Raw genomic sequence first — 45,500 nt, 5'->3', positions numbered from 1 at the left:
GGCTTGAACAGCCCAAGACACCGCTGCCCCCACCACCCCAGCGCTACGCGCTGCGGTCCCCCTCCCCCGAGGGGGGAGGATTTGTGAGGTCGCGGAGGGCGGCGAGGACGCCGTCCAGATTGGTCAGCATATCGCGGGCCGGCACTCGCCAGACCCGGATGCCCTGCGCCGTCAGCCACTCGGTGCGGCGGGCGTCGTGGCGGATCTGATCCGGATGGTCGTGGGTCTGGCCATCGACCTCGACTGCCAGCCGGGCGTCTTCGCACCAGATATCGAGGACGAAGGGGCCTATCGGGTGCTGCCGCCGAAATCGCGCGCCCTGCTGTTGTCCACGTATCGCCTGCCAGAGAATGACCTCCGGCAAGGTCATTCGGCGTCGGAGCGAGCGGGCCCACGCCACTGTGGTCCTGGGCGGATACATGCGCGGAGTATTCGAGTCGGCCCGGCGCACGTCAATCGAGCGGAACACCGCCGTTACCCCTGCGTTCGACCGAGGGACCACAGGGAGAGATCACATGCAATCGGTGAAGATGCTGGCGACGGTGGCGGGGTGCGGGCTGATGCTGAGCGGCTGTGCGACCGCGGGCTACGGCGACTATGCCTCGGCGTGCGAGCGGGACTATGCGAAGAACCGCGAGCGGGCCATCAGCGCCGGGGCCCTGCTGGGCGCGGCCGTCGGTGCGGCGGTGGCCGGAGAAGGCAACCGCGAGCAAGGCGCGGCGATCGGCGCCGTGGCCGGGGCGCTCCTGGGCAGCGAGCTGTCGGAAGAGGATGATCCCTGCGGCTACGGCTTTGGCGGCTACAACGACGACTATCGCTACGGCCGCGAGCGGGTCTACTGGCGGGACAACACCCGGCGCTGGTAGGGCCAGCCGTCAGGTGAAGTGATAGGCGTCGAGCCGGGCTTCCCGAATGCGGCCATCGCGATCGAACTGCAAGTTGATCCAGCCTTCGCCCAGGGTGGCGCCGCACGTCTGGCCGTGGTCTGGCTCGGGACGGCACTCGATCTCGACTTCAGGCAGGAAGCGTTCGACCCGCGACAGAACCGCGTCCATGTGGCGGGCGGTGCCGATACCGAGGACCGGTGAGGGACGGGTGTCGCCCTCTGTGAAGGCGTAGGCCTTCACCACCAGCTCGCCTTCCCGAAAATAGTGCTCGACGCCGTTGGCGTCGGCATAGCTGCACTCGCCCCATTCCTGGCACTGTCCCTCAATGACCATGGTCAGGCCCGGTACGCCTTCTCGGGTGCCGAAGGGGATGTCGGAAAAGCTGCGTTCCGCCACCGTCAGCAGCTCGGGGCCGGAGCGGGGCGCGTGGGCGCAGGCTGCCATGCCCAGTGACACCACCCCGGTTATGAGAGGGGCCATCAGAACTGCGAGTATCGTGAGGCGGCGATTCACGGGATATCGATCCTCCTGCGTGCGAGCGGTTCTACTTGAGGCAAGTAAGCTGATACTGGCGGAGTTCGCTCCGCCCTGACCTAAGGCGGGGCGGGAGCCGCGCGGTGGATCAGGATACGTGGCTGTGCGCCGTCGACGAGGACAAGGCTCCAGAAAAGAGAGCCATAGTGACTGTCGAAGATCACCAACTCGAGGTGCCCCTGCTCGTCAGGCGATATCAAGCCAATGCGGTCCAGTGGCAGTTCTGCAAAGAGGCGGGGCAGGTCGGCAGGACAGGGGTCGTGCCTGAGGCTGCTGGTGCATACGAGGCTGACGTCGGCCGCAGGGTCGGAGCGGACCATGCTCTGCAAGTCATCCACGCGCTCCAGCAGGACCGCGACGTCTTCGAGCCCAGCGTTGAATCGGGCGAAAGTGCGTGAGGCGGCACCCGCACAATCCGCATCACGCCGCACGACCGGATAGGTCGTTGTCATGTAGGACTCGACCGGCACAAAGCCCCGACCGTCGACGGATCGGCCTGCCAGCACGTGGTATACCTCACGGTGACAAAGACCTCCGGGCAGGGGCTCCGGTTCCGTATAAAGTTCGACATTCGCCAGAGGATCGGGCGAGCCCGGAGGAAAGGGCGGGCCGAAATAGTGGAGGCGAACAGCCGAATGGTCGGTGATGCGCGAGGCCATCGAAGGCCACAGCATCCGTGCGACCTCAGCCGTATCCATTGTCTGCAACTCGGCGGCCGCCACGGCCTTGGGGTCCGGATCCTGGGCCAGCAGCGCGAGGAGGATCAGGCCCAGCATCGGTCCTTATCCCGCCCGGCGCCGTTGCTCCGCGCTGCGGAGGGTGGAGCGGAGGAAGTCGGCGGGGGGGTCGGTTTCGGCGAGGACCTGTTCCTTGATGGCGCGGGGTTCACCGAACAGGTGGCCCTGTCCCATCGAGACGTCGAGCTCGAGGATGTCGACGATCTGGCGCTCGCTTTCGCACTTCTCGGCGATCACCTCGATGCCGTAGCGGCGGGTGAGGGCGGCGAAGTCGGCGGCCTGGATGTCCCGCAGGCTGGGCAGGGGCGAGCCGCCGTCGAGGTCGAGCAGCTGTTCGATCAGCAGGTCAGCGGCGACCTTGACGAAGCGGACGTCGGAGCGTTGCAGGTCGGCGAAGTCGAGATCCAGCGTCTGGACCTTGTCGATCGAGAAGCGGAAACCGAGGTCGGCCAGCTTGGCCATGTTGCGGGCCTCGACCGCGCCGCGGGCGTCGAAGGTGGCCTGTCCCAGCTCGAAGATCAGCGACTGGTTGAGGTCGCGGTTCTCGCTGAGGAAATGCAGGAACTGGGGGAAGAAGGTCTCATCGCCCAGCGAGGACAGGGCAACGTTGCAGAAGACGCCGACCTTGCGGTCCTGACGTGCCAGACGGCGGACGATCTGGGCGCAGCGGAACAGCAGCAGATTGTCGATGGCGGGGACCAGGCCTTCGCCCTCGGCGACCGACAGATATTCGGCCGGCATCATCACCCGGTCGGTCGAGTCGCGCAGGCGGGTGAAGCTTTCGTAGAAGACGGTGCGCCGCTGGGGCAGGGTCACGACCGGCTGGAGGTACAGGTCGACCCGGCCTTCGGTCAGGGCGTCGTGGACGGTGCGCAGCAGGGCGTGGGACTGGGCCTGGCGACGGCCCTCGAAGGTGTCGGCCGCGACCGGCGCCGGGGTGGACAGGCGCTCGTCGATGCTGGCGCTCATCTGCTGGATGAGGCCCTCGAGCATGCGAACCTCGCCGGTCAGCTCCTCGGTGCGGTTGAGGGCGCCGGACTCGATGGCCTGGGCCAGTTCGGTCAGGGCGCCCTGGGTGGTCTCCAGCGCGTCGGCCAGCAGGCGGTGGGCGTCGCGGATCTGGCCGATCTCGGCCTTGAGGGCGCGCTCGCGCAGGTGGCCGGTCAGATAGAGGTGGATGACGCCCAGCACGCCCAGGGCGCCGAAGGTGGCGGCGATGCCCGCGCCCGCACCCAGTCCGCCACGCCAGATCAGCGCGCCGACCGTCATGGCCAGAAACAGATAGCTGAAGATCAGGGCGGTACGAGTAAGGGTACGCATGTGGGGCGTCTGTCCGGCCTCCCGATGGAATCGATCCAGTATCGGGCTATCGGCCCGGAGCCGCTAGGGCTATTCAGAAAGAATCGGTGGACAGCGATAACCTGAGGAGTGGCGCGCACATGGAACTGTTTGACCTGACCGGCAAGGTGGCGGTGATCACCGGATCCTCACGCGGGATCGGCAAGGCCATCGCCGAGCGGATGGCCGAGCATGGCGCCCATGTCGTCATCTCGTCGCGCAAGGCCGGACCGTGCGACGAGGTCGCCGCCGAGATCAACGAACGCTTCGGCGAAGGTCGTGCCATCGCCGTGCCCTGCAACATCGCCTCGAAGGAGGATTTGCAGCGGCTGGTCGACACGACCAAGGAGACCTGGGGCAAGGTCGACATCCTGGTCTGCAATGCCGCGTCCAACCCCTATGCCGGGCCGATGGGCGGCATCACCGATGAACAGTTCGACAAGATCCTGCAGAACAATGTGGTCTCGAACCACTGGCTGATCCAGATGGTCGCCCCCGAGATGGTGGAGCGCAAGGACGGCTCGATCATCATCGTGTCGTCGATCGGCGGCCTGCGCGGCAATGCCCTGATCGGGGCCTACAACATCTCCAAGGCGGCCGACATGCAGCTGGCGCGCAACCTGGCGGTCGAGTTCGGACCGTCGAACGTGCGCGTGAACTGTATCGCGCCGGGCCTGATCAAGACCGACTTTGCCCGCTATCTGTGGGAGAACCCCGAGATCCTGAAGGCGACGACCGAGCCGGCGCCGCTGAAGCGGATCGGCCAGCCCGACGAGATCGCGGGCACCGCCGTTTATCTGGCCGCGCCGGCCTCGGCCTATATGACCGGCCAGACCATTGTGGTGGACGGTGGCATCACCATTGCCTGGTGAGACGGACAAGCCTGTCAGCCTTCGCCAGGACCTGATCTGGCGGCTGGAGGCAGCGGGGTTCGCCGTCCTGATCGGCCTGTTGCGGCTGATGGGGGTGGAGCGGGCCTCGGCCTTCGGCGGGGGTCTGTTGCGCTGGCTGGGGCCGAAGACGGGCACCCACCGCACAGTGATCCGCAACCTGCGCATCGCCTTCCCCGAGATGACGCCGGAGGCACGCGAGCAGCTGGCCCGCGACAGCTGGGAGCAGACGGGGCGGACCTTTGCCGAGACGGCAGTGATGGACCAGCTGACGCCCGACTCGGGCCGGGTCGAGATCGTGGGTCTGGAACGGCTGCACGCCATTCGCGACAGCGGCCGGCCGGTGGTGTTCGTTTCGGGGCACCTGGCCTGTTTCGAGGTGATGCCGGCGGCCATCCTGGGCGCGGGTGTGCCGTGCCAGATCACCTATCGCGCGGCCAACAATCCCTATGTCGATGCGCAGATCCGCAAGGCGCGGGCGCGCTATGGGGTCAAACTGTTCGCGCCCAAGGGCGGCGACGGGGCGCGCGAGCTGCTGGCCGGAATGGCGCGCGGCGAGTCGGTCGCCCTGATGAACGATCAGAAGTTTTCAGAGGGGCCCGAGGCGATCTTCTTTGGCCAGCCGGTCAACGCGGCGCCGGGGCCGACGCGGCTGGCACTGAAGTTCGGGACGGTGCTGCAGCCCCTGTCGGTGACGCGGCTGCCGGGCGTGCGGTTCCGCCTGACGGTGCATGAGCCGATTGACCCGAAGCAGACGGGCAATCGCACCGAGGACATTGCCCGCGGCGTGCAGGCCATCACCACCTTCGTCGAGGAACGGGTGCGCGAACACCCCGTCGACTGGTTCTGGGTGCACAAGCGCTGGCCCGACCGGGTCTATGCCTCGCTGGACTCGGGCGGGACGTCGGTCGAGCGGCGGTAGGGGCCCTTGAAGCCCTTGGCTGCGCTGCGGCGGCGGTCCGGTCCGAAATAGCCGTCGGTCTTCACGAAGGGGCGCGGCTTGTAGATGACCGCATTCATCCGCTCGAGGATGGCCTTGGCCGTGATCGGCTTGACCACGAATTCGGTGACGCCCGCGTCGCGCGCCTCGACCACGCGGCTCTTCTCGGAATGGCCGGTCATCATGATGATCGGCAGATAGGGATTGGTGCTGTCCGGGCTGTTGCGGACCAGGCGCGTAAACTCGACCCCGTCCAGCGGGAACATGTTGAAGTCGACGATGGCGAGGTCAAACACGTCATTGCGCAGGGCCTCGAGCGCGGCCGAGCCGTCGGGCATTTCGCGAATCTTGCGGATACCGGCGGACTGCAGGATCGCCGAGGTAATCGCGCGCATGTGCTGGTTGTCGTCCACGAGGAGAATGTGAATCGACTGTAGGGAAGACATGAAATTTTCAGGCTGAGGCTGGGGCCCGGAACGGGGCGACGAAGCGGCATCCTAGTCACGAAAGACGTCCGGGTCGAGGACAAGAAATTCGTACGGGGGGCTCAGGTGCGCAGCAGCAGGGACGGGTCGAGATTGCGGTCGCGCCACTTCATCCGCCAGCACAGGTGGGGGCCTGTGGCCCGGCCCCGGGCGCCGACCCGGCCGATCAGCTGGCCACGATAGACGTCCTGACCGGTGGCCACCTCCAGCCGGGACTGGTGCAGATAGGCGGTGATCAGGCCCTGACCGTGGTCGATGAAGACGAGGCCGCCCTCGTAGTGAAAGTCCGGCTCGGCAAGAGTGACACGGCCGGCGGCCGGCGCGGTGATCGGGGCGCCGGTGGGAGCCGCCAGGTCGATGCCGTAGTGAGGCCGGGCCGGGGTGCCGTTCAGGATCCGCTGGCTGCCCCAGGCGCTGGTCACCCGCATCGTCTCGAGGGGCGGCGAAAAGCCGTCACGGAAGAAGTCGGCATCCAGCCGGCTGGCATAGCCGTCGGCCTTGACCTGGGCCTCGGCACGGATGCGCTCAATGAGCGCCGGGTCGTCGGGCGTGACGGTCGATTGCGGCAGGCCGTTGATGCTGTGGCTGGGAAACAGCCCCTCGGACAGGGTGAGCTCGGCGGAGGTTTCCTGCGCAGCCGACCGGGCGGTGATGCGGGTGGTCAGCGGACCGTCGCGGTCGAAGCCGACGATGAACCAGCCGTCGGTCGAGGCCGTGGTCAGGGCCTCTCCATCGACGAAGATCAGGGCATGCGGCCAGGTGCGTCCGATCATATGGCCGCCCTGAACGGCCCGGCCCCGCAGGTTCAGGGGGTTGGCCTGGGCCTGCGCACCGGAGGTCAGCAGGCCGCTGACCGCCATCCCGCCCAGCAGGGCGCGGCGATCCAGGGTCATGACCGCCCGGCCAGACTCTGGGCCGCCTCGTCGGGACCGAAATAGGCCTCCTGACGCTCGACGCTCCAGTAGCGCAGGGCCTCGAGCGGGATGGGGCGGCCGGTGACCGCGCAGCGCACGAATGCGCCCCCCGTCATGATCACGAAATCCCCGTGGGCATAGCGCAGCCGCGCTTCCTGCCCCCCCACCCGGCTCTGGCCGGTCCTGTCGCCCCTGACGTCCATGAGGGCAGTCTAGCGCCTCGGATGGATTAGAAAAGATCGCCCTGTTCGGGCGGGGGCGCGGCCGGTTTGCGCGGGCGGGGCGCGGGCGGCGCGGCCGGGCGAGCCTCACTGTCGCCGCCGTCGGCCGTGGCACCGACCCGCCCGTCGGCGAAGGCCAGCGACAGGGCCTGACCCGGGGCGACGTCGCCAGCCGAGGTCAACCAGGCGCCGGCGTCGTCCTCGACCCGGACGAAGCCGGGCTTGGGCGTGCGCGGGTTCAGGGTGTTCAGCGCGCGGGACAGGGCGATCAGCGACTGGGTGCCGCGGTCGAGCGCGCGGGGCGGTGTCGCCAGCTTTTCGGACAGGGTGGCCAGGCGGGTGGCGCGACGCTCCAGCCCCCGGTCGAGCAGGCCGCGACCCAGCCGGCCCTGCAGGACGGCGAGGCGGTGCTGGTGGACGGCGACATTCTTGCCCAGCGCCGAGCCGAGTCGGCTGGAGGCGTGGTCCAGCCGCTGGCGCGCCAGTCCCAGCAGGTCCTCTGGCCGCTTGGGCAGGCCCCGGGCGGTGGCGCGCAGCCGGGTGCGACGGTCCTCGATCAGGCGGGCAGCACCCTGCAGGCGCCTGCGCTCCAGGTCGGCGAGGGTGGCGACCAGTTCGGCGCGGACGGGCGTCAGGATTTCGGCGGCCCCGGTCGGGGTGGGCGCGCGGCGGTCGGAGACAAAGTCGATCAGTGTGGTGTCGGTCTCGTGCCCCACGGCCGAGACCAGCGGGATGGAACAGGCCGCGACCGTCCGGGCCAGGTCTTCATCGTTGAAGGGCCAGAGATCCTCGACCGAGCCTCCGCCGCGCGCCACGACCAGTACGTCGGGACGGGGGATGGGGCCTGTGGCGGGCAGGGCCTCGAACCCCCGGATGGCGGCGGCCACCTGACGCGCCGCGACCTCGCCCTGGACGACGACGGGCCAGACCAGCACATGACAGGGCCAGCGCTCGCGGATGCGGTGCAGGATGTCGCGGATGACGGCGCCGGTCGGACTGGTGATCACGCCGATCACGCGCGGATAGCGGGGCAGGGCGCTCTTGCGGCCCGGTTCGAACAGGCCCTCCTCGCGCAGTTTCGCCTTGAGCCGCTCCAGCTGGGCCAGCAGGGCCCCGGCGCCTGCGGCTTCCATGCTGTCGATGACGATCTGGTAGCTGGAACGGGCGGGATAGCTGGTGATCTTGCCGGTCACGACGACCTCCAGCCCCGTTTCGGGCTGGATCGACAGGCCGCGCACCTGTCCCTTCCAGACGACGCCGTCCAGGGAGGCCTTGTCGTCCTTGAGCGTCAGATAGACGTGGCCCGAGGCATGGCGGTTGACCTTGGAAATCTCACCCCGCAGCCGGACATGGCCGAACCGGTCCTCCAGCGTGCGCTTGAGGGCGAAGGCCAGCTCGGAGATCGAGACGGCGGGATTGTTGTCGCCGGTGGTCGGAGCGGCCGGGGCGGTCCCCTCGAAGGCATAGGAATCGTCGGTCATGTGCCCTCAGGCTTAGCCCCCCGGAGGTCGGGCAGGCAATGTTGGGGACGGGCGGCTTGACCCCACGGCCCCGTGCCGTCATGTCGCGGGCATGAATATCCTCCTCGTCGGATCGGGTGGGCGCGAGCATGCGCTAGCCTGGAAAATCGCCCAGTCGCCGCTGTGCCGGAAGCTGGTCATCGCTCCGGGCAACCCGGGCATGGAGCGGCTCGGCGAGCTGCGCAGCGATGTGCGTGCCGATGATGCCGAGGCGCTGGCCGCGCTGGCGCGCGAGATCAAGGCCGATCTGGTGGTCGTGGGCCCCGAAATGGCGCTGGAGGCCGGGCTGGCCGACCGGCTGGACAAGGTGGGCATCCCCTGTTTCGGGCCGACGGCCAAGGCCGCGCGGCTGGAGACCTCGAAGGCGTTCGCCAAGGCCTTTCTGGAGCGGCATGACATCCCCACGGCGGGCTATGGGGTCTATGAGACGCTGAAGGACGCACGAGAAGCACTGTCGGTGTTCCGGCCCCCCTATGTGATCAAGGCTGACGGTCTGGCGGCCGGCAAGGGGGTGGCGATCAGCCCCGACCGCAAGGATGCCGAGGCCGAGATCGAGCGGATGCTGGGTGGCCGGTTCGGCAGTGCCGGGGCCCGGGTGGTGATCGAAGAGTTCATGGAGGGCGAGGAGGGCTCGCTGTTCGCCCTGTGCGACGGCAAGACCGCGCGCCTGTTCGGCGGGGCCCAGGATCACAAGCGCGCCTTTGACGGCGATCTCGGTCCCAATACGGGCGGGATGGGGGCCTATTCGCCCGCGCCGGTGTTCACGCCCGAGATGGTCGAGGCGGTCGAGAGCCAGATCGTCAAGCCGACCATGGAGGGCATGGCGGCCGAGGGGCATCCCTATCGCGGGGTGCTGTACGTCGGCCTGATGGCGACGGAGGACGGGCCGCGCGTGGTCGAGTTCAACGCCCGCTTCGGCGACCCGGAATGCCAGGTGCTGATGATGCGGCTGAAGAGCGATCTGGTGCCGCTGCTGCTGGCCTGTGCGCGGGGGGATGCCTCGCGGGCGCCGGAACCGGAGTTCCACGACGGCGTGGTGATCACCGTGGTGCTGGCGGCCAAGGGCTATCCCGACAGTCCGCTGACGGGGTCGGTCATCCGGGGCGCCGAACAGGACTTTGGCCCCGATGTGAAGGTCTTCCACGCGGGCACGAAGCGGCGCGAGGACGGCAGTCTTATTGCCTCGGGCGGCCGGGTGCTGAACGTCTGTGCCCGCGGGGCCGATATCGCCGAGGCGCGCGAGCGGGCCTATGCCGCCGTGCGCAAGATCGACTGGCCCGGCGGATTCCATCGCTCGGACATCGGCTGGCGCGCGATGGAGCCGCGCTAGGCCGCCTGACGCGCCTGTTCGGGAAGCTGGGTGACGGTCTCGATCAGCTCGGCCGCGTCGAAGGGCTTGGCCAGATGGCGGTCGGCGCCGGCGGCCTGGGCGGCGGCCACGTGCTCGGCCAGGGCGTTGGCGGTCAGCATGACAACCGGGGTGCGCCCGCGCCCGTCACTGGCCTCGATTGACCGGATTTCCCGCGTGGCGGTCAGGCCGTCCATCACCGGCATCTGCATATCCATCAGGACGATGTCGAAGCGGTCCTCGCGATAGGCGTCGACGGCTTGCTGACCGTTTTCGACCAGAACCATGCGGGCGCCGACCTGGGACAGGATCAGCTCGACCACCTTGCGGTTGGTGGGATGGTCGTCGGCGACCAGAATGGTGAGACCCTCGCGGCTTTCGGCCACAGGGGCGGCAGGCGCCTCGGCCACCGGCGCGGCGACCCGCTTGAGCGGGACTGACAACATGAAGCAGGCCCCGCCGCCGGGCTCGCTCTCGCAATCGAGGGTGCCGCCCATCATTTCCGCCAGCTGGCGGCAGATGGCGAGGCCGAGGCCCGAGCCCCCGAACTGGCGGGTAATACCGCCGTCGGCCTGTTCGAAGCGGCTGAACAGCCGGTCGCGGGTGGCGGCGTCGAAGCCGATGCCGGTGTCCGACACGGCCAGCCTCAGGGTCTCGCGACCACTGGCTTCTACGGCCGCGCCGATCGTCAGCTGGACCATGCCCTCGGCGGTGAATTTCACGGCATTGGATACGAGGTTGGTCAGGATCTGCTTCAGCCGGACCACATCGCCCTCGATCCAGCGGGGGCAGTCGTCGGCGATCTCGACCATGTACTGGAGGCCCTTCTCGCGGGCGCTTTCGGCGTAAAGCTGGGCCGCTTCCTCGACCGCCAGATGCAGGTCCATGGGTTCGGGCGTCAGCTGCAGTCGCCCGGATTCGACCCGGGCGAGGTCGAGGATGTCGCTGAGCAGGATCTGGAGCGTGCGGCCCGAAGCGTCGATCAGCTTGAGCATGTTGCGCTGCTCTTCGCTGAGGTTGGTGTGCGAAAGGGCCTGGGCCACGCCGATGACGCCGTTCAGGGGCGTGCGAATCTCGTGGCTCATATTGGCGAGGAACTGGCTCTTGGCGGCATTGGCCGCCTCGGCGGCGTCGCGGGCCTCGGCGAGGGCCTGGGCGTCGCGCTTGAGCTCGGTGATGTCATTGACCGCCGTGACGATGCCGCCGGCGGCCGTCATCCGGTCCTGGACCCGCAGCCAGCGATTGCCGGCGATGGATTGCTCCAGGGTGCTGGACAGGCTCTTGCGCGCCTCGATGCGGCTGGCGATCCATTCCTCCTCGCGCCCGATGGCCTCCTGGTAGAGGCCTTCGGAAATGCCGATCTCGAGGATCTCGCGGAAGGTCATGCCCCGCTCGAGCCTGGAGCAAAGCTCGGGATTCACCTCGGCGTAGCGGGCATTCCACAGGACCAGCCGGTCCTGGGAGTCATAGAAGCCGAGGCCGTCGGGCATGGCATCGATGGCTTCACGCAACTGGCGCAGGGCGCTGGTGCGCGACCAGTAGGTCAGTCCGGTTGAGGCCGCTGCCGCCACCACGAGGAGGCCGATGGCCGAGGCGATCACGCCCAGTACTTCGGCGCCGTAATAGGCGGCCCCTACGACAGTGATCGACGGATCCGGCGTTATGGTGGACGCGCCCATGGCGATGAAGTGGAGCGCGCTGACGGCCAGGGTGCCGGTGAACGCTGCGCCCAGGGTGAATTTCCAGCCGCCCCGGGAATGGAGCCAGCCTGCGACGGTGGCCAAGCCCATGCTTGTGAGCAGGGCAGTAGCGACCAGCGCCGGGTCCCAGCTCAGGGTGCCGGGCATGCGCAGGGCCCACATGCCGACAAAGTGCATGGCGGCCACGCCGCAGATGCCGAACAGGCCGGCGAGGATGCGCGCGGCGAGCGTGCTCTTGCCGGCCAGGGCGATCAGGGCGGTGCCCGACGCCGCCCCCAGGGCGAGGGCGAGCGAGGCAAAGGTCAGGCCCATGTCATAGGCCAGCGGGATGCCGGGGTCATAGCCGAGCATGCTGGTGAAGTGGGTGGTCCAGACCGCCAGCCCGCCCGTGACGACGGACCCGGCACCGAACGCTACCCGCGTCTGACCGCGTGACCGGCGCGCGCGCTCGTACACCGACATCGCCGTCACGAGGCCGCCCAGACAGACGGTGGCCGCAAGAGCGACCATCACCCAGTGGTGCTGGGTCGTCAGACAGAGCAGTACGGTATTCACGTAGACGCCATTCCCCTGTTCGCGGGGGAAGCTAGGCCGGAGTCGTGAATATTCCGTGCGTTCGGGCAATTCCCGCAGCGCCAAAGGCTGTCTTGCGGATTTCACACTTCCCGCGCATCACAGGGCATGCCTGACGTCCAGACCTCTTCGCCCGTCGTGCCGTCGCCCGGGTCACGCCTGTGGACGGCCGGGGCGTCCGGGGGGCTGGCGGTGCTGATCCTGCTGGCGCTGGCAGTCTACGATCCGGCCCATGCGGCGCCTTTGGTCGGTGGTGCGCTGCTGGTGGCGGTCACCACCTGGCTGGTCGCCAATCAGAGGCCCGTCATGCCGGAAGGGAATGAGGATTCGGACGGGGGCACCCGTGACGAGACCCGCCCGGCCGGTCCGATTGCCCTGCTCGAAGAGGTGTTCGAAACCGTCAGCGACCCGCTGCTGGTCGTGCGGGGCGGAGAGCCCGACGACATGGCCGGGCGCCGGGTGGTGCTGGCCAACCGGGCGGCGCGCGATCTGCTGCGGATCCCGCGCGAGGGGGCCATTCTGGTTTCGGCGCTGCGCGATCCGGCCCTGCTGGAAGCGGTGGATGAGGCCCTGTTCGGCGGGGTCAGCCGCGAGACCAATTTCGACTCGGGCGGGGTCCAGGCCCGGCACTGGCGGGCGATGACCCGGCCGCTGCCGGCATCGGCCAGCGAGACGCTGGCGCTGGTGCGGCTGCGCGACGAGACGGATGTACGGCGCATGGAGCTGATGCGGGTCGATTTCCTCGCGAATGCCAGCCATGAGCTGAGGACGCCGCTGGCCTCGCTGTCCGGCTTCATCGAGACGCTGAAGGGGCATGCGCGCGAGGATTCGGTGGCCCGCGATCGCTTCCTCGACATCATGGCGGCCCAGGCGGAACGGATGTCGCGACTGGTCGCGGATTTGCTGTCGCTGAGCCGGATCGAGTTGAACGAGCACGTCCCGCCGTCCGGGCATCTGGATCTGGGCCGGGCGACCACGGATGTGGTGGACGCCCTGAGCGTGCTGACCCAGCAGCAGGGCGTGGAAATCGAGGTGGCAGCCCCGGAAGACGCCGTCCGCATCCGTGGCGAGCGGGACGAGATCGTCCAGGTGATCCAGAACCTGATCGACAATGCGATCAAATATTCGCCGCGCGACGGCCGGATAGAGGTGGACATCCGGACCGGACTGACGCCTGCCGAGGCCGCCGCGTCGCGGATGACGGGGGCCGCGCGCCTGCCGCTGCTGACGCCGGACCGCGGTGAGGAGCTGACCTATGCCGCCGTGACGGTACGCGACCACGGGCCGGGCATGTCGCGCGAGCACCTGCCGCGCCTGACCGAGCGATTCTATCGGGTCGAGGGCCAGAAGAGCGGCGAACGACCCGGCACCGGCCTGGGTCTTGCGATCGTCAAACATATTGTGAACCGGCACCGCGGCGGGCTGGTCGTCGAGAGCGTGCCCGGTGAGGGCGCGGCCTTTACCGCCTTCTTTCCCCTGTCGAATCGCACGGCTGTGACAGAACCTCTGACGGTGTAACCGAACTGTCATGGACCCGTCGTAATCCGCTGACCAATCGCGGGCAGGGTCCGCGCACTTTCATGGTGGCCCGAACGGCGACCTGATTCCCCGTATCGCGGACCTCGATGACCCTGACTGTCCTTCTGATCGTGATCCTGCTGGCGGCGGCGGCCTTTGTGCTGGGCCGGCGCCGGGCGGCGCGTCGGGCCGAGGCCCTGACCGGACGGGCCCGGGCTCACTCGCGCCCTGTGCAGCACGGGGCCTATGCGATGATCTGGGTCGCGGCACCGGCCCTGTTCGTGCTGATCGCCCTGTCGATCCTGTCCGGCCCGATCTCGCACCAGCTGATCCAGACCGGTCAGCCCGAGGCCGTCGAGCGCCTCGAAGGCTTCCGCAAGAATGCCTTTGTCGCCGATGCGGCGCGGGTCGCCAACGGAGAGGCGACCCAGGCCATCTGGGAGCCGGAGGTCGCCCAGCATCTGGCCCCCGAAGGCGCCCGGGCCGCCCGCATCCAGACGACCCTGATGTGGGCCGGAGTGGTCGGAGCCCTGCTGGCCGGCCTGGTGGGCGGTCTGGTCGCCTTCATGCGGATTCGTCCGGACTTCCGGGCGCGCAACCGGGTCGAAGGCTGGATCGTGGGGCTGCTGCTGGTCTGTTCGGCCATCGCCATCCTGACGACCATCGGCATCATCGCCTCGCTGCTGATCGATGCGACGCGCTTCTTCTCGGCCGTGCCGCTGCCGGAGTTCCTGTTCGGCACCCAGTGGAGCCCGCAGACCGCCATCCGTGCCGACCAGGTGGGCTCGACCGGGGCATTCGGCGCCCTGCCGCTGTTCGCCGGGACCTTCCTGATCATGCTGATCGCCATGGCCGTGGCCGCGCCCGTGGGCCTGTTCGCGGCCATCTATCTGTCGGAATACGCCGGGGCCGCCAGTCGCGCGATCATCAAGCCGGTGCTGGAGATCCTGGCCGGGGTGCCGACCGTGGTCTACGGCTTCTTTGCCGCGCTTACGGTGGGACCGGCCTTTCGCGAGGGCTTTAACACCCTGGGGCGCTGGCTGGTCGGCGGGCCGCTGGACGGGCTGGGGCAGTATCTGATGCTGGTCCAGAACCAGATGGCGCTGGTGGCCGGGGCCGTCATGGGGATCATGCTGATCCCGTTCGTCTCGTCCCTGTCAGACGATATCCTCAACGCCGTGCCGCAGTCCCTGCGCGACGGGTCCTATGCCATGGGGGCGACCAAGTCCGAGACCGTCAGCCGGGTGCTGATGCCCGCCGCCCTGCCGGGTGTGGCAGGGGCCCTGCTGCTGGCCATGTCGCGGGCCATCGGCGAGACGATGATCGTGACCATGGCTGCGGGCCTGGCCGCGCGCCTGACGCTCAATCCCCTGGACACGGTCACCACGGTGACGGTGCAGATCGTGACCCTGCTGACCGGGGACCAGGAGTTCAACTCGACCAAGACGCTGGCGGCCTTCGGCCTGGGCCTGACCCTGTTCGTGGTCACCCTGGCGCTGAACATCATCGCCCAGCGCATCGTCCAGACGTATCGGCAGCAGTATGACTGAGACCCGTGACGCCCTGGCGGCGACCCGTCTGGAGCGGCTGAGAGGCGGGCTGAAGCGCCGCTATGCCCGCGAGATGCGGTTCCGCATGTACGGCATTCTGGCCATTGCCGTGGCCGTGGCCTTCCTGGCGCTGCTGCTGGGCCGGATCGTGGAGCAGGGGCACACAGCCTTCTATGCCCATGAGGTGTCGGTGCCGGTCTATCTGGACCCGGCCAAGATCGATGCGTCCTATCCGCAGGGCACCAATTTCGAGCAGATGGTCGCCGAGCAGCAACTGGCGACACAGGGCCTGAGCGGCGATGCCGCCGGTCCGATGGCCGCCGAGATGCGCGGCCTGTTCTCGTCCGAGCTGAAGTTCCAGGTCGCCGAGCAGGTGGCCGCCGATCCGTCGCTGATCGGGCAGACGGTGACCTTCGGCGTGCCCGTGTCGGACGACGCTGATCTGTTCTTCAAGGGCAAGATCTCGCGCGACACGCCGTCCGAGCAACGCCGCCTGACCGATCGCCAGATCGGCTGGCTGGACCAGATGGAAGACGCCGGCCGGGTGCACAGCCACTTCAACGCCCGCCTGTTCACCAGCGGGGACTCGACCGAGGCGGAGCTGGCCGGGGTGCTGGGGGCCGTGGTCGGTTCGGCCCTGATGCTGATGGTCACGGCCCTGCTGGCCATTCCGGTCGGCGTGGCGGCGGCGGTCTATCTGGAAGAGTTCGCGCCCCGGAACCGGCTGAGCGCGCTGATCGAGGTCAACATCAACAACCTGGCGGCCGTGCCGTCGATCGTCTACGGCCTGCTGGGTCTGGCGCTGTTCATCAACTGGATGCATCTGCCGCGGTCATCGCCGCTGGTGGGCGGTCTGGTGCTGGCGCTGATGGCCCTGCCGACCATTATCATCGCCACCCGCTCGTCGCTGAAGGCGGTGCCGCCGTCGATCCGCGAGGCGGCCCTGGCCATGGGGGCGAGCCGCACCCAGACGGTCTTCCAGCACGTGCTGCCGCTGGCCCTGCCGGGCGTCATGACCGGCGCGATCATCTCGCTGGCGCACGCGCTGGGCGAGACCGCGCCCCTGCTGCTGATCGGCATGGTCAGCTTCATTCCGGGTGTCGCCAGCTCGATCACCGAGCCCAGCGGCGCCCTGCCGTCCCTCATCTACATCTGGGAGAATGCCTCGGAGCGCGCGTTCCACGAACGGACCGCCGCGGCCATCATGGTTCTCCTGGCCTTCATGATCGTGATGAACGCCGCCGCCATCCTGCTGCGGCGTCATTTCGAGCGCCGGTGGTAAACGCATGAAACAGACGATCTATCGCTCGCAGGACGGACTGGAGGGCGGCGCGCCCGCCGCCGAGGTGCCGGCCGAACTGGCCGCCGCCGCCCAGGCCGCCACCGACCCGAAGGGTGCCGCCCCCGTCGGCCCGACCAAGATCGCCGCGCGCGACGTGTCGGTCTTCTATGGCGAGAAGCAGGCCCTGTTCGACGTCAGCCTGGACATTCCGGACAAGACGGTCACGGCGCTGATCGGCCCGTCGGGCTGTGGCAAGTCGACCTTCCTGCGCACCATGAACCGGATGAACGACACCATCGCCGGGGCGAAGGTGACGGGCCGCATCGAGATGGACGGCGAGGACATCAATGCCCGCTCGCTGGACCCGGTGCTGCTGCGCGCCCGCGTCGGCATGGTGTTCCAGAAGCCCAACCCCTTTCCGAAGTCGATCTTCGAGAACGTCGCCTATGGCCCGCGCATCCATGGCCTGACCCGGTCCAGGGATGAACTGGCGGGGGTGGTCGAGGAATCCCTGCGTCGCGCCGGCCTGTGGGAAGAGGTCGCCGACCGTCTGCACTCGGCGGGCACCGGCCTGTCGGGGGGCCAGCAGCAGCGTCTGGTGATCGCGCGCGCCATTGCGGTCAATCCGGAAGTGATCCTGATGGACGAGCCGTGCTCGGCCCTGGACCCGATCGCCACCGCCAAGATCGAGGAGCTGATCGACGAGCTGCGCGAGCGCTATTGCATCGTCATCGTCACCCACTCGATGGCCCAGGCGGCCCGGGTGTCGCAGCGCACCGCCTTCTTCCACATGGGGCGGCTGGTCGAGACCGGCGATACCGAGGAAATCTTCACGAATCCGCGGGAACGGCGCACGCTCGACTACATCACCGGCCGGTTCGGATAGGGCACCCGATGAACCAGCATACCGTCAAATCCTATGGGGACGAGCTGAACCAGCTGACGGCCATCGTCGCCCGCATGGGAGGACTGGCCGAGGCACAGGTGGCCGATGCGATCGAGTCGGTGGCGCGTCGCGACGTCGCCTTGGCCCGTGCGGTCGTCGAGCGCGATGCCCGGCTGGACGCCCTTCATGCCGATATCGAGAAGAAGGCCATCCGGCTGATCGCCCTGCGCCAGCCGGTCGCCTCGGACCTGCGCAAGACGCTGTCGGCGATGAAGCTGGCGGTCGATCTGGAGCGCACGGGCGACCTGGCCCGCAACATCTCGAAGCGCGCCCTGATCCTGGCCGAGGGCGAGCCGATGCTGCCGCTGACCCGGTCGATCGAACGGATGGGCAAGCTGGTGTCGAACCGGCTGCGCGATGTGCTGGATGCCTATACGGCCTCGGACGTCGACCGGGCGATGGGCGTCTGGACCTCGGACGATGAGGTCGACGAGCACTACAACAGCCTGTTCCGGGAATTGCTGACCTATATGATGGGCGATCCGCGCACCATTACGGCCTGTACCCACCTGCTGTTCATGGCCAAGAATCTGGAGCGGATCGGCGACCACGCGACCAATATCGCCGAGACCATCCACTATGAGATCACCGGCGGCGACATGATCGGTGAACGGCCGCGCTGGACGCCCACCCCGTCGGATTCCGATGTGATGGCGGCCGACGATCCCCTGCGTCCGCAAGAGTCCTGAGACCGGAGACCCCTATCGTGCAGCCCTATGTTCTTGTGATGGAAGACGAGGACGCGCTGGCGACCTTGCTTCAGTACAATCTGGAAAAGGAAGGCTACCGCGTCGTGGTGGCCGGCGACGGGGAGGAGGGGCTGGTCCAGATCGACGAGCGCCTGCCCGATCTGGTGCTGCTGGACTGGATGCTGCCCAAGGTGTCGGGCATCGAGGTGTGTCGGCGCATTCGCGGACGGCCGGAGACCCGCAACCTGCCGATCATCATGCTGACGGCGCGCGGCGAGGAAACCGACCGGGTGCGCGGTCTGGACACCGGCGCCGATGACTATCTGACCAAGCCCTTCTCGATGACCGAGCTGATCGCCCGCATCCGGGCGGTGCTGCGCCGCATCCGTCCGGGCCTGGCCGACGACCGGATCAACCACGGCGACATCGTCATCGACCGGGTGGCCCACCGGGTGCGCCGGGCGGGCAAGGAAATCCACCTTGGCCCGACGGAATTCCGCCTGCTGGATCACTTCATGCAGCACCCGGGCCGGGTGTTCAGCCGCGAGCAGCTGCTGGACGCGGTGTGGGGCTCGGACGTCTATGTCGAGGCGCGCACCGTGGATGTGCACGTCGGTCGCCTGCGCAAGGCCCTGAACGTCGAGGGCACCGCCAACCCGATCCGCACCGTGCGCTCGGCGGGCTATTCGCTGGACCTGGACGGGTAGGGCTGATTTGACGACCCGCCAGCTTTGGTCCTGACTGATCGGATGCTGGTCCCTCTGCTCTTTGGCATCTTACTTGTCGCGGCCTCGGGCGGCTGGCTGGTCGGTCGAGTGACGAAGCGCCGCCACATTTTACTGGCCGCCTGGGTCCTCTTGCCCGTCCTGCTCTATCTGGTGACGGCGCTGATCATCGGGAACCCGGCATCCTGGCGGCAGGAAGTCGGGTGGGTTTTCATCGGGCTGGGCTTCGTCGGCCTTCCCATGCTGGTGTGGGCCGGAGCTGCCGTAGCCGGGTTCTTCGTCGGCAGCTTGAGGGACGACACCTAGACCCCGGCGCCCGCCTCCAGCTCATACACTTTCGCGCAGTATTCGCAGGTGACGTGGATCTTGCCGTCGGGCTCGACCATCTCGGCGCGTTCCTCGTCGGTGAAGCTGTCGAGGACGGTGGCGATGCGGTCGGGTGAGCAGCGGCAGTGGGCCACAAGCGGCTGGGCAGCCTCGAGGCGCACGCCGTCCTCGTGGAACAGGCGATAGAGCAGGGTCTCTGACGGGACCCGGGGATCGATCAGCTCGTCGGCGCCGATGGTGCGGAACAGGGCGCGGGCGCGGTCCCAGGCATCCTCGGTATCGCCGCGCGCGGCATCGCCGGCCAGACGCTGGATCATCATGCCGCCTGCTCGCCAGGCGCTGCCGGTGTCGTCGGTCAGGCGGCCGACGGCGAGGCGCACCTCGGTCGGGATCTGCTCGGACTGCTGGAAATAGTGTTCGGCGCACAGCGACAGGCTGTCGCCCTCGATGGGGGTGATGCCCTGGTGGCGTTCGAAGTCCGGCCCCTGGTCGAGGGTCATGACGAACACGCCCTTGCCCAGCAGGCGGTGTGCGCCGGGTCGGGCCTGATCCGCGGTCAGGGCGGCCAGTTCGCCTTCGTCATAGCGGCAGTAACCGCGCAGCGTGCCCTCGGTGCCGTAGTCGGCGACGACGTATCGGACCGGGCCGTCGCCCTGGGCCTGCAGGATCAGGCGGCCCTCGAACTTGAGCGCCGAGCCGATCAGGGACGCGAGCGCGCAGGCTTCGCCCAGCAGCTCGGCCACCGGGTCCGGATAGGCGTGGGCCGACAGAACGGCGTCGATGGCCGGGCCCATGCGCACGATGCGGCCGCGCACGGGCTGGTCCTGGATCTGGAAGGCGGCAACCCGGTCGTCGGGCAGGCGGGAGGCGTCGGTCACGTCGATATCCTGTGAGGCAAGGGCGCACAGATAGGGGGAGGGGGCGGCCAATTTAAGCCCTTGCAAGCGTTGCCTTATGATATGGCCGGAAACCCCGGCGGGGCTGTGCCGTTGTTCCCGTGCCCCTCACAGTGATCACAAGGCGTCCGATGTCTTCCAAGCCCCAGCTGAAACCGCTCAAGGATCAGGCGATCGTCATTACCGGGGCCACGTCGGGCGTGGGCCTGACGACGGCGCGGCGGGCGGCGCGGGCGGGGGCCTGTGTGTTCCTGATCGCGCGCGGCGAACAGGACCTGAAGACGCTGTGCGAGGACATCCAGGCCGAGGGCGGCCGGGTGGCCTGGGCCGCAGCCGATGTCGCCGACTATGATGCCCTGTCCGAAGCCGCCGACAAGTGCCGACGCCTGTTCGGCGGGTTCGACACCTGGGTGAACAATGCCGGGGTGTCGATCTTCGGCCCGATCCGCGAGACCACGCTGGAGGACCAGCGGCGCCTGTTCGAGACCAACTACTGGGGCGTGGTGAACGGTTCGCTGATCGCCGTCGAGCATCTGCGCGGACGGCCCGGGGGCGGGGCCATCGTCAATGTCGGCTCGATCCTGTCGGATGCGCCCATCCCGCTTCAGGGCATCTATGCCGCGTCGAAGCATGCGGTGAAGGGGTTCACCAATTCGCTGCGGATGGAGCTGATCCGCGAGAAGGCGCCGGTGTCGCTGAGCCTGGTCAAGCCGGCCGCGATCGACACGCCCTATAACCGTCATGCCCGCAATCTGACCGGTCAGGCCGTCCAGAATCCGCAGCCGGTCTATGGCACGCATGTGGTGGCGGACACGGTCCTTTATTGCGCCAGCCATCCGATCCGCGAGATCACCGTGGGCGGGGGCGGCCGGCTGATCGCCTCCTTCTATTCGGCCCTGCCGGGGGTTGCCGAGCCGCTGTTCGCGCGCTTTGCTCCGTCGATGATGCGCGACAAGACCCACGACTATCACCCCTGGGACGACGGTCTGTACGACCCGACCAATGACGGCCTGGCGGACGAACTGCATTATCCGGTGGTGCGCCGCTTCAGCACCCTGGCCGAGGTGCGCAAGCATCCGGGCATTGCCGGAACGGTCGTGGCCCTGCTGGCAGCCGTCGGGGTGGGCTACATCCTGCTGAACCAGAAGTCCGGGCCGACGCGCTTCGAGCGCTGGAAGGCGCAGGCTGACCCGCGGCGCTGGCGCATGCCATCGATGCCGTCCATGCCCTGGCTGTCGCGCCTGCCGTCGTCGATCCCCGGGCTGGGGTCCGGCGGTGCAGAAGGTCGACTGGACGCCCTGCAGGCCGAGCTGGATCGCTATGGCGGACGCGCGCGTCGGGGACTTGAGCGGGCCGGAGGTCGGGCGCGCCGCTATGCCGCCGACGCCGGAGGCTATGCCCGCGACCACGCCAAGGAAGGCGGGGCGGTGGCCGCCGCGACGGCCTTGCTGGGTGTGCTGGCGCTGCTGGCGATGAAGAGCGGGCAGAGCGACGACTGAGCCGTTGCTGCACGTGCGAAGGTGGGCCAAGGTCGGCCCATGACCGCGCCCACCCTGATCTTCGACTTCGATTCGACCCTCGTCGCCTTCGAGACGCTTGAAGTGCTGGCCGAGCTGTCGCTGGCCGACGCCGCCGATGCGGCGGCGATCCGGGCGGAGATCGCGGCCCTGACCGATCAGGCGATGGCGGGCTCGCTCGGCTTTGGTGAGGCGCTGGAGCGGCGCCTGGCCCAGCTGCCGCTGCGGCGCGAGCATGTAGAGGCCCTGGCGGGCCGGGCGGTGGCGCGACTGGCGCCCTCGGTCGCGCGCAACGTCGAGACCCTGCGGGCCCATGCGGATCACATTGTGATCGTGTCGGGGGGCTTCCGCGAGGTGATCGCGGCCGTGGCCCGGCATCTGGGCGTGCCCGATGACCGGATCCTGGCCAATGACCTGATCTATGACGATACGGGCCGTGTGACCGGCGTCGACCGCACCAACCCCCTGTCCATGGATGGAGGCAAGGTCACGGCGATCGGGGCCCTGGACCTGCCGGGGCCGGTGGTCATGGTCGGGGACGGCTGGACGGATGCCGAGGTGCGACTGGCGGGACTGGCCGACCGGTTCCATGCCTTTTGCGAGGTGGTGCGCCGCCCGCGGGTCGTCGAGGCGGCCGATGCGGTCGCCGTTTCGCTGGATGAGGTGCTGCATGCCGAGGGCCTGATCGGGCGCTGGTCCTATCCCCGCAGCCGCATTCGCGTGCTGTTGCTGGAAGCGGTTCATCCGGCGGCGGTGAGGGCGCTGGAAGATGCCGGATATTCGGTCGAATGCGAGAGCGGGGCGCTGGACGAGGATGCCCTGATCGAGCGGCTGAAGGGCGTGCATGTGCTGGGCCTGCGCTCCAAGACGATGCTGAGCGAGCGGGTCATCGAGCAGGCGGACCGGCTGATGGCGGTCGGGGCCTTCTGCATCGGTACCAACCAGATCGATCTGGATGCGGCCAGCCGGCGCGGAATCGCCGTGTTCAACGCCCCCTATTCGAACACCCGTTCGGTGGTCGAACTGGCCATCGGGGTGCTGATCGCCCTGATGCGCGGGGTCGTGGACCGCTCGACCGCCATGCATGAGGGGCGGTGGATCAAGAGCGCGAAGGGTTCGCGCGAGCTGCGCGGCAAGACGCTGGGCATCGTCGGGTACGGGGCGATCGGCTCGCAGCTGTCGGTGCTGGCCGAGGCGCTGGGCATGCGGGTGATCTATCACGACCTGTCCGAGCGGCTGGCGCTGGGCAATGCGCGGGCGGTGGACAGCCTGGACGCCCTGCTGGCCGAGGCCGACGCGGTCAGCCTGCATGTGGACGGGCGCGCCGGGAACCGGATGCTGATCGGGGCAGCGCAGCTGGCGCGCATGAAGCCGGGGGCGCTGCTGCTCAATCTGTCGCGCGGGCATGTGGTGGACGTCGATGCGCTGGCGGCGGCGCTGTCGGACGGGCGGCTGGGTGGGGCGGCCGTCGATGTCTTTCCGGAAGAGCCGCGCACCAATCAGGACCCGTTCGACAGCCCGCTGCGCGGCCTGGCCAATGTCATCCTGACCCCGCACGTGGGGGGCTCGACCGAGGAAGCACAGGAGGCGATCGGCGCCTTCGCGGCGTCACGCCTGCTGGGTTATCTGAACCGGGGGGACACGACCTTCTGTGTCAATCTGCCGAATGTGCAGCTGTCGGACGTGCAGGGCGCGCACCGGTTGCTGCACATCCACCAGAACCAGCCGGGCGTGCTGGCCGCCCTCAACCAGGCTCTGTCGGACGCGGGGCTGAACATTCTGGGTCAGCATCTCAAGACCGACGGACGCACCGGCTATGTCATCACCGACGTGGATCGTGACTACCGCGCGGGTGCCCTGGAGGTGCTGAAAAGTGTGCCCGGAACGCTGCGGTTTCGTACCTTATACTGAGAGTTGACCCAACGGCATCTTGCACAGCGCCCGCGGGCGCGCGCACTATGTCGCCCAACGGTCGGGCTTCACGACCGAGGGAGGATCATCATGTCTCGTTTCATGCGTAATGCCGCAGCCGCGGCCCTGACTCTGGCCGCCGGCGTCGCCCTTGCGGGGACCGCCAGTGCCCAGAGCTACAGCCGTCTGGTCGTGTTCGGGGACAGCCTGAGCGACAACGGCAACCTCTTCCTGTTCACCGGCGGCACCCAGCCGCCCGCGCCCTTCTATTACCAGGGCCGATTCTCGACGGGACCGGTGTTCGTGGAACTGCTGGGCTTCAACCTGGGCCGGTTCGCGGCCGGGGATTCGAACGCCGGCAGCATCAACTATGCCTTTGGCGGGGCCCGCACGGATCTGGCCGGAGCGCCTCCCGGAATGCGGACCCAGCTGAACGCGTACCTGGGCGCTGGCGGCACCTTTGGCCCGAATGATCTGGTCAGCGTGTTGGGCGGTGCCAACAACATCTTCCAAGGCCTGCCCGCCGCGGGCGCCTCGTCCAATCCGGCCGGGGCCATCCAGGTCGTGTCACTGGCCGCGGCCGCCGACATCAACCTGATCGTGAACAATGTGGCCACGGCCGGGGCCGGCACCATCCTGGTCACCAACCTGCCCAAGCTGAGCCTGACGCCGCAGTTCGCCGGCTCGCCGGCCGCCCCGCTTGCCGACTATGCGGTGACGACCTTCAATGGCGCGCTGCTGAGTGGCCTGAACACCGTGGCTGCGAACCAGTCGGGCACGAACATCATCCTGATGGACCTGTTCAAGATCGGCGACACGATCGCCGGCAATCCCACGGCCTTTGGCGTGACCAACGTCACCGACCCCTGCTTCAATCAGGTCGCCCTGACGCTGTGCTCGAACCCCGACGACTATTTCTATCTGGACGGCGTGCACCCCACGGCGGCCGGTCACCGGGCCATTGCCAGCCTGGCCAACGACTACCTGTATTATGGCGACCGGGGCGCCGCGACGGCCCACCAGGGCGAGGTGTCGATGCGCCAGCGCGAGGACTCGCTGGACATGGGCTCGGACGCCCTGTCGGGCTGGGCGGCCTGGGAGCCGGGCCACACGGCTCTCGACGTGCGTCTGACCGGCATGAGCACTGACGTGGATGCCCGTGGCATCGTCCCGGCGGCTGAGATCGAGGGACAGGGCATCCGCCTGGCTCTGGATCACAGCATGTCCGGGACATGGAAGATGGGCGTGGCCGGCAGCTATCAGCAGACCGAGACCATCGCCGGTCCGACGCGCTTTGACGGCGAGAACTTCGCCTTTGACGCCTACGTCGGCTGGAGGTCGGGACCGATGTTCGCCAACCTGACGGCGGGCGCCTCGCGCGACACCTATGACGACATCCAGCGCGCCACCGGCGTGGGGCCTGTCGTCCACACCGGTGAGACGCAGGGCTTCAGCCGCGGCGCCCGCCTGCAGGGCGGCACCTGGTTCGACATGGGCGGGTTTGCGCTGTCGCCGCGTGTCGCGGTGACCTGGGTGTCGACCGACGTCGACGGCTATATCGAACAGGGCGTTGCCGCCCAGTACGCCTATGAGGACCGCAAGGTCGAGGGCATCACCGGTGAGGTCACCCTGCGGGCGGAAGCCGCTGCCCAGGGCGTCAACTTTTACGCCGAGGGCGGCTATCGCGACAGCCTGGACGACAGTTCGGACCCGGTCGGTACCGGCCTGGCCGGCAGCCCGTCGCAGGTTCTGTATCGTGAAGTCGAGGACGCGATGGGGGGCCAGATACTGGCCCGCGTCGGCGGCGAGTTCGAGTGGGGCCCGGCCCGCCTCGACGTCGGCGTCAGCGGTCGCTTCGGCGACAGCGCGGATACGGTCATGGGCGGCATCACACTGCGCATGCCGCTGCAATAACCTCTGGCCACAGGCTGGATGAGGAAGGGCGGGGCCGTGCGGCTCCGCCCTTTTTTCGTGGCGAAAGGTTCCCGGGGTGCGACGGTCTGCCACGCCCGGTGCCTCATTCTCGTCGAAGGCGACCTTCAGAACCCGTCCTCATCGATTGAGACCGGTGCCTGTCCCATGGGGACCCGCCGCTCCTCCTGCCGCACGTTCCAGAACGGAGACGCCGCCCTATGCGACGCCTTGACGCCCGACTGCGTACCCTCGCCACCCAATCCGGCCAGTCCCTCGGACTGATCGCCATGGCAGTCATGGCCATGGCCGCAGCCCCGATCGCCATGCCTGCCGGTGACCCTGCCACCATGGAAGACGAGGGGCCGGTCGCCCCGCCCGTCGTGGCGGTGGCCGAGCCCGCCGGCCCCGTGACCCGGGAAATCCGCTTCGAGATGCCGCTCAAGGGCTATGCGATCAACTCGCGCTTCGGCATGCGGCGTCTGGGCGGGGAGGGCGCTGCCCGTCCGCACAACGGCGTGGACATGGCTGCCCCGACGGGCACGGGTGTGTTCGCCTCGGCCGAGGGTGTCGTCGTCCGCACCGGCTATCAGCCCGAGGGCTATGGTCGCTTCGTCGAGGTGGCCCACCCGAACGGCATGACCACCAAATATGCCCATATGAGCCGCGTTGACGTGGCCACCGGCATGGCCGTGGCCGGCGGTGATCGGCTGGGCCTGGTCGGCTCGACCGGCTATTCCACCGGGCCGCACCTGCATTTCGAAGTGCGCCGGGGCGGTTCGCCGATCAATCCGGCCCGCGTGCTGGAGCGCAGCTTCGACGTGGTGGTGATCGAGGGCTCCTGAGCCCCGTCCTGTCTTCATGACAAGGAATTCATGAAAACCCGACCGGATACGGCCCGGCTCAGGTTGTCAAAGACCCTTTACATATCCTAGGAGTCCCCCTGTCGAGTTTTTAAAGGGGGGCGCTATGGACGCCGCACTCAGCCTGAATGGCATCAGCAAACGCTATGGCGCGTTCCAGGCGGTCAAGGATCTGAGCTTCTCGGTTCCGAAGGGGAGCATCTGCGGCTTTCTGGGGCCGAACGGGGCGGGCAAGACGTCCACCCTGCGCATGATCCTGGGCCTGCAGCCGCAGACCTCGGGCACGCTGGAAATCCTCGGGGCGTCCGATGGACGGCAGGTGCGCAACCGCATCGGCTTCCTTCCGGAAGAACGCGGCCTCTACAAGAAGATGACCCCGGTCGATGCGATCGCCTTCTTCGGCGCCCTGAAGGGCCTGCCGTCCGGCGAGGGACGCAAGCGCGCCCGCATCATGCTGAAGCAGCAGGGGCTGGAGCACGCCCAGGCCAAGAAGATGAAGGAGCTGTCCAAGGGCATGGCCCAGAAGGTGCAGCTGATCGCCTCGGTGGTGCACAAGCCCGAGTTCGTGATCCTGGACGAGCCCTTCTCGGGCCTCGATCCGATGAACCAGCAGGGTCTGGAAGAGATGATCCGCGGGCTGGCCGCCGACGGCGCCACGGTGCTGTTCTCGACCCACGTCATGCAGCACGCCGAGCGCCTGTGCGACAAGGTGGTCCTGCTGGCCCGGGGCCAGAAGGCCTTTGAGGGCACGGTCGACGAGGCGCGCAGCCAGACGCTGCGGCACCTGTCGCTGGAAGGGGATATTGCGGCCGATGCGGTGCGGGCCCTGCCGGGCGTCGCCGCGGTCGAGACAGTTCGTCAGGACGGCGAGGTCAAGACGCTCAAGGCCCAGCTGAACCCCGGCGCCCGGGGGCAGGAGACGCTCAAGGCGGCCTTCCTGGGCGGGCTGGACGTACGCAGTTTCGAACTGCGCGAGCCGACCCTGCACGACGCCTTTATCCATCTGACGGGGGTCGACCCCAATCAGGACCAGACCGTCAAACGGGCCGAGACGATGGAGGCCGCCCGATGAACCGCATCCTGTTGATCGCCCGTCGGGAATTCCTGGCCTATGCCCAGACGGCCGGCTTCTGGCTGTCGCTGCTGGCGTTTCCGATGTTTGCCGTGCTGGGCGGCGCCATTCCCATGCTCATGAAGAACAGCGAGCCGGTGCGAGAGGTCGTGCTGCTTGAGGACGGACCACAGGCCTCAGGTCTGGCGGCGGCCGTCCGCGAAGCTCTGGCCACGGATGTCCAGCGTCAGGCCGAGATTGCTCGTGAAGCCGCCGCGAAAGCAGGAGAATTTGCTGGGGAAGGGATGGGCGCCGAGGCGGCCGCCGGCGCTGCATCCAGCGTGGCCAGACCGAAACTGAACCTGGTCAGCGCCCCTGACGATCTGGCCGGTACCACGACTGCAGAAGAGCGCGAGGCGCGCATCCGGTACTATCTGGGAGACGAGGCCGAGAAGGCGCAACAGCTGGATGCCGTCGTGATCCTGACCCGCAATGAGGAGGGGCGACCGACCGCGCGTGTATGGTCCCGCCGGGCGACGGACAACACGGTGCGCAACTTTGTTCGCGACGCCATGAAAGACGCCAATCGGGCCGAAGTCTTCGGCGAAGCGGGGATCGATCCGGCCATCGTCCGGGAAACCGGCGCCTATGATCCCAAGGTGGTGGTGCTGTCACCCAGTGCCGCCAGCGGCGGAGAGGTGTCTTTCCGCGACAAGCTGCCGGGAATCATCGGCCTCGGCTCGGCCTTCCTGCTGTGGTCGCTGATCATCACGGGTGCCTCCATTCTGCTGAACAGCGTCATGGAGGAGAAGTCGAACAAGATCCTCGAGGTGCTGATGTCCTCGGCCTCGGCGACCGAAATCCTGACCGGCAAGGTGCTGGGCGTGGCCATGCTGACCGCGACCGTGCTGCTGGCCTGGGGCGGGATCGGGGCGGCCGGCCTGCTGCACTTCGCGCCCGAGCAGGCCATGAATGTGGGACAGATCCTGCTGACCGACGGCATGCTGCTCTATTTCGCGGCCTACGCCATCGGCGGCTATCTGATGTACGCCGTGCTGTTTGCCGCCATCGGCGCCTTCTGCGAGACGCCGCGCGACGCCCAGACTCTGATGGGGCCGATCATGATGGTGCTGGTCGTGCCGATCATCGTGGTGCAGATGGCGCTTCAGACCCCCGACGCCCCGCTGGTCAAGATCCTGTCCTGGGTGCCGTTCTTCACGCCCTTCCTGATGGCGGCCCGGGCCCACTCGGACCCGCCCATGATCGAGATCGTGGGCACGATGGTGGGCATGTTCGCCATGGCCCTGTTCATGGTCTGGGTCGCGGGGCGGGCCTTCCGCGCCGGCGCCCTGTCGGACGTAAAGCTGAGCTGGAAGAGCTTCGTCGGCGCCGTACGGGGCGGGGGGCGGTAGTCCCCTGCGTCCCCTCCCCGTCACTGACGGGGAGGGGACCGCCCGCAAAAACTCGCGCACAGCAAAAGGCCGCCCCGGTTTCCCGGGGCGGCCTTGAAGCATTTCAGCCTTGTCGCGGGGTTTAGCGACCGCGCGGCTTGGGCATCGGCAGCAGGCCTTCGCGCTGGGCGCGCTTGCGGGCCAGCTTGCGGGCGCGACGGACGGCCTCGGCCTTTTGACGGGCGCGCTTTTCCGACGGCTTTTCGTAGTGCACGTGGCGCTTCATTTCACGGAAGCTGCCTTCGCGCTGCATCTTCTTCTTCAGGGCCTTGAGCGCCTGATCGACGTTGTTGTCGCGGACGAAAATCTGAACCAGGGGTCTCTCTCCTTTGACTGCCCGCCGCGTCCTTTCTGAAGGGAGACGGGCAGACAAAAACACGGTTTCCCGCAAACCGAGGGCTTCCGGGTGAAGGCGAGCCGGATACACGAACCCGCCCCCCCTGTCCAGTTCGGTGTCGCAGATCGTCGCGGCCTGTTGCGGGGGCTCGTCAGTCTGATGCGGCAGGCCTATCATGCCGCCATGTCTTCCGTTGACGATGCCGATCTGTGGGCCCGGGAAACCGAACAGGCCGTGCTGGACCAGGCCGTGGTGCTTGCGCCCCGACTGGGCTGGAGCCCGGCCATGGTGCGCGCCGCCGCACAGGCTGCGGGCCTGTCGCAGGGGGACCAGGACCTGCTGCTGCCGCACGGGCCGCGCGATCTGGCGGCCCTGCTGTCGCGTCGCCATGACGACCGGGCCTTTGCCGCCCTGGCCGGGGTCGATCCCGCCTCGCTCAAGATTCGCGAGCGCATCGCCCGGGGCATTTCGGCGCGGATGGAGGCCGGGGCCGAGGACCTGGAGGCCTGTCGCAAATGCGCAGGCTTTCTGGCCCTGCCGACCAACAGCGATCTGGGGCTGAAGCTGGCGTGGGAGACGGCCGACCGGCTGTGGGTGTGGGCCGGGGACACGGCCACGGACTGGAACCACTATTCGAAGCGCACCATCCTGTCCGGCATCCTGATTCCCGCCCTGACGATGCGCTGGTTCGACGGGCGCGAGACGGCCGAGGCCTTCGTCGCCGATCGCATCGAGAACGTCATGGCCTTCGAGAAGTGGAAGGCCGGCAAGGACTTTGACGCTCCCCTCCGCAAGGTCACCGAGGTGCTCAGCCGGATGCGGTACGGCGCGCGGACCTGATGTTTGCTCTGGATGCCTTGCCGCCGGAGCCGTGTGTGAGTCTGGTTATCCAGGGTCGGCTCATTTCCCAGGAGGCCGGGCCCGTCCCCGAAACGGTCCCGGGAGCTGTCGTCCTTCGCGGGGCATGGCATCTGACGTTCAAGGTCGAAAGCGTCGTCATCGGCGACTTTGAGGGCGACGCGCTGGATGCGACAGGCATTCAGCATGGACATATCCGTGAGGACTATGGTCGGACCTTCCTCCTGGCGCGCGTGGAGGATGGCTACCGGCTGGTCACGATTTCGCCGGACGTGCTGGTGAAACGTCAGGATATCGCCGCCCTGGCCGCCGAAGTCGGTAGCGAGTTGTGTGAAGGCTGACGCCGACGTGAACGCTCTGCCTAGAGCGGGCGCACGCGGTTGACGTGGGCCATCTTGCGGCCGGGGCGGGCCTCGCCCTTGCCATAGAGATGCAGCCGCATGTCGGACTTGCCGGCCAGCTTTTCCCACTGGTCGATGTCGTCGCCCAGCAGATTGGTCATTTCGACCTGGGCGTGGGCATGGGTGGGGCCCAGCGGCCAGCCGGTGATGGCGCGGATGTGCTGTTCGAACTGGTCGCAAACGCAGCCGTCCTGGGTCCAGTGGCCGGTATTGTGGACGCGCGGCGCGATCTCATTGACCAGCAGGCGGCTTTCGCCAAGGTCGAACAACTCGATGCCAAGCACGCCGACATAGTCCAGCTGTTCCAGCACCGCGCGGGCGATGGCGCGGGCCCGGCGCCCGGTCTTTGACTCGACCTCGGCGGGGGCGACGGTGGTCTTGAGGATGCCGTCCCTGTGGGTGTTCCAGCCCAGTGGATAGACGGCGGTCTTTCCGTCCCAGCCGCGGGCGCAGATGATCGACAGCTCGCGCACGAAGGTGGCCTTGGCCTCGAGGACGGCGGGGCGCTCGCCGATGGCACGCCAGGCGCCGGCGGCCTGTCTCGCGGTCTTGATCCAGATCTGGCCCTTACCGTCGTAGCCCTCGCGCCGGGTCTTGAGCAGGGCGGGCAGGGGGATGACCTTCAGGGCAGTCTCAAGCGAAGCCAGGTCATCGACCATGGCGAATTCGACAGTGGGAACGCCGGCCTCGTTGAGGAAGGTCTTCTCGAGGATCCGGTCCTGGGCGACGGCCAGGGCGCGCGGGCCGGGGGCGACGCGCACGCCGGTCTCAGCCAGCAGCTCGACCGAGCGGGCGGGGACGTTCTCGAACTCGAAGGTGACAACGTCACAGACGCGGCCGAACACATTGAGGGCGGTCGGATCGTCATAGGCGGCGACGATCTGGCCGCGCGAGACGCGCCCGGCGGGGCTGTTCTCCTCGGGATCAAGGATGACGACATCGAAGCCGAGGCGCGAGGCGGCCTGGGACAGCATCCGCCCCAGCTGGCCGCCGCCAAGGATGCCGACGGTCGAACCGGGGGGCAGGGCGGAGGGAAGCGGGGCGGGATCGGCGCTCATCAGTCCTCGACGGTATCGGGTACGGATTCGGTCTGGGCCTCGCGGAAGGCGTCCAGCCGCCCGGCCAGCACAGGGTCGTTCAGCGACAGGATCTGGGCGGCGAGGATGCCGGCATTGCGCGCGCCGGCCTCGCCGATGGCCAGGGTGCCGACCGGGATGCCGCCGGGCATCTGGACGATCGACAGCAGGGAATCGAGGCCGCTGAGGGCCTTGGACTGCACCGGCACGCCCAGCACGGGCAGGGAGGTCATGGAGGCGACCATGCCGGGCAGGTGGGCGGCGCCGCCGGCCCCGGCGATGATGACCTTGATGCCCTTGTCGCGGGCCTCGCGGGCGAAGGCGACCATTCGATCCGGCGTGCGGTGGGCCGAGACGACCCGGGCCGACCAGGCCACGCCCAGACGGTCGAGGCTGTCGGTGGCGGCCTTCATGGTGGGCCAGTCCGAGCGGCTGCCCATGATGACGGCGACCGGCGCCGTTTCATCGCCGGAGGGCGGTGTCGATTCCACGGAGGACGGGGCCATGGGTGTCCCTCGAAGGCGCGCCCGTGCGGGCGGGAAGGGGCCGGTTACAGCACCCGCGTTGCGCCTGCAACCAAGCACGGTAGCATCGGGGCGGGCGAGAGCGCCTGAGTCGGGCCGTCGGGGCCCGTCGACTGACTATGGAGCCCTGCCGTTTCCGTGTCCCAGACCGCCGTCCCCGTTGCCGATCCCGAAGCCATGGAGGCCGAACTGCAGCGGCTGCGGGCCGAGGTCGAGGCCCTGCGCGCGCGCGCCGAGGCGGCCGAGGCGGCGGCAGACCACGATGTCCTGACCCCGGCGCTGAACCGGCGCGGCTTCGTGACGGCGCTCCACCGGGCCATGGCCTATTGCAAGCGGCATCAGGTGCCCGCCGTGCTGCTCTATCTGGATCTGGACGGCTTCAAGGGGGTCAATGACACCCACGGCCACGCGGCGGGGGATGCGGCCCTGGTGCGGGTGGCCGAGCTGATGCGCGACAATCTGCGGGAATCGGATGCTGTCGGCCGGCTGGGCGGGGACGAGTTCGGCCTTCTGCTGATGAATGCCGGGGTCGAGGAAGGTCGGGACAAGGCCGCCCGCCTGTCAGAGACGCTCAGGACCGAGGGGTTCGTCCACGAGGGCCAACGCATTCCGCTGGGCGGATCGTTCGGGGTCCGGGCCTGGAACGGACAGGCCGATGTCGAGACCTGGCTGGCCGAGGCCGACGCCGCCATGTGGCTGAGGAAGCCGGGGCGCTGACGCCGGATGTCAGGCGATGATGTCGGGGAGGATGCGGTCCTCGATCTTCACGATCTCGTCGCGGAGGGCCAGTTTCTTCCGCTTCAGGCGGGCGATGCGGAGCTGGTCCGGGACGGCGGTTTCGGACAGGGCCTCGATGGCCGCATCCAGATCGGCGTGCTCCTGACGCAGGCCCTTCAGACGGATGTGGAGGGCCAGTTCCTCTTCCGTGAGACTCGCGTCGTCGTTCATCGCTGCCGATTACCCCTGAAGTCGCGGTTATATACCCGAGCCGGGCTCAGGCCGAAAGACACGCGGCGAGACGGGTCAGCTCATTTCGAGGCGTGACCGGCGACCAGGCGCGGGCCACGGCGACCAGGGCGGTCAGGCTGTCGGTATCCGCTCCCGCCTCACGCGGAAGATGCTCCAGCGCCTGCATCAGATGGTGTTCGGCGCGGCGTTCCAGCTCGATGGTCTTCTGGCGTATGTCCAGACGGGCGCCGGGCTCCAGATCCGGGTGGGGCGACTTCAGACGGCGACGGAGTGTGCGCAGGGGCTCGACCGTCGTCTCGTCCCAGGCGCGGGCAATGTCGCAGGCGGCTTCGACGGTCTCGCCCGAAGCAGCCTCGCCCCGCGCCGCCAGCCAGGCCGCCCAGAGCAGCAGGGGGACGTTCTGACCGTGCGAGTCCTGCAGCTCGAGGCAGGCGTCGGACACGCCTTCACGGCCATAGGCCTCGAGCGCCCAGTCCCAGAAGCCGGGGGCGCTCACGCCGACGCTCCGCCGGTCAGGCCGCTCCAGCGGCGCACCGGGGTCCAGTCGAGATCGAACAGGTCCAGCACCCGGCCGACGCTCTGGTCGATCATCTGCTCCAGACTGTCGGGGCGGGCATAGAGGGCGGGCAGGGGCGGGGCGATAATGGCGCCCATCTCGGACAGGGCGGTCAGGGTGCGCAGATGGCCGAGGTGCAGCGGGGTTTCGCGCACCATCAGGACCAGACGTCGGCGCTCCTTGAGGGTGACGTCGGCGGCGCGGGTCAGGAGCGTCGAGGTGATGCCGGTGGCGATCTCGCCGGCGCTGCGGATCGAGCAGGGGGCGATCACCATGCCCCGCGTGCGGAACGAGCCGGAGGCGATCAAGGCACCGACGTCACCGACCTTGTGGACCACATCGGCGCGGTCGGTCAGGTCCTGGGGCGAGAGGTCGGTTTCCTGCGACAGGGTCAGCAGGGCGGCGCGCGAAACGACGAGGTGCGACGAAACGCCCAGGTCGCGCAGGGCATCCAGCATGCGCACGCCGTAGATCACGCCCGACGCACCGCTGATGCCGACGATCAGGGGTCTTTGGTCAGTTTGTACGGCAGCGTTCACAACTTTGACCCTTTTGCCGGAGAGGCTGATCAGGCCCGGCGGTGGCCGGAATCACCGAAACGTGATTCCACACGGTCGTCGGACGGGCGCTCAATCTACTGGTCCCTTAGACAAGGAGGCGCAAGCCATGACCATCGAGGCGCGTATTCGCGAACTGGGAAACCGTCACCGCAATCTGGATGCCGCGATCCAGAAGGAAACGACCCACCCGGCCACCGATCCGCTGTACCTCAAGTCGTTGAAGCTGCGAAAACTCAGGCTCAAGGAGCAGATTGCCGGGCTTGAGCGACAGAGCGGATAGCCAGACGCCACCCAAAAATGACGACGGCCCCGGAGATGCTCCGGGGCCGTTTCTGTTTGGGCGCTGAACGCTGCGTCAGTCGTTCGAGCCGAACACGGACTCGGCCGTGTGATGGTCGCGGCGCTCGGCGGCTTCCGGCTCGAACTCGGCCTCGGCGGCCGGCTCGGCGTCGGCCGACTGCAGGGTCGCGCCGCCCTTCTTGGCGTCCTCGCGGGCCTTCTTCTCGGCCGCCTTGCGGATCACCTCGTCGAGGGCGATCTGGCCGACCAGGCCCAGGGTCACGGGATCGACCGGTTTGATGTTGGCGCTGTTCCAGTGGGTGCGGTTGCGCACCGTCTCGATCGTGGCCTTGGTCGTGCCGAGCAGTTTGGCGATCTGGGCGTCGGCCACCTCGGGGTGGTTCTTGACGAACCACATGATGGCGTCGGGGCGATCCTGACGGCGCGAGACCGGGGTGTAGCGCGGCGGAGCCTTGGCGGGCTTGAGCAGTTCGGCGTGGCGGCTGACCACGGCCTTCATGCGGTAGCTGGAGTCGGACTGGGCCTTGTCCAGTTCGTCGCGGGTCAGCTGGCCGTTGACCAGCGGGTCGGCGCCGCGGATATCGCGCGCCACGTCGCCGTCGGCGATGCCGCGAACCTCAAGCGGGTGCAGGCCGCAGAAGTCGGCGATCTGCTCGAAGGTCAGCGAGGAATTGTCCACCAGCCAGACCGCAGTGGCCTTGGGCATGAGAATGTCGGTCATGACGTCGTTCCGGTTCAGGAGGGCTCCGGAAGGCGGAGCCGGAAACAGCGGCGCCCGACCTTTCGGCCGGGCGCGGAGAGTTTCCGTATAGGCCCATTCGCCTGAAAAGAAAACGCCATATGGCGAGGCCATACAGCCAAGGTTCATCTGCGACAGTGAACAGTGAGGCTCATGGAGGCGTTTGGGCCTCGGGACCTTTGGTGGAGGAAAGTCGATGTTGAATTTGGCAGGCATGGCCGCCGTATCGGCCCTGGCAATGGCCGGAGGCGCCCCGGCGGTGGATCATCAGGATCCGCAACGGGCGCCGGGCAACTATCAGGACCCGCAGCGGGTCGCCCCCCGTGGCAGCTATTCGCGCACCTGTAGCGGCGACTATGTGAATCAGGGCCGGCTTTACGCCGACTGCCGCGACGAGCGCGGCCGGATCCGCGGCACCTCGATCGAACTGAACCGCTGCGGCCCCTATGACATCGCCAATGACAACGGGCGTCTGGTCTGTGGCCCGGTGCGCGGGGACTTCGAGGACCGGCGCGGCGGCAACGGCGGTGGCTGGGGCGGCGGAAATAACGGGGGCGGCTGGGGCGGGGGCAACGGCGGCTGGGGCAACCGGGCCGAGATCACCGTCTATCGGGACGCCCGCTTCCGCGGGGCCTCGACGACCTTCACGGGCGAAATCCCGAACCTGGATCGCTCGGGCTTCAACGACCAGATCAGCTCGATGCGCCTGCGAGGCGAGTGGGAAGTCTGCTCGGACGCCTACTTCCGGGGCAACTGCCAGCGCGTCAACGGCGATGTCAGCAATCTGGACCGCTGGGGCCTGAACGATCGCATCTCATCGCTGCGGCCCGTGGGCCGGGGTGGCCGGGGCGACCGCTGGTAATCAGCCGGTCACCAGAACGATCTTGCCGATGTGCTCGCCCGCTTCCAGCCGGAGGTGGGCGAGACCGGCATCCTTCAGCGGGAAGGTCGCCTCGATCGGGGGGCGCACATGGCCCGCCTCGACCCACGGCCAGGCGACGCGTCGGACCTCGGCGATCAGCCTGGCCTTTTCGTCGGCACTGCGGGACCGGAGGGTCGACCCGGTCAGCACGATCCGCTTCAGCATCATCCGCATCAGGTCGATTTCGGCCCGGGCGCCGCTGAGAGTGGCGATCACGCACCAGCGCCCGCCGGGCTTCAGCACCGCCTGGTTGAGGGCGGCATAGTCGGCACCCACCATGTCGAGGATGACATCGGCCCCTCCGGCCTCGCGAATGGCGGCCTCCAGATCGTCCGAGCCGACATCGAGGCTTAGGTCCGCGCCCAGATCGCGCGCCGCCCGGGCCTTGGCCTCGCCGCGCGAGGTGGCGATGACGCGGGCGCCCGCCGCCTTCGCCATCTGGATGGCGGTCACGCCGATGCCGCTGGTGGCGCCGTGGATCAGGAAGGTCTCTCCGGCCTTCAGCCGGCCGTCCTCGAACACATTGGCAAAGACGGTCGACAGGGTCTCGGGCAGGGCGGCGGCCTGAACGAGGTCCATCTCGTCGGGAACGGCGAAAAGATGCCGGGCGTCGACGAGCGCCTGTTCGGCATAGCCGCCCCCGCCCAGCAGGGCGCACACCCGATCGCCCAAGGACCAGCCGGTCACGCCCTCGCCAAGCCGGTCGATCTCGCCCGCAACCTCGAGGCCGAGGGTTTCCGGAGCGCCGGGGGGCGGGGGATAGAGGCCCTGACGCTGCAAGAGGTCGGGGCGATTGATCCCGGCGGCGTGCACCCGGAGGCGGACCTGTCCGGCACCCGGCTCTAGGTCCGGCACCTCACCCAAATGGAGGGCCGTGGCGGGACCTGTGCCGCCCTCGATGGTGATCTGTTTCATGGGGCCGCCCTTGCAATCATCCGTGTCCGGGCGTTCAGATAGGTCGCTGAGACGCGTGAACCAAGGAGGCGGACATGTTCATCGACGACGCCGAACCGCGGCCGCAGCGGGGGGATCTGGTGGCCCGGCTGGCCCGCGAGGACCTGGATCTCTATTCCGTCGAGGAATGTGAGCAGCGGATCGCCGAGCTGGAATCCGAGATCGAGCGGGTGAGAACCGCCATGAAGGGCAAGACGGCGCGCAAGTCCGCCGCCGATGCCCTCTTCAACTTCGGCTCGTAACGGCACGGCGGGCGTGGCATGACCGTTGCAGGCAACCGGGAGGCCGGGCTTCACGCGTGGCAAACGGGTATAGCTGCAGGTACTGAGTGTTGATGACCGAAGAGACGTCCATGCCCCACCCCCTGCCGGGTGCCGCCGCCGGAGACGCACGGCTGTCCGTGGTGACGGAGTTTGCCGGCTCGGACCTGTTCGACCGCACTTTCCGCGAAGGCATGGAACTGGTCGAGGAAACGGCGGCCTATCTGGATGGCGAGGGCCGTCGGGACTCCAAGCTGCTGTCGCGGGCGACCGCGCTCGCCTATGCGGGCGAAAGCATGCGCCTGACCACCCGTCTGATGCAGATTGCGTCCTGGCTGCTGGTGCAGCGGGCCGTGCGCGAAGGCGACATGACCGCCAGCGCCGCCTGTGAGCCGCGCTATCGCCTTGCCGCCCGAAAGATCGATACCGAGACGCCGCCGCCCGCCGACCTGCCGATCGCCCTGGTCGAGTATGGCGTGAGGGCCGAGAAGCTCTACGACCGGATCCACTATCTGGACCGGCGCATGTACGTCGATGCCACTCCGCCGGCCGACACACCCAACCCGGTTCAGAGCCAGTTCGACCGCCTGTCGGCGGCCTTCGGCGGCGGCCCTGCGGCCAGCTGATCCGGCCTAGGGCCCGACGTCGTTGGTATCGACGCGGCCATCCTGCACCGCGCGGGGCAGGGAGACGGCGATGCCGAGCGCTTCGGCCAGCTTTTCATCGCGATTGTAGACGTCCTCGCGGAAAGCCACGCGGCCCTGACCGTCGACAAAGGCGGTCCAGTACAGCAGGCGCACGCCGATTTCCCGTCCGGTGGTCACGCGTGTGGTGCGGCGGGTTTCCTGGGCCGTGTCGAACTCGGCCAGCTTCTGCGGGTCGGGCGACAGCAACAGGCGGGCAAAGTCGACCGCGTCCTGCACCCGCACGCAGCCGTGGCTGCGGTGGCGATAGGCCAGGTTGAAGGCTGCCTTCGAAGGGGTGTCGTGCAGGAAGATGGCGTAGCTGTCGCGCAGTTCGAACTTCACATAGCCGAGGGCCGAGTGGGGGCCTGCACGCTGGATGACCGTGCCGTTCGAGACGTACATGTCATTGGCCGCCAGATAGCCCGGCCCACGCGGCAGGATCTCGTTCCGGGCAATGCCGGCGGGCACATACCAGGGCGGATTGGCCACGACCGAGGCGAACGGCTTTTCAAGGCTGGGCGTCTGGTTGGCCGCAGAGCCGACCACGACCCGGTTGGAGTGAACGGGGCGCCCGTCCTTCCAGTAGACCATGATGGCGGCGGCCGTATTGACCTCGATCCGCTCGGGCTCGACGTCACGGGCCAGCCAGCGGCGGCGCTCGAGGTTGAGGGCGATCTGACGGGCGCGGTCCTCGGCCGAGGCCGAGAGAGACTGCTGGGTGCCCGAACCGATCCGGGCGTCGACCACCAGGCCGTGGCGAACCTGGAAGCTGCGGACCGCTTCCTGAAGCTCGGGGCCATAATAGTTGTCGGCCAGACCCAGAAGGCGTGCGCCCTCGGCCGCCGGCAGGTCGCCTTCGGCCACGAGACGCCGGATCAGGGTCGGAATACGGCGATCCACGTCACCGGGCTCGATATTGGCGCCGATGCTGAAGGTCGGCCAGCCACCGTCCTCGCGGATCATGCGGCGGTAGCGGACATAGCCCGCCGACAGATTGTTGTAGCCGATGTCGGTGGGGGCCAGACCCTCGTACCATGACACCAGATCGCGGTTCAGGGCCTGATAGAGGCCGAGCGGCAGGTCGATGCGGTTCTTGCGCATCTCCCACAGGTCCTCGACCGTCTCGGGGCGGATGCGACCCTCGCTGAGCACCCGGGCGTAGCGCAGGGCGGCCGCCGTGGTCAGCATCTCGGCCATGCCGCGATTGGCGGCCAGGCCGTCGAAGTCGAAGAAGTCGTACTGGGCCAGGCCATGGCGCTCGGCCTTGGAGGCCGCGCTGCGCAGGGCCTGAAGGCGCGGCGCCGTCCAGACGGGCGTCCAGCCGTTCATCTCGTAGAAGACGCGCACGTCCGGCTGCTCGATCTCGGGCAGGCGGGCCAGCTGGTCGTTGAAGCCGTTGTAGAAGGCGACGGCGGCCGGATCGCGCGACGGGGGAACGCCCTGGGGGCGGCCCATCGGCGGGTCCTGCGGGGCATTCTGCGCATGGGCGGCCTGGGCGGCTCCCATGATGGCGGCGGTGGCCGCTCCCAGACCCAGTTGTCGACGCGTAATCATCTGGCGTGTGCCGTTCCGTTCGTGGCGAAGGGCGGATGCGCCCCCGTCAAATCATAATCGACGCCAGCTTATCGGCGTTCCAGACAAACAGAAAGCGCCGCCCCCGAGGGACGGCGCTCTGTGTCTTCCGGGACGCACCCGAAGCCGTGAGGCCGAAGCCTACTTCTTCATGAAGCCGCCGAACTTCGAGTTGAAGCGCGACACGCGACCGGCGCGGTCCATCAGGTGCTGGTTGCCGCCGGTCCAGGCCGGGTGCGTCAGCGGATCGATATCCAGGTTCAGGCTGGCGCCTTCCTTCTGGTAGGTCGAGCGGGTCTGGTAGGAGGTGCCATCCGTCATCGTCACGGTGATGAAGTGATAGTCGGGGTGAGTGTCCGCTTTCATCGCGTTGGTCCGGTCTGTTCGGGCGCGGTGACGATGCCGACCGTCGGTGCGCAAAAATGGGAAACCCGCCGAAAGCTCCGGCGGGAGAGGGGCGGCGTTTACACCGGGTAGCGTTCCGGGGCAAGAGGCGCAGGCCATGACCGCCACGCCCCCGTCTTCCCCCACCGTTGCCGATCCGGATGCCGGAGCCCAGGGCCGCCCCGGCGCGGGCGCCCAGCTGAGCGAGCGGCTGAGCGAGGCGGGCGAACGCCGAAGCCGGCAGAAGGATATCCGCCCGCTTCTGCGCCTGTGGCCGTTCGCCGTCCAGCACCGGGGCCATGTGGCCCTGTCGGTATTCTGGCTGCTGATGTCGACCGGAGCGTCGCTGGGCCTGACGGTGACCTCGCGCGGGGCCATCGACAACGGATTCGAGGCCGGGGGCACCCGGCTGGACTTCTGGTTCCTGCTGCTGGGCCTGAATGCCCTGTTCCTCGGCGTGTCCTCGGCGATCCGGTACTATTTCGTGACGCGGACGGGTGAGCGGATCATTGCGGACCTGCGCACGGCGCTGTTCCGCCGGGTGCTGACGCTGGATCCGGCCTTCTTCGTGCGGATGAGGACCGGCGAGGTGCTGTCGCGCCTGACGACGGACATCCAGCTGATCGACACCCTGATGACTACCTCGATCAGCTTTGCCCTGCGCAACCTGCTGACCATGATCGGCGGGCTGATCCTGCTGTTCGTGGTCAGTCCCAAGCTGACGGGGCTGGTTCTGCTGGTGGTGCCGCTGCTGATCCTGCCGCTGTTCCTGTTCGGGCGGGTGGTGCGCAAGCTGACGGTGGCGTCGCAGGACCGCTTCGCCGAGGCGGTCGGCTTTGCCGGCGAGAGCGTCGACGCGATCGAGACCGTGCAGGCCTTCGGACGTGAGGCCTCGACCATCGGGCGCTTTGGCGTATCGGTCGAGGCAGCGTTCGGCGTGTCGCTGAAGCGTATCCGCGCCCGGGCGTGGATGACGGCCATGATCATCACCCTGATGTTCGGGGGCGTGACCCTGGTGCTGTGGCTGGGCGCGCAGGATGTGATCGCCGGCCGGATGTCGCCCGGAGCCCTGCTGCAGTTCGTGCTGCTGTCGGTGTTTGTCGCCGGGGCCGTCGGCGCGCTGGGTGAAAGCTGGGGCGATGTGCAGAAGGCTGCCGGTGCCATGCAGAGGGTCGATGAGCTGATGCGGGCCTCGCCCGACATTCGCCCGCCCGCGCGCCCTGCGGCCCTGCCGCAGCCGCCTGTGGGTGCCGTGGAGATGCGCGAGGTCAATTTCGCCTACCCGGGACGGCCGGACCTGCCGGCGCTCAAGGACTTCACCCTGGCCGTGCAGCCGGGAGAGACCGTGGCGCTGGTCGGGCCGTCGGGGGCGGGCAAGTCGACGGTCTTCCGCCTGTTGCTGCGCTTTTATGATCCGCAGTCGGGGCAGGTGAGGGTGGACGGGGTCGAGGCCTCGACCGTCGACCCGGTCGACCTACGGGCGCGCTTTGCCTGGGTCTCGCAGGAGGCGCCGCTGTTCTCGGGGTCGGCGCTGGAAAACATCCGGTTTGGTCGGGAGGATGCTCCCCTGGAGGACGTCCGCGACGTGGCCGAACGGGCCCAGGCCCTGTCTTTCGTGGAGGCCTTGCCGGAAGGGTTCGATACGCCGCTGGGCGAGCGGGCGCGCAGTCTGTCGGGTGGCCAGCGCCAGAGGCTGGCCATCGCCCGCGCCCTGATCCGTCAGGCGCCGATCTTGCTGCTGGATGAGGCCACGAGCGCGCTGGATGCCGAGAATGAGCGTCTGGTGCAGGTGGCGCTGGATGAGGCCATGCAGGCGCGCACGACCTTGGTGATCGCCCACCGTCTGGCCACCGTGCTGCGGGCCGACCGGATCGTCGTCATGGACGAGGGGCGTGTGGTCGAGGTCGGCACCCATGCCGAGCTGGTCGCGCGCGGCGGTCTGTACGCCCGTCTGGCCCGCCTGCAGTTCCGGGCCGACTGAGCCGGCGGATCAGGTCGCGCGCAGGATGGCGGCGATCTGGGGATGCAGGTCGGAGTTGGCGACCAGGATCTGCTGGCCGTCATGCACATTGCCGGTGCCGTCGATGGTCGAGGCCACGCCGCCGGCCTCGGTCACGAACAGCAGGCCCGCCGCCACGTCCCAGGGCTTGAGATTGCGCTCCCAGAAGGCGTCGTAGCGACCGGCGGCCACCCAGGCGAGGTCGAGCGCCGCCGAGCCCAGACGCCGGATGCCGGCGACCCGCTGGCCCATGGCGTGGATGTCCTTGATCGCCTGGCCGTGGCCAGTCTTGCCCATGAAGGGCAGGCCCGTGCCGATCAGGCACTGGCTGAGGTCCTTGCGGCCGGTCACGCGGATGCGGCTGTCGTTCAGATAGGCGCCCTTGCCCTTTTCGGCCCAGAACAGCTCGTTCATCACCGGGTTGAAGGTCACGCCCGCCACGATCTCGGCCGTGCCATCCGGCGCGCGCCGCTCCAGCGCCACGGTGATGGCGAAGTGGGGCATGGCGTGCATGAAGTTGGTGGTGCCGTCGATCGGATCGACGATCCAGGTGTGCGACTTGTCGGTCCCCTCGATCAGGCCGCGTTCCTCACCCAGGAAGCCATAGCCCGGGCGCGCCTTGGTCAGCAGTTCGAACAGGGTCTGCTCGGCCTTGATGTCGGCGGCGGTGACGAAGTCGGCGGGACCCTTGCGGGACACCTGCAGCTGGGCGACCTCGCCAAAGTCGCGCAGCATCGGACGGGCGGTCTTGCGGACCGCGTCGATCATGGTTTGCAGAAGGGCAGAGGCGAGGGCCATGGGGAATCTCCTGGTCCACAAGTCCTGAAAGGCATCGGCCCGGACAGGCGGAGAAGTTCAAGAAAGAGGACGGCCCGGCTGGACCGCCCGGATCAGTCCGCGCGGCGGACGTATTCGCCGGTGCTGGTGTCGACCACGATCTTTTCGCCGGTCGACATATAGGGCGGGATCATGATGCGGACGCCGTTGTTGGCGATGGCCGGCTTATAGGAGGACGAGGCGGTCTGGCCCTTGACGGTCGGCTCGGTCTCGACGACCTCGAGGACGACCTGCTCCGGCAGTTCGAGGCCGATGGGACGGCCCTCGTGGCTCTCGATCACCACCTTCATGCCTTCCTGCAGGTAGGGGATGCGGTCTTCGCCGACCCAGTCCTTCTGCAGTTCGATCTGCTCGTAGTTCTCGTCGTCCATGAAGACCAGCGAGTCGCCATTGTCGAACAGATAGGAATAGTCCCGCTGTTCCAGGGTGACGCGCTCGACCTTGTCTTCCGAACGGAAGCGTTCGTTCAGCTTGTTGCCGGTCTCGAGGTTCTTGGCCTCGACGTTGGCGAAGGCGCCGCCCTTGCCCGGCTTGACGTGGCTGGCCTTGGTGACGACCCACAGGCCGCCGTTGTGCTGCAGGACCATGCCGGGCTTGATGGTGTTGCCGTTGATTTTCATAGGATCACAGGGGGATGGAGTCTGGAGGCGCAGGCGCGCGCGAAATTTCGGACGCGACCCCTACAGGGGCGGCGGTCAAAGGGCAAGCGCCGAGCGGTGCCCTCAGTCCGGCTCGACCCGGTTCGCCAGTCTGACGCCGGACCCTATGGGCGAGGCCATCTTGCCCGCGCGACTGTCCATCTTGCGGGCCTCGTGGGCGAAGGCGGCGGCCATGCCGGCCGATGACATGGCGGCGGCGATCTGTAACCCCCGGCCCGCAGGTCTGAGCGCGATCCAGACGGCGTTGACGACCTGGGCGGCGCCCCACAGGCCGAGCGCACGCGTACGCGCCGGGCGCGCCGGGGCGTTCCAGACGCGCAGTGCCGACAGGGTCGTGGCCGAGAACATGGCCGGCAGGATCAGACCCAGCGAACCGCGAGGGCGCTCGGTGATCGGCTGGTCCTCGCCCCCCTTGCGGCGGGGCCGGATGGAGAGATTGGCGATCGTGGCCGCGGCGATGGCAAAGCCAACGGTCAGCCCCACGCCCATCAGGACGTGCGAGCCCTCGCGGTCGCGGGCATTGATCAGGTCGACCGCTTCGTCGCGGACGTCATCAAGGTCGAGCATTCCGTCACCTCCAGCCTCCGGAGGGAATGACCCGGACCGCCGTCCGTTCCCGATCCGTTGCCCGATCAGTTCCCGGTGGCACCCGCGTCGGTGACGATCTCCTTCATCGCCGACTGCAGATAGTTCTGGGCGCCCATCAGCTCGATCAGGCTGTGCTGGTTCTCGAGGAAGTCGATGTGCTCCTCGGTGTCGGCAAGGATGCGCATAAGAAGATCACGGCTGACGTAGTCGCGGGCTTCCTCGCACTGGGTGACGGCCGCCGAGGTGGCCTTGCGGCTGTCCAGTTCGAGCTGCAGGTCGGCGCCCAGGCATTCGATGGGATCCTCGCCCACCTTCAGCTTGTGCAGGTCCTGCAGGTTGGGCAGGCCGTCGAGGAACAGGATGCGTTTGATGAGCATGTCGGCATGCTTCATCTCGCCGATCGATTCCTCGTAGATGACGTTGCCGAGGTGGGAGAGCCCCCAACTCTCGAACATGCGGGCGTGCAGGAAGTACTGGTTCACCGCCGTCAGTTCGTTGGTCAGCACCGCATTGAGGGTGCGGATGATCGCCGGATCGCCCTTCATGGCCGAGGCCCTTCTCATTGGAGGCGGCTGATCCGCGGTCACGCGGAATCATCGCCTGTTTCAAGCACGGGCGAAGTGTAGCACAGGGCCGAGGCGTGGCCAAAAATAATCTGATATTTCAGTAAGATGAGAACGAGTTTGCGTTTCGCTCTCGAAAGGGGCGGTGGCTATTCGGCCGCCATGGCCCAGGATTCCCGAGTGTCCTGAATGATCTGGCGCATTTCGCAGACGCATTTGGCGCACTGGGCGGTGCACTGGTTGTGGGCGAAGACCTCACGCGGGCGGGTCGCGCCGGCATCGATGGCGCGGGCGACATCGCGGGGTTTCAGGCCGTTACAGTTGCAGACATACACGGGCAGGCACGCCAGGCTAGTTGATAACGCCTCGCTATAGCATCGATAAAGGCGAGTGCAAATCGTTCGCATGCGCATTCCGGCGTTGACGAACGCGGCCCGGCGTCGCACTTGCGGCGCATGGCCCAGACCCCTGCCTCGACCCGCCCGCCCTGCCGGCTGTATCTGATTACGCCGCCGGCCCTGCCCGATCTGGCGGGTTTTGCGGATCGCCTCGGCGAGGCGCTGGACGCGGGGGACGTAGCGGCCCTGCAGATCCGCCTCAAGGACGTGCCCGACAACGACATCCGTCGGGCCGTCGAGGTGCTGGCGCCCGTGGCCCAGGCGCGCGGCGTGGCCGTCATCATGAACGACCGGGCCGATCTGGCGCGCGGGTGCGACGGTGTGCATCTGGGCCAGCAGGACGGTTCGGTGGCGGAGGCGCGGCGCCTGCTGGGCGCGGACGCCATGATCGGCGTGACCTGTCACGACAGTCGGCACCTGGCCATGGAGGCCGCCGAGGCCGGCGCGGACTATGTGGCCTTCGGAGCCTTTTTCCCGACGCGCACCAAGACCGTTCAACATGTCGCGACGCCAGACCTGTTGGCGATCTGGCAGGAAACCATGGAGATTCCGTGCGTGGCCATCGGCGGCATCACTGTGGACAATGCCGCGGACCTGGCCCGGGCCGGGGCCGATTTCGTCGCTGTGAGCAGCG

The 45,500-nt window shown here is 68.1% G+C and carries 51 protein-coding genes and 1 pseudogene (1 of these 52 running past the window's edge); 27 read left to right on the top strand and 25 right to left on the bottom strand.

From position 1 onward, the window contains the following. Nucleotides 1-43: 43 nt before the first annotated feature. Nucleotides 44-370 carry an endonuclease domain-containing protein gene (locus J7346_RS10515; RefSeq protein WP_245157789.1) on the bottom strand — a complete coding sequence of 109 codons (327 nt, stop codon included), beginning with the start codon at nucleotides 368-370 and terminating at the stop codon, nucleotides 44-46. Nucleotides 371-515: 145 nt separating this feature from the next. On the opposite strand from J7346_RS10515, the gene J7346_RS10510 reads away from it, so the two are divergent. Next, nucleotides 516-866 (top strand): glycine zipper domain-containing protein, encoded by a 351-nt coding sequence (locus J7346_RS10510; RefSeq protein WP_209119876.1) that lies wholly within the window; start codon nucleotides 516-518, stop codon nucleotides 864-866. Between the two features lie 9 nt (nucleotides 867-875). On the opposite strand, the gene J7346_RS10505 is transcribed toward J7346_RS10510, so the two are convergent. The 3 genes from J7346_RS10505 to J7346_RS10495 form a co-directional block, all read right to left on the bottom strand. Further along, complete coding sequence (locus tag J7346_RS10505) at nucleotides 876-1,367, bottom strand: hypothetical protein (RefSeq protein ID WP_209119875.1); 492 nt, start codon at nucleotides 1,365-1,367, stop codon at nucleotides 876-878. 113 nt (nucleotides 1,368-1,480) lie between these two features. Next, a complete protein-coding gene (locus J7346_RS10500; protein WP_209119874.1) occupies nucleotides 1,481-2,197 on the bottom strand; it encodes a hypothetical protein in 717 nt (238 codons plus the stop codon). 6 nt (nucleotides 2,198-2,203) lie between these two features. Beyond that, nucleotides 2,204-3,478 (bottom strand): EAL domain-containing protein, encoded by a 1,275-nt coding sequence (locus tag J7346_RS10495; protein ID WP_209119873.1) that lies wholly within the window; start codon nucleotides 3,476-3,478, stop codon nucleotides 2,204-2,206. A 119-nt stretch (nucleotides 3,479-3,597) separates the two neighbouring features. Between J7346_RS10495 and J7346_RS10490 the strand changes: the two genes are divergently transcribed. Beyond that, nucleotides 3,598-4,368, top strand: coding sequence for an SDR family oxidoreductase (locus J7346_RS10490; RefSeq protein WP_209119872.1), 771 nt, complete (start codon nucleotides 3,598-3,600; stop codon nucleotides 4,366-4,368). Further along, nucleotides 4,358-5,308 (top strand): lysophospholipid acyltransferase family protein, encoded by a 951-nt coding sequence (locus tag J7346_RS10485; protein WP_245157788.1) that lies wholly within the window; start codon nucleotides 4,358-4,360, stop codon nucleotides 5,306-5,308. Before J7346_RS10490 ends, J7346_RS10485 begins: the two co-directional genes overlap by 11 nt. Here the strand turns inward: J7346_RS10485 and J7346_RS10480 are convergent. From J7346_RS10480 to xseA, 4 genes are all read right to left on the bottom strand, one after another. After that, entirely contained in the window at nucleotides 5,263-5,772 is a 510-nt protein-coding gene (locus tag J7346_RS10480; protein ID WP_209119870.1) for a response regulator, read from the bottom strand. The genes J7346_RS10485 and J7346_RS10480 overlap by 46 nt on opposite strands. Before the next feature lie 101 nt (nucleotides 5,773-5,873). Beyond that, a complete protein-coding gene (locus J7346_RS10475) occupies nucleotides 5,874-6,704 on the bottom strand; it encodes a M23 family metallopeptidase (RefSeq protein WP_209119869.1) in 831 nt (276 codons plus the stop codon). Further along, nucleotides 6,701-6,928, bottom strand: coding sequence for a DUF2093 domain-containing protein (locus J7346_RS10470; RefSeq protein ID WP_209119868.1), 228 nt, complete (start codon nucleotides 6,926-6,928; stop codon nucleotides 6,701-6,703). Before J7346_RS10470 ends, J7346_RS10475 begins: the two co-directional genes overlap by 4 nt. 26 nt (nucleotides 6,929-6,954) lie before the next feature. Then, nucleotides 6,955-8,427, bottom strand: coding sequence for an exodeoxyribonuclease VII large subunit (xseA, locus tag J7346_RS10465; RefSeq protein ID WP_209119867.1), 1,473 nt, complete (start codon nucleotides 8,425-8,427; stop codon nucleotides 6,955-6,957). 91 nt (nucleotides 8,428-8,518) lie between these two features. Between xseA and purD the strand changes: the two genes are divergently transcribed. Beyond that, the gene (purD, locus tag J7346_RS10460; RefSeq protein WP_209119866.1) at nucleotides 8,519-9,796 is read left to right on the top strand and encodes a phosphoribosylamine--glycine ligase; all 1,278 of its coding nucleotides are present in this window, start codon (nucleotides 8,519-8,521) and stop codon (nucleotides 9,794-9,796) included. On the opposite strand, the gene J7346_RS10455 is transcribed toward purD, so the two are convergent. After that, nucleotides 9,793-12,069: an ATP-binding protein gene (locus J7346_RS10455; RefSeq protein ID WP_348521493.1), complete on the bottom strand. Its 2,277-nt coding sequence runs from the start codon at nucleotides 12,067-12,069 to the stop codon at nucleotides 9,793-9,795. The genes purD and J7346_RS10455 overlap by 4 nt on opposite strands. 126 nt (nucleotides 12,070-12,195) lie before the next feature. On the opposite strand from J7346_RS10455, the gene J7346_RS10450 reads away from it, so the two are divergent. The 7 genes from J7346_RS10450 (at nucleotide 12,196) to J7346_RS10420 (ending at nucleotide 19,103) form a co-directional block, all read left to right on the top strand. Beyond that, complete coding sequence (locus tag J7346_RS10450; RefSeq protein ID WP_209119865.1) at nucleotides 12,196-13,605, top strand: ATP-binding protein; 1,410 nt, start codon at nucleotides 12,196-12,198, stop codon at nucleotides 13,603-13,605. 107 nt (nucleotides 13,606-13,712) lie between these two features. Next, complete coding sequence (pstC, locus tag J7346_RS10445) at nucleotides 13,713-15,155, top strand: phosphate ABC transporter permease subunit PstC (RefSeq protein WP_209119864.1); 1,443 nt, start codon at nucleotides 13,713-13,715, stop codon at nucleotides 15,153-15,155. After that, nucleotides 15,148-16,437 (top strand): phosphate ABC transporter permease PstA, encoded by a 1,290-nt coding sequence (gene pstA / locus J7346_RS10440; protein ID WP_209119863.1) that lies wholly within the window; start codon nucleotides 15,148-15,150, stop codon nucleotides 16,435-16,437. The genes pstC and pstA overlap by 8 nt, the downstream gene beginning before the upstream one ends. 4 nt (nucleotides 16,438-16,441) lie before the next feature. Next, nucleotides 16,442-17,323, top strand: coding sequence for a phosphate ABC transporter ATP-binding protein PstB (pstB, locus tag J7346_RS10435; protein ID WP_209119862.1), 882 nt, complete (start codon nucleotides 16,442-16,444; stop codon nucleotides 17,321-17,323). Nucleotides 17,324-17,331: 8 nt separating this feature from the next. Next, a complete protein-coding gene (gene phoU / locus J7346_RS10430; protein ID WP_209119861.1) occupies nucleotides 17,332-18,072 on the top strand; it encodes a phosphate signaling complex protein PhoU in 741 nt (246 codons plus the stop codon). 17 nt (nucleotides 18,073-18,089) lie between these two features. Next, nucleotides 18,090-18,779: a phosphate regulon transcriptional regulator PhoB gene (gene phoB / locus J7346_RS10425; RefSeq protein ID WP_209119860.1), complete on the top strand. Its 690-nt coding sequence runs from the start codon at nucleotides 18,090-18,092 to the stop codon at nucleotides 18,777-18,779. A 42-nt stretch (nucleotides 18,780-18,821) separates the two neighbouring features. After that, the gene (locus tag J7346_RS10420) at nucleotides 18,822-19,103 is read left to right on the top strand and encodes a hypothetical protein (protein ID WP_209119859.1); all 282 of its coding nucleotides are present in this window, start codon (nucleotides 18,822-18,824) and stop codon (nucleotides 19,101-19,103) included. On the opposite strand, the gene J7346_RS10415 is transcribed toward J7346_RS10420, so the two are convergent. Continuing rightward, entirely contained in the window at nucleotides 19,100-20,008 is a 909-nt protein-coding gene (locus J7346_RS10415) for an Hsp33 family molecular chaperone (protein ID WP_209119883.1), read from the bottom strand. The genes J7346_RS10420 and J7346_RS10415 overlap by 4 nt on opposite strands. A 143-nt stretch (nucleotides 20,009-20,151) precedes the next feature. Here J7346_RS10415 and J7346_RS10410 point away from each other — a divergent pair, with 143 nt between their 5' ends. The 7 genes and pseudogenes from J7346_RS10410 (at nucleotide 20,152) to J7346_RS10385 (ending at nucleotide 28,685) form a co-directional block, all read left to right on the top strand. After that, nucleotides 20,152-21,519 carry an SDR family oxidoreductase gene (locus J7346_RS10410; protein ID WP_209119858.1) on the top strand — a complete coding sequence of 456 codons (1,368 nt, stop codon included), beginning with the start codon at nucleotides 20,152-20,154 and terminating at the stop codon, nucleotides 21,517-21,519. A gap of 39 nt (nucleotides 21,520-21,558) precedes the next feature. After that, a pseudogene (locus J7346_RS15220) lies at nucleotides 21,559-22,086 on the top strand (HAD-IB family phosphatase); the annotation flags it as partial. A 135-nt stretch (nucleotides 22,087-22,221) separates the two neighbouring features. Further along, complete coding sequence (serA, locus tag J7346_RS15215; protein WP_348521494.1) at nucleotides 22,222-23,448, top strand: phosphoglycerate dehydrogenase; 1,227 nt, start codon at nucleotides 22,222-22,224, stop codon at nucleotides 23,446-23,448. A gap of 90 nt (nucleotides 23,449-23,538) precedes the next feature. Further along, nucleotides 23,539-25,362 (top strand): autotransporter domain-containing protein, encoded by a 1,824-nt coding sequence (locus J7346_RS10400; RefSeq protein WP_209119856.1) that lies wholly within the window; start codon nucleotides 23,539-23,541, stop codon nucleotides 25,360-25,362. A gap of 218 nt (nucleotides 25,363-25,580) precedes the next feature. Continuing rightward, nucleotides 25,581-26,204 carry a M23 family metallopeptidase gene (locus tag J7346_RS10395; protein ID WP_209119855.1) on the top strand — a complete coding sequence of 208 codons (624 nt, stop codon included), beginning with the start codon at nucleotides 25,581-25,583 and terminating at the stop codon, nucleotides 26,202-26,204. Between the two features lie 124 nt (nucleotides 26,205-26,328). Further along, nucleotides 26,329-27,294, top strand: a complete 966-nt coding sequence (locus J7346_RS10390) for an ATP-binding cassette domain-containing protein (RefSeq protein ID WP_209119854.1) — start codon at nucleotides 26,329-26,331, stop codon at nucleotides 27,292-27,294. Next, complete coding sequence (locus J7346_RS10385) at nucleotides 27,291-28,685, top strand: ABC transporter permease (RefSeq protein WP_209119853.1); 1,395 nt, start codon at nucleotides 27,291-27,293, stop codon at nucleotides 28,683-28,685. Before J7346_RS10390 ends, J7346_RS10385 begins: the two co-directional genes overlap by 4 nt. A gap of 121 nt (nucleotides 28,686-28,806) precedes the next feature. On the opposite strand, the gene rpsU is transcribed toward J7346_RS10385, so the two are convergent. Beyond that, nucleotides 28,807-29,040 carry a 30S ribosomal protein S21 gene (gene rpsU, locus J7346_RS10380; RefSeq protein WP_209119882.1) on the bottom strand — a complete coding sequence of 78 codons (234 nt, stop codon included), beginning with the start codon at nucleotides 29,038-29,040 and terminating at the stop codon, nucleotides 28,807-28,809. Nucleotides 29,041-29,244: 204 nt separating this feature from the next. Between rpsU and J7346_RS10375 the strand changes: the two genes are divergently transcribed. Then, nucleotides 29,245-29,901 (top strand): COQ9 family protein, encoded by a 657-nt coding sequence (locus tag J7346_RS10375; protein WP_209119852.1) that lies wholly within the window; start codon nucleotides 29,245-29,247, stop codon nucleotides 29,899-29,901. Continuing rightward, nucleotides 29,901-30,260 (top strand): hypothetical protein, encoded by a 360-nt coding sequence (locus J7346_RS10370; RefSeq protein ID WP_209119851.1) that lies wholly within the window; start codon nucleotides 29,901-29,903, stop codon nucleotides 30,258-30,260. Before J7346_RS10375 ends, J7346_RS10370 begins: the two co-directional genes overlap by 1 nt. Before the next feature lie 20 nt (nucleotides 30,261-30,280). On the opposite strand, the gene J7346_RS10365 is transcribed toward J7346_RS10370, so the two are convergent. Together J7346_RS10365 and purE are read right to left on the bottom strand one after the other, a co-directional pair. Beyond that, complete coding sequence (locus J7346_RS10365; RefSeq protein ID WP_209119850.1) at nucleotides 30,281-31,378, bottom strand: 5-(carboxyamino)imidazole ribonucleotide synthase; 1,098 nt, start codon at nucleotides 31,376-31,378, stop codon at nucleotides 30,281-30,283. Further along, complete coding sequence (purE, locus tag J7346_RS10360) at nucleotides 31,378-31,902, bottom strand: 5-(carboxyamino)imidazole ribonucleotide mutase (RefSeq protein WP_209119849.1); 525 nt, start codon at nucleotides 31,900-31,902, stop codon at nucleotides 31,378-31,380. Before purE ends, J7346_RS10365 begins: the two co-directional genes overlap by 1 nt. Before the next feature lie 156 nt (nucleotides 31,903-32,058). Here purE and J7346_RS10355 point away from each other — a divergent pair, with 156 nt between their 5' ends. Then, nucleotides 32,059-32,637 carry a GGDEF domain-containing protein gene (locus J7346_RS10355; RefSeq protein WP_348521492.1) on the top strand — a complete coding sequence of 193 codons (579 nt, stop codon included), beginning with the start codon at nucleotides 32,059-32,061 and terminating at the stop codon, nucleotides 32,635-32,637. Between the two features lie 9 nt (nucleotides 32,638-32,646). Here the strand turns inward: J7346_RS10355 and J7346_RS10350 are convergent, their stop codons facing one another. From J7346_RS10350 to J7346_RS10340, 3 genes are read right to left on the bottom strand one after another with little or no spacing between them, the layout of a single operon-like run. Further along, nucleotides 32,647-32,868, bottom strand: a complete 222-nt coding sequence (locus J7346_RS10350) for a DUF465 domain-containing protein (RefSeq protein ID WP_209119848.1) — start codon at nucleotides 32,866-32,868, stop codon at nucleotides 32,647-32,649. Nucleotides 32,869-32,914: 46 nt separating this feature from the next. Next, nucleotides 32,915-33,385, bottom strand: coding sequence for a TIGR02444 family protein (locus tag J7346_RS10345; RefSeq protein WP_209119847.1), 471 nt, complete (start codon nucleotides 33,383-33,385; stop codon nucleotides 32,915-32,917). Continuing rightward, nucleotides 33,382-33,984 (bottom strand): UbiX family flavin prenyltransferase, encoded by a 603-nt coding sequence (locus J7346_RS10340; RefSeq protein WP_209119846.1) that lies wholly within the window; start codon nucleotides 33,982-33,984, stop codon nucleotides 33,382-33,384. The genes J7346_RS10345 and J7346_RS10340 overlap by 4 nt, the downstream gene beginning before the upstream one ends. 127 nt (nucleotides 33,985-34,111) lie before the next feature. Here J7346_RS10340 and J7346_RS10335 point away from each other — a divergent pair, with 127 nt between their 5' ends. Next, a complete protein-coding gene (locus J7346_RS10335) occupies nucleotides 34,112-34,285 on the top strand; it encodes a DUF465 domain-containing protein (RefSeq protein ID WP_209119845.1) in 174 nt (57 codons plus the stop codon). 75 nt (nucleotides 34,286-34,360) lie between these two features. On the opposite strand, the gene J7346_RS10330 is transcribed toward J7346_RS10335, so the two are convergent. Next, a complete protein-coding gene (locus J7346_RS10330; protein ID WP_209119844.1) occupies nucleotides 34,361-35,026 on the bottom strand; it encodes a cell cycle transcriptional regulator TrcR in 666 nt (221 codons plus the stop codon). A 214-nt stretch (nucleotides 35,027-35,240) separates the two neighbouring features. On the opposite strand from J7346_RS10330, the gene J7346_RS10325 reads away from it, so the two are divergent. Continuing rightward, entirely contained in the window at nucleotides 35,241-35,906 is a 666-nt protein-coding gene (locus tag J7346_RS10325) for a beta/gamma crystallin-related protein (RefSeq protein ID WP_245157787.1), read from the top strand. Here the strand turns inward: J7346_RS10325 and J7346_RS10320 are convergent, their stop codons facing one another. Then, entirely contained in the window at nucleotides 35,907-36,881 is a 975-nt protein-coding gene (locus J7346_RS10320) for an NAD(P)H-quinone oxidoreductase (RefSeq protein WP_209119843.1), read from the bottom strand. Between the two features lie 74 nt (nucleotides 36,882-36,955). On the opposite strand from J7346_RS10320, the gene J7346_RS10315 reads away from it, so the two are divergent. Both J7346_RS10315 and J7346_RS10310 read left to right on the top strand, forming a co-directional pair. Continuing rightward, a complete protein-coding gene (locus J7346_RS10315; protein ID WP_209119842.1) occupies nucleotides 36,956-37,162 on the top strand; it encodes a DUF1192 domain-containing protein in 207 nt (68 codons plus the stop codon). A 110-nt stretch (nucleotides 37,163-37,272) separates the two neighbouring features. Next, the gene (locus tag J7346_RS10310) at nucleotides 37,273-37,806 is read left to right on the top strand and encodes a DUF1465 family protein (protein ID WP_209119841.1); all 534 of its coding nucleotides are present in this window, start codon (nucleotides 37,273-37,275) and stop codon (nucleotides 37,804-37,806) included. Between the two features lie 6 nt (nucleotides 37,807-37,812). Here the strand turns inward: J7346_RS10310 and J7346_RS10305 are convergent, their stop codons facing one another. Next, nucleotides 37,813-39,420 carry a L,D-transpeptidase family protein gene (locus J7346_RS10305; RefSeq protein ID WP_245157786.1) on the bottom strand — a complete coding sequence of 536 codons (1,608 nt, stop codon included), beginning with the start codon at nucleotides 39,418-39,420 and terminating at the stop codon, nucleotides 37,813-37,815. Nucleotides 39,421-39,579: 159 nt separating this feature from the next. After that, a complete protein-coding gene (gene rpmE, locus J7346_RS10300) occupies nucleotides 39,580-39,804 on the bottom strand; it encodes a 50S ribosomal protein L31 (protein WP_209119840.1) in 225 nt (74 codons plus the stop codon). A 136-nt stretch (nucleotides 39,805-39,940) separates the two neighbouring features. On the opposite strand from rpmE, the gene J7346_RS10295 reads away from it, so the two are divergent. Next, nucleotides 39,941-41,803 (top strand): ABC transporter transmembrane domain-containing protein, encoded by a 1,863-nt coding sequence (locus J7346_RS10295; RefSeq protein WP_209119839.1) that lies wholly within the window; start codon nucleotides 39,941-39,943, stop codon nucleotides 41,801-41,803. 9 nt (nucleotides 41,804-41,812) lie between these two features. Here the strand turns inward: J7346_RS10295 and J7346_RS10290 are convergent, their stop codons facing one another. From J7346_RS10290 to J7346_RS10270, 5 genes are all read right to left on the bottom strand, one after another. After that, nucleotides 41,813-42,619, bottom strand: a complete 807-nt coding sequence (locus J7346_RS10290) for an inositol monophosphatase family protein (protein ID WP_209119838.1) — start codon at nucleotides 42,617-42,619, stop codon at nucleotides 41,813-41,815. Between the two features lie 92 nt (nucleotides 42,620-42,711). Beyond that, the gene (gene efp, locus J7346_RS10285) at nucleotides 42,712-43,278 is read right to left on the bottom strand and encodes an elongation factor P (protein ID WP_209119837.1); all 567 of its coding nucleotides are present in this window, start codon (nucleotides 43,276-43,278) and stop codon (nucleotides 42,712-42,714) included. Nucleotides 43,279-43,380: 102 nt separating this feature from the next. Further along, entirely contained in the window at nucleotides 43,381-43,884 is a 504-nt protein-coding gene (locus J7346_RS10280) for a TspO protein (protein ID WP_209119836.1), read from the bottom strand. A gap of 65 nt (nucleotides 43,885-43,949) precedes the next feature. Beyond that, on the bottom strand, nucleotides 43,950-44,450 hold the full coding sequence (gene bfr / locus J7346_RS10275; protein WP_209119835.1) for a bacterioferritin: 501 nt from the start codon (nucleotides 44,448-44,450) through the stop codon (nucleotides 43,950-43,952). Between the two features lie 167 nt (nucleotides 44,451-44,617). Continuing rightward, nucleotides 44,618-44,803 carry a (2Fe-2S)-binding protein gene (locus tag J7346_RS10270; RefSeq protein WP_209119834.1) on the bottom strand — a complete coding sequence of 62 codons (186 nt, stop codon included), beginning with the start codon at nucleotides 44,801-44,803 and terminating at the stop codon, nucleotides 44,618-44,620. Nucleotides 44,804-44,923: 120 nt separating this feature from the next. On the opposite strand from J7346_RS10270, the gene thiE reads away from it, so the two are divergent. Further along, a protein-coding gene (gene thiE / locus J7346_RS10265) for a thiamine phosphate synthase (protein ID WP_209119833.1) crosses the window boundary here: on the top strand, nucleotides 44,924-45,500 show its 5' portion. 68 nt of this gene lie beyond the right edge of the window; only the first 577 of its 645 coding nucleotides appear in the window; the start codon lies at nucleotides 44,924-44,926; the stop codon falls past the right edge of the window.

Origin of the sequence: Brevundimonas sp. A19_0 (assembly GCF_017744255.1) — a bacterium.
Lineage (GTDB): Bacteria > Pseudomonadota > Alphaproteobacteria > Caulobacterales > Caulobacteraceae > Brevundimonas.
Note: the sequence above shows the minus strand (reverse complement) of the source record. Positions and strands in the feature narration are given on the sequence as shown.

Excerpts from the sequence above, each read along its gene's own strand:
- J7346_RS10515 (WP_245157789.1), bottom strand. The coding sequence starts at position 370 with ATGACCTTGCCGGAGGTCATTCTCTGGCAGGCGATACGTGGACAACAG.
- J7346_RS10510 (WP_209119876.1), top strand. The coding sequence starts at position 516 with ATGCAATCGGTGAAGATGCTGGCGACGGTGGCGGGGTGCGGGCTGATG.
- J7346_RS10505 (WP_209119875.1), bottom strand. The coding sequence starts at position 1,367 with ATGGCCCCTCTCATAACCGGGGTGGTGTCACTGGGCATGGCAGCCTGC.
- J7346_RS10500 (WP_209119874.1), bottom strand. The coding sequence starts at position 2,197 with ATGCTGGGCCTGATCCTCCTCGCGCTGCTGGCCCAGGATCCGGACCCC.
- J7346_RS10495 (WP_209119873.1), bottom strand. The coding sequence starts at position 3,478 with ATGCGTACCCTTACTCGTACCGCCCTGATCTTCAGCTATCTGTTTCTG.
- J7346_RS10490 (WP_209119872.1), top strand. The coding sequence starts at position 3,598 with ATGGAACTGTTTGACCTGACCGGCAAGGTGGCGGTGATCACCGGATCC.
- J7346_RS10480 (WP_209119870.1), bottom strand. The coding sequence starts at position 5,772 with ATGTCTTCCCTACAGTCGATTCACATTCTCCTCGTGGACGACAACCAG.
- J7346_RS10475 (WP_209119869.1), bottom strand. The coding sequence starts at position 6,704 with ATGACCCTGGATCGCCGCGCCCTGCTGGGCGGGATGGCGGTCAGCGGC.
- J7346_RS10470 (WP_209119868.1), bottom strand. The coding sequence starts at position 6,928 with ATGGACGTCAGGGGCGACAGGACCGGCCAGAGCCGGGTGGGGGGGCAG.
- xseA (WP_209119867.1), bottom strand. The coding sequence starts at position 8,427 with ATGACCGACGATTCCTATGCCTTCGAGGGGACCGCCCCGGCCGCTCCG.
- purD (WP_209119866.1), top strand. The coding sequence starts at position 8,519 with ATGAATATCCTCCTCGTCGGATCGGGTGGGCGCGAGCATGCGCTAGCC.
- J7346_RS10450 (WP_209119865.1), top strand. The coding sequence starts at position 12,196 with ATGCCTGACGTCCAGACCTCTTCGCCCGTCGTGCCGTCGCCCGGGTCA.
- pstC (WP_209119864.1), top strand. The coding sequence starts at position 13,713 with ATGACCCTGACTGTCCTTCTGATCGTGATCCTGCTGGCGGCGGCGGCC.
- pstA (WP_209119863.1), top strand. The coding sequence starts at position 15,148 with ATGACTGAGACCCGTGACGCCCTGGCGGCGACCCGTCTGGAGCGGCTG.
- pstB (WP_209119862.1), top strand. The coding sequence starts at position 16,442 with ATGAAACAGACGATCTATCGCTCGCAGGACGGACTGGAGGGCGGCGCG.
- phoU (WP_209119861.1), top strand. The coding sequence starts at position 17,332 with ATGAACCAGCATACCGTCAAATCCTATGGGGACGAGCTGAACCAGCTG.
- J7346_RS10420 (WP_209119859.1), top strand. The coding sequence starts at position 18,822 with ATGCTGGTCCCTCTGCTCTTTGGCATCTTACTTGTCGCGGCCTCGGGC.
- J7346_RS10410 (WP_209119858.1), top strand. The coding sequence starts at position 20,152 with ATGTCTTCCAAGCCCCAGCTGAAACCGCTCAAGGATCAGGCGATCGTC.
- J7346_RS10400 (WP_209119856.1), top strand. The coding sequence starts at position 23,539 with ATGTCTCGTTTCATGCGTAATGCCGCAGCCGCGGCCCTGACTCTGGCC.
- J7346_RS10395 (WP_209119855.1), top strand. The coding sequence starts at position 25,581 with ATGCGACGCCTTGACGCCCGACTGCGTACCCTCGCCACCCAATCCGGC.
- J7346_RS10390 (WP_209119854.1), top strand. The coding sequence starts at position 26,329 with ATGGACGCCGCACTCAGCCTGAATGGCATCAGCAAACGCTATGGCGCG.
- J7346_RS10385 (WP_209119853.1), top strand. The coding sequence starts at position 27,291 with ATGAACCGCATCCTGTTGATCGCCCGTCGGGAATTCCTGGCCTATGCC.
- J7346_RS10375 (WP_209119852.1), top strand. The coding sequence starts at position 29,245 with ATGTCTTCCGTTGACGATGCCGATCTGTGGGCCCGGGAAACCGAACAG.
- J7346_RS10370 (WP_209119851.1), top strand. The coding sequence starts at position 29,901 with ATGTTTGCTCTGGATGCCTTGCCGCCGGAGCCGTGTGTGAGTCTGGTT.
- J7346_RS10365 (WP_209119850.1), bottom strand. The coding sequence starts at position 31,378 with ATGAGCGCCGATCCCGCCCCGCTTCCCTCCGCCCTGCCCCCCGGTTCG.
- purE (WP_209119849.1), bottom strand. The coding sequence starts at position 31,902 with ATGGCCCCGTCCTCCGTGGAATCGACACCGCCCTCCGGCGATGAAACG.
- J7346_RS10350 (WP_209119848.1), bottom strand. The coding sequence starts at position 32,868 with ATGAACGACGACGCGAGTCTCACGGAAGAGGAACTGGCCCTCCACATC.
- J7346_RS10335 (WP_209119845.1), top strand. The coding sequence starts at position 34,112 with ATGACCATCGAGGCGCGTATTCGCGAACTGGGAAACCGTCACCGCAAT.
- J7346_RS10330 (WP_209119844.1), bottom strand. The coding sequence starts at position 35,026 with ATGACCGACATTCTCATGCCCAAGGCCACTGCGGTCTGGCTGGTGGAC.
- J7346_RS10325 (WP_245157787.1), top strand. The coding sequence starts at position 35,241 with ATGTTGAATTTGGCAGGCATGGCCGCCGTATCGGCCCTGGCAATGGCC.
- J7346_RS10320 (WP_209119843.1), bottom strand. The coding sequence starts at position 36,881 with ATGAAACAGATCACCATCGAGGGCGGCACAGGTCCCGCCACGGCCCTC.
- J7346_RS10315 (WP_209119842.1), top strand. The coding sequence starts at position 36,956 with ATGTTCATCGACGACGCCGAACCGCGGCCGCAGCGGGGGGATCTGGTG.
- J7346_RS10310 (WP_209119841.1), top strand. The coding sequence starts at position 37,273 with ATGCCCCACCCCCTGCCGGGTGCCGCCGCCGGAGACGCACGGCTGTCC.
- J7346_RS10305 (WP_245157786.1), bottom strand. The coding sequence starts at position 39,420 with ATGATTACGCGTCGACAACTGGGTCTGGGAGCGGCCACCGCCGCCATC.
- rpmE (WP_209119840.1), bottom strand. The coding sequence starts at position 39,804 with ATGAAAGCGGACACTCACCCCGACTATCACTTCATCACCGTGACGATG.
- J7346_RS10295 (WP_209119839.1), top strand. The coding sequence starts at position 39,941 with ATGACCGCCACGCCCCCGTCTTCCCCCACCGTTGCCGATCCGGATGCC.
- J7346_RS10290 (WP_209119838.1), bottom strand. The coding sequence starts at position 42,619 with ATGGCCCTCGCCTCTGCCCTTCTGCAAACCATGATCGACGCGGTCCGC.
- efp (WP_209119837.1), bottom strand. The coding sequence starts at position 43,278 with ATGAAAATCAACGGCAACACCATCAAGCCCGGCATGGTCCTGCAGCAC.
- J7346_RS10280 (WP_209119836.1), bottom strand. The coding sequence starts at position 43,884 with ATGCTCGACCTTGATGACGTCCGCGACGAAGCGGTCGACCTGATCAAT.
- bfr (WP_209119835.1), bottom strand. The coding sequence starts at position 44,450 with ATGAAGGGCGATCCGGCGATCATCCGCACCCTCAATGCGGTGCTGACC.